Annotated in this window: 51 protein-coding genes; 36 read left to right on the top strand and 15 right to left on the bottom strand. The window is 71.6% G+C overall.

Annotation, left to right across the window (positions count from 1 at the left end; genetic code table 11):
* Positions 1–164 precede the first annotated feature (164 nt).
* The 3 genes from ACZ4XX_RS31915 to ACZ4XX_RS31905 all read left to right on the top strand — a co-directional run bounded on the left by ACZ4XX_RS31915 (position 165) and on the right by ACZ4XX_RS31905 (position 4624).
* Positions 165–863, top strand: a complete 699-nt coding sequence (locus ACZ4XX_RS31915) for an HAD family hydrolase (protein WP_468511343.1) — start codon at positions 165–167, stop codon at positions 861–863.
* 512 nt (positions 864–1375) lie between these two features.
* Positions 1376–2965 carry an ABC transporter substrate-binding protein gene (locus ACZ4XX_RS31910; protein ID WP_468511342.1) on the top strand — a complete coding sequence of 530 codons (1590 nt, stop codon included), beginning with the start codon at positions 1376–1378 and terminating at the stop codon, positions 2963–2965.
* A 78-nt stretch (positions 2966–3043) separates the two neighbouring features.
* Positions 3044–4624 carry an ABC transporter substrate-binding protein gene (locus tag ACZ4XX_RS31905; protein WP_468511341.1) on the top strand — a complete coding sequence of 527 codons (1581 nt, stop codon included), beginning with the start codon at positions 3044–3046 and terminating at the stop codon, positions 4622–4624.
* 117 nt (positions 4625–4741) lie between these two features.
* Here ACZ4XX_RS31905 and ACZ4XX_RS31900 read toward each other — a convergent pair whose 3' ends face one another.
* Entirely contained in the window at positions 4742–5419 is a 678-nt protein-coding gene (locus tag ACZ4XX_RS31900) for a response regulator (RefSeq protein ID WP_468511340.1), read from the bottom strand.
* A 42-nt stretch (positions 5420–5461) separates the two neighbouring features.
* Positions 5462–6364 (bottom strand): RecB family exonuclease, encoded by a 903-nt coding sequence (locus tag ACZ4XX_RS31895; protein ID WP_468511339.1) that lies wholly within the window; start codon positions 6362–6364, stop codon positions 5462–5464.
* 180 nt (positions 6365–6544) lie between these two features.
* Between ACZ4XX_RS31895 and ACZ4XX_RS31890 the strand changes: the two genes are divergently transcribed.
* The 3 genes from ACZ4XX_RS31890 to ACZ4XX_RS31880 all read left to right on the top strand — a co-directional run bounded on the left by ACZ4XX_RS31890 (position 6545) and on the right by ACZ4XX_RS31880 (position 9347).
* Positions 6545–7678, top strand: coding sequence for a site-2 protease family protein (locus ACZ4XX_RS31890; RefSeq protein WP_468511349.1), 1134 nt, complete (start codon positions 6545–6547; stop codon positions 7676–7678).
* A gap of 18 nt (positions 7679–7696) precedes the next feature.
* The gene (locus tag ACZ4XX_RS31885) at positions 7697–8584 is read left to right on the top strand and encodes a tRNA (adenine-N1)-methyltransferase (RefSeq protein WP_015032448.1); all 888 of its coding nucleotides are present in this window, start codon (positions 7697–7699) and stop codon (positions 8582–8584) included.
* Positions 8585–8768: 184 nt separating this feature from the next.
* The gene (locus ACZ4XX_RS31880) at positions 8769–9347 is read left to right on the top strand and encodes a hypothetical protein (RefSeq protein ID WP_468511338.1); all 579 of its coding nucleotides are present in this window, start codon (positions 8769–8771) and stop codon (positions 9345–9347) included.
* A 4-nt stretch (positions 9348–9351) separates the two neighbouring features.
* Here ACZ4XX_RS31880 and ACZ4XX_RS31875 read toward each other — a convergent pair whose 3' ends face one another.
* Positions 9352–9663: a ferredoxin gene (locus ACZ4XX_RS31875; RefSeq protein ID WP_468511337.1), complete on the bottom strand. Its 312-nt coding sequence runs from the start codon at positions 9661–9663 to the stop codon at positions 9352–9354.
* Positions 9664–9916: 253 nt separating this feature from the next.
* Between ACZ4XX_RS31875 and arc the strand changes: the two genes are divergently transcribed.
* The 5 genes from arc to prcA all read left to right on the top strand — a co-directional run bounded on the left by arc (position 9917) and on the right by prcA (position 15548).
* Positions 9917–11683, top strand: a complete 1767-nt coding sequence (arc, locus tag ACZ4XX_RS31870; RefSeq protein WP_030315993.1) for a proteasome ATPase — start codon at positions 9917–9919, stop codon at positions 11681–11683.
* Positions 11684–11865: 182 nt separating this feature from the next.
* Complete coding sequence (gene dop / locus ACZ4XX_RS31865) at positions 11866–13377, top strand: depupylase/deamidase Dop (protein ID WP_468511336.1); 1512 nt, start codon at positions 11866–11868, stop codon at positions 13375–13377.
* A 159-nt stretch (positions 13378–13536) separates the two neighbouring features.
* Positions 13537–13749 carry a ubiquitin-like protein Pup gene (locus ACZ4XX_RS31860; protein WP_030315996.1) on the top strand — a complete coding sequence of 71 codons (213 nt, stop codon included), beginning with the start codon at positions 13537–13539 and terminating at the stop codon, positions 13747–13749.
* Between the two features lie 160 nt (positions 13750–13909).
* Complete coding sequence (prcB, locus tag ACZ4XX_RS31855; protein WP_468511335.1) at positions 13910–14749, top strand: proteasome subunit beta; 840 nt, start codon at positions 13910–13912, stop codon at positions 14747–14749.
* 46 nt (positions 14750–14795) lie between these two features.
* On the top strand, positions 14796–15548 hold the full coding sequence (gene prcA, locus ACZ4XX_RS31850; protein ID WP_055598407.1) for a proteasome subunit alpha: 753 nt from the start codon (positions 14796–14798) through the stop codon (positions 15546–15548).
* Positions 15549–15638: 90 nt separating this feature from the next.
* Here prcA and ACZ4XX_RS31845 read toward each other — a convergent pair whose 3' ends face one another.
* Positions 15639–16658 carry a LacI family DNA-binding transcriptional regulator gene (locus ACZ4XX_RS31845; protein ID WP_468511334.1) on the bottom strand — a complete coding sequence of 340 codons (1020 nt, stop codon included), beginning with the start codon at positions 16656–16658 and terminating at the stop codon, positions 15639–15641.
* A gap of 134 nt (positions 16659–16792) precedes the next feature.
* Between ACZ4XX_RS31845 and ACZ4XX_RS31840 the strand changes: the two genes are divergently transcribed.
* The 13 genes from ACZ4XX_RS31840 (at position 16793) to ACZ4XX_RS31780 (ending at position 31266) form a co-directional block, all read left to right on the top strand.
* The gene (locus tag ACZ4XX_RS31840; protein WP_468511333.1) at positions 16793–18073 is read left to right on the top strand and encodes an MFS transporter; all 1281 of its coding nucleotides are present in this window, start codon (positions 16793–16795) and stop codon (positions 18071–18073) included.
* Positions 18074–18142: 69 nt separating this feature from the next.
* A complete protein-coding gene (gene pafA, locus ACZ4XX_RS31835; protein ID WP_468511332.1) occupies positions 18143–19504 on the top strand; it encodes a Pup--protein ligase in 1362 nt (453 codons plus the stop codon).
* Positions 19505–19621: 117 nt separating this feature from the next.
* A complete protein-coding gene (locus ACZ4XX_RS31830) occupies positions 19622–20563 on the top strand; it encodes an FKBP-type peptidyl-prolyl cis-trans isomerase (RefSeq protein WP_468511331.1) in 942 nt (313 codons plus the stop codon).
* 43 nt (positions 20564–20606) lie between these two features.
* On the top strand, positions 20607–20984 hold the full coding sequence (locus ACZ4XX_RS31825) for an FKBP-type peptidyl-prolyl cis-trans isomerase (RefSeq protein WP_468511330.1): 378 nt from the start codon (positions 20607–20609) through the stop codon (positions 20982–20984).
* 260 nt (positions 20985–21244) lie between these two features.
* On the top strand, positions 21245–22201 hold the full coding sequence (locus ACZ4XX_RS31820; protein WP_468511329.1) for a helix-turn-helix transcriptional regulator: 957 nt from the start codon (positions 21245–21247) through the stop codon (positions 22199–22201).
* A 16-nt stretch (positions 22202–22217) separates the two neighbouring features.
* Entirely contained in the window at positions 22218–23171 is a 954-nt protein-coding gene (locus ACZ4XX_RS31815; protein WP_468511328.1) for a helix-turn-helix transcriptional regulator, read from the top strand.
* 143 nt (positions 23172–23314) lie between these two features.
* On the top strand, positions 23315–23578 hold the full coding sequence (locus ACZ4XX_RS31810; RefSeq protein ID WP_468511327.1) for a hypothetical protein: 264 nt from the start codon (positions 23315–23317) through the stop codon (positions 23576–23578).
* Positions 23579–23685: 107 nt separating this feature from the next.
* Entirely contained in the window at positions 23686–23883 is a 198-nt protein-coding gene (locus tag ACZ4XX_RS31805) for a hypothetical protein (protein ID WP_468511326.1), read from the top strand.
* A 186-nt stretch (positions 23884–24069) separates the two neighbouring features.
* Complete coding sequence (gene tatA, locus ACZ4XX_RS31800; RefSeq protein ID WP_468511325.1) at positions 24070–24366, top strand: Sec-independent protein translocase subunit TatA; 297 nt, start codon at positions 24070–24072, stop codon at positions 24364–24366.
* Between the two features lie 105 nt (positions 24367–24471).
* Entirely contained in the window at positions 24472–25374 is a 903-nt protein-coding gene (tatC, locus tag ACZ4XX_RS31795; RefSeq protein ID WP_468511348.1) for a twin-arginine translocase subunit TatC, read from the top strand.
* A gap of 39 nt (positions 25375–25413) precedes the next feature.
* A complete protein-coding gene (locus ACZ4XX_RS31790) occupies positions 25414–26541 on the top strand; it encodes a diacylglycerol kinase family protein (RefSeq protein ID WP_468511324.1) in 1128 nt (375 codons plus the stop codon).
* A 114-nt stretch (positions 26542–26655) separates the two neighbouring features.
* Positions 26656–29484 (top strand): DEAD/DEAH box helicase, encoded by a 2829-nt coding sequence (locus ACZ4XX_RS31785; protein WP_468511323.1) that lies wholly within the window; start codon positions 26656–26658, stop codon positions 29482–29484.
* A gap of 444 nt (positions 29485–29928) precedes the next feature.
* Positions 29929–31266: a cytochrome P450 gene (locus tag ACZ4XX_RS31780; protein ID WP_468511347.1), complete on the top strand. Its 1338-nt coding sequence runs from the start codon at positions 29929–29931 to the stop codon at positions 31264–31266.
* 141 nt (positions 31267–31407) lie between these two features.
* On the opposite strand, the gene ACZ4XX_RS31775 is transcribed toward ACZ4XX_RS31780, so the two are convergent.
* From ACZ4XX_RS31775 to ACZ4XX_RS31765, 3 genes are read right to left on the bottom strand one after another with little or no spacing between them, the layout of a single operon-like run.
* Entirely contained in the window at positions 31408–32340 is a 933-nt protein-coding gene (locus tag ACZ4XX_RS31775) for an ADP-ribosylglycohydrolase family protein (RefSeq protein WP_468511346.1), read from the bottom strand.
* 13 nt (positions 32341–32353) lie between these two features.
* A complete protein-coding gene (locus tag ACZ4XX_RS31770) occupies positions 32354–32806 on the bottom strand; it encodes an ABA4-like family protein (RefSeq protein WP_468511322.1) in 453 nt (150 codons plus the stop codon).
* Positions 32803–33738: a hypothetical protein gene (locus ACZ4XX_RS31765; RefSeq protein ID WP_468511345.1), complete on the bottom strand. Its 936-nt coding sequence runs from the start codon at positions 33736–33738 to the stop codon at positions 32803–32805. The genes ACZ4XX_RS31770 and ACZ4XX_RS31765 overlap by 4 nt, the downstream gene beginning before the upstream one ends.
* Positions 33739–33923: 185 nt before the next feature.
* Between ACZ4XX_RS31765 and ACZ4XX_RS31760 the strand changes: the two genes are divergently transcribed.
* On the top strand, positions 33924–34556 hold the full coding sequence (locus ACZ4XX_RS31760; RefSeq protein WP_468511321.1) for a MerR family transcriptional regulator: 633 nt from the start codon (positions 33924–33926) through the stop codon (positions 34554–34556).
* Between the two features lie 323 nt (positions 34557–34879).
* Here the strand turns inward: ACZ4XX_RS31760 and ACZ4XX_RS31755 are convergent, their stop codons facing one another.
* Positions 34880–35728, bottom strand: a complete 849-nt coding sequence (locus ACZ4XX_RS31755) for a siderophore-interacting protein (protein WP_468511320.1) — start codon at positions 35726–35728, stop codon at positions 34880–34882.
* Between the two features lie 100 nt (positions 35729–35828).
* Positions 35829–36749 (bottom strand): 5'-3' exonuclease, encoded by a 921-nt coding sequence (locus ACZ4XX_RS31750; RefSeq protein WP_468511319.1) that lies wholly within the window; start codon positions 36747–36749, stop codon positions 35829–35831.
* 300 nt (positions 36750–37049) lie between these two features.
* Here ACZ4XX_RS31750 and ACZ4XX_RS31745 point away from each other — a divergent pair, with 300 nt between their 5' ends.
* The 4 genes from ACZ4XX_RS31745 to ACZ4XX_RS31730 all read left to right on the top strand — a co-directional run bounded on the left by ACZ4XX_RS31745 (position 37050) and on the right by ACZ4XX_RS31730 (position 41645).
* The gene (locus tag ACZ4XX_RS31745) at positions 37050–38333 is read left to right on the top strand and encodes a quaternary amine ABC transporter ATP-binding protein (protein ID WP_468511318.1); all 1284 of its coding nucleotides are present in this window, start codon (positions 37050–37052) and stop codon (positions 38331–38333) included.
* Positions 38326–40161, top strand: a complete 1836-nt coding sequence (locus ACZ4XX_RS31740; RefSeq protein WP_468511317.1) for an ABC transporter permease/substrate binding protein — start codon at positions 38326–38328, stop codon at positions 40159–40161. Before ACZ4XX_RS31745 ends, ACZ4XX_RS31740 begins: the two co-directional genes overlap by 8 nt.
* Positions 40162–40356: 195 nt before the next feature.
* Positions 40357–40908 (top strand): helix-turn-helix domain-containing protein, encoded by a 552-nt coding sequence (locus tag ACZ4XX_RS31735; RefSeq protein ID WP_468511316.1) that lies wholly within the window; start codon positions 40357–40359, stop codon positions 40906–40908.
* The gene (locus tag ACZ4XX_RS31730; RefSeq protein ID WP_468511315.1) at positions 40905–41645 is read left to right on the top strand and encodes a helical backbone metal receptor; all 741 of its coding nucleotides are present in this window, start codon (positions 40905–40907) and stop codon (positions 41643–41645) included. Before ACZ4XX_RS31735 ends, ACZ4XX_RS31730 begins: the two co-directional genes overlap by 4 nt.
* On the opposite strand, the gene ACZ4XX_RS31725 is transcribed toward ACZ4XX_RS31730, so the two are convergent.
* On the bottom strand, positions 41572–42744 hold the full coding sequence (locus ACZ4XX_RS31725) for a TDT family transporter (protein ID WP_468511314.1): 1173 nt from the start codon (positions 42742–42744) through the stop codon (positions 41572–41574). The genes ACZ4XX_RS31730 and ACZ4XX_RS31725 overlap by 74 nt on opposite strands.
* Positions 42745–42814: 70 nt before the next feature.
* On the opposite strand from ACZ4XX_RS31725, the gene ACZ4XX_RS31720 reads away from it, so the two are divergent.
* The gene (locus ACZ4XX_RS31720; protein ID WP_468511313.1) at positions 42815–43816 is read left to right on the top strand and encodes a LysR family transcriptional regulator; all 1002 of its coding nucleotides are present in this window, start codon (positions 42815–42817) and stop codon (positions 43814–43816) included.
* Between the two features lie 219 nt (positions 43817–44035).
* On the opposite strand, the gene ACZ4XX_RS31715 is transcribed toward ACZ4XX_RS31720, so the two are convergent.
* Both ACZ4XX_RS31715 and ACZ4XX_RS31710 read right to left on the bottom strand, forming a co-directional pair.
* On the bottom strand, positions 44036–45664 hold the full coding sequence (locus ACZ4XX_RS31715; protein WP_468511312.1) for an amidohydrolase: 1629 nt from the start codon (positions 45662–45664) through the stop codon (positions 44036–44038).
* Positions 45665–45731: 67 nt separating this feature from the next.
* Entirely contained in the window at positions 45732–46382 is a 651-nt protein-coding gene (locus tag ACZ4XX_RS31710; RefSeq protein WP_468511311.1) for a TetR/AcrR family transcriptional regulator, read from the bottom strand.
* 69 nt (positions 46383–46451) lie between these two features.
* Here ACZ4XX_RS31710 and ACZ4XX_RS31705 point away from each other — a divergent pair, with 69 nt between their 5' ends.
* Positions 46452–47906 (top strand): purine-cytosine permease family protein, encoded by a 1455-nt coding sequence (locus tag ACZ4XX_RS31705; RefSeq protein WP_468511310.1) that lies wholly within the window; start codon positions 46452–46454, stop codon positions 47904–47906.
* A complete protein-coding gene (locus tag ACZ4XX_RS31700; RefSeq protein ID WP_468511309.1) occupies positions 47903–48991 on the top strand; it encodes a C45 family autoproteolytic acyltransferase/hydolase in 1089 nt (362 codons plus the stop codon). The genes ACZ4XX_RS31705 and ACZ4XX_RS31700 overlap by 4 nt, the downstream gene beginning before the upstream one ends.
* Before the next feature lie 164 nt (positions 48992–49155).
* On the opposite strand, the gene ACZ4XX_RS31695 is transcribed toward ACZ4XX_RS31700, so the two are convergent.
* The 3 genes from ACZ4XX_RS31695 to ACZ4XX_RS31685 all read right to left on the bottom strand — a co-directional run bounded on the left by ACZ4XX_RS31695 (position 49156) and on the right by ACZ4XX_RS31685 (position 52217).
* A complete protein-coding gene (locus tag ACZ4XX_RS31695) occupies positions 49156–49845 on the bottom strand; it encodes a gamma-glutamyl-gamma-aminobutyrate hydrolase family protein (protein ID WP_468511308.1) in 690 nt (229 codons plus the stop codon).
* A 71-nt stretch (positions 49846–49916) separates the two neighbouring features.
* Positions 49917–51371 carry an ethanolamine permease gene (gene eat, locus ACZ4XX_RS31690; RefSeq protein ID WP_468511307.1) on the bottom strand — a complete coding sequence of 485 codons (1455 nt, stop codon included), beginning with the start codon at positions 51369–51371 and terminating at the stop codon, positions 49917–49919.
* Positions 51372–51488: 117 nt separating this feature from the next.
* Positions 51489–52217: a FadR/GntR family transcriptional regulator gene (locus ACZ4XX_RS31685; RefSeq protein ID WP_073914967.1), complete on the bottom strand. Its 729-nt coding sequence runs from the start codon at positions 52215–52217 to the stop codon at positions 51489–51491.
* 89 nt (positions 52218–52306) lie between these two features.
* Here ACZ4XX_RS31685 and ACZ4XX_RS31680 point away from each other — a divergent pair, with 89 nt between their 5' ends.
* From ACZ4XX_RS31680 to ACZ4XX_RS31665, 4 genes are all read left to right on the top strand, one after another.
* Positions 52307–53671, top strand: a complete 1365-nt coding sequence (locus tag ACZ4XX_RS31680) for a glutamine synthetase family protein (RefSeq protein WP_468511306.1) — start codon at positions 52307–52309, stop codon at positions 53669–53671.
* 69 nt (positions 53672–53740) lie between these two features.
* A complete protein-coding gene (locus ACZ4XX_RS31675; RefSeq protein ID WP_468511305.1) occupies positions 53741–55096 on the top strand; it encodes an aldehyde dehydrogenase family protein in 1356 nt (451 codons plus the stop codon).
* A gap of 6 nt (positions 55097–55102) precedes the next feature.
* Positions 55103–55897 carry a 3-oxoacyl-ACP reductase gene (locus ACZ4XX_RS31670; protein ID WP_468511304.1) on the top strand — a complete coding sequence of 265 codons (795 nt, stop codon included), beginning with the start codon at positions 55103–55105 and terminating at the stop codon, positions 55895–55897.
* Between the two features lie 106 nt (positions 55898–56003).
* A complete protein-coding gene (locus ACZ4XX_RS31665) occupies positions 56004–57278 on the top strand; it encodes an HAD family hydrolase (protein WP_468511303.1) in 1275 nt (424 codons plus the stop codon).
* Positions 57279–57460: the final 182 nt, after the last annotated feature.

Genomic DNA, 57460 nt, shown 5'->3' with positions numbered 1-57460 from the left:
GGGCTCCGTCGAGGGCCCCGGACGCCGTCCGGAGGGACCCCCCGGGTAAATCCGCGCCCTTTCGGTGATCCGGACGTACACTTGTCGGTCCAGTGCAGGCCGGTCTTCCTCCCCGTACCGGGGAGGGGGGCCGGCCTTCTCGTCCCTCCATGGAGGTGTGCCGGATGACCAGTACGGTCCCTGCGTCCCTGATCCGTACCAACGGAAGCTCCGCCCTGCAGGCGGTCTTCCTCGACATGGACGGGACCCTCGTCGACACGGAGGGCTTCTGGTGGGACGCGGAGGTCGAGGTCTTCGCCGACCTCGGACACCGGCTGGACGAGGCCTGGCGGGACATCGTCGTGGGCGGCCCGATGACGCGCAGCGCGGGCTACCTCATCGAGTCCACCGGCGCCGACATCACCCTCGCCGAGCTGACCGTCCTGCTCAACGAGAAGTTCGAGCGGCGCATCGAGCGCGGTGTGCCCCTCATGCCCGGTGCCGAGCGGCTCCTCGCCGAACTGGCCCGGCACTCCATCCCGACCGCGCTGGTCTCCGCCTCGCACCGGCGGATCATCGACAAGGTCCTCCACTCGCTCGGCCGCGACCGCTTCGCGCTCACCGTCGCCGGTGACGAGGTCGTACGGACCAAGCCGCACCCGGAGCCGTATCTGACGGCCGCCCAGGGGGTCGGGGCCGACCCCGTGCTCTGCGCCGTCATCGAGGACACCGCGACCGGTGTGGCGGCCGCGGAGGCGGCCGGCTGCCGGGTCGTCGCGGTGCCCTCGGTCGCCCCGATCGCAGCCTCCCCGGGCCGGGTCGTCGTGCGCTCCCTCGAAGAGGTCGACGTGCCCTTCCTCCGCACATTGATCACCGGTATCTGAGCTTTATCTGAGCTTCCCCCCGGGCGGAATGTGATTTCGCCCGGGAGGAGCCCCGGGGAGACACCCGTGGTGCACCCGGGGAACGCCCGGAGAAAACGATCAGGCCATTCGCCGAAAAGGCCTCTGCGTGACCTTGGTCACGCAGAGTGCCGGACGGTGGGTGGCCTTCCTGTGTTCCCTGCCCGATTAGGGCGTGTTTCGGCGCCCCCATGTGTCCCGATTCGATCGCGACCGTCCGCATCATCCGGCGCATGACTATCGAGCCGCTCGTATTCATGATCACTGTGCGATTACCCCCACCGGCGCCCGTGGTCAGGCAATAGCGGCGCCGCCCACTAATCTTTCGCGAGTACTTCGCCGCATAACCCGCGTGCACCGGCGCACACCCAAGTCGCCGTGAACACAGGACCGATCGCAACACCCGGCCCGATCGCTCCCGCCCAGACCGGGCGGCCGGCGGCGGAGTTCCACTGACCGCTGTATCCCAGTGCCGGATGAGGAGATCGTCCCTGATGAACCGCAAGACCCTGGTGCTGCCGGCCGTGGCCGGACTGCTCGCCCCCCTGCTCGCCGCCTGCGGCGGTGCGGAGGAAGGCGGAGCGATCGTCGTCGGCACCACGGACCAGTTCATCGCCACCGCAGACGCCCCCGCGCCTCTCGACCCGGCCTTCGCCTACGACACCGGCGCGTGGAACATCCTCCGGCAGACCGTGCAGACCCTGATGCACGTGCCCCGCGACAGCGGCGAGCCCGTCCCCGAGGCCGCCGAGAACTGCGGATTCTCCGACAAGGCCAGCGAGAGCTACCGCTGCAAGCTGCGCGCCGGCCTCACCTTCGCCGACGGCACCGCGATCACCGCCGAGGACGTCAAGTTCTCCATCGAGCGCGTGCTGAAGATCAAGTCGGACAACGGCACCGCCGCCCTCCTCTCGAACATCGACACCATCGAGACCAAGGGCACCGACGAGGTCGTCTTCCACCTGAAGACCCCCGACGCGACCTTCCCGTACAAGCTCTCCACCCCGGTCGCCGGCATCCTCAGCAAGGACAAGTACGAGGCCGGAAAGCTCCGCGACGGCTTCGACGTCGACGGCTCGGGCCCGTACACCATGAAGGTCGAGCGCGAGGGCGACAAGGCCACCCGCTTCGTCTTCACCAGGAACGCGGCCTACAAGGGCGACATCACCCTGCGCAACGAGAAGGTCGAGCTGCGCCCCTACGCCGACGCCGGCACCATGGGCCGGGCCCTCGAGAGCGACGACATCGACATGATGGCCCGCTCCCTGTCCCGGAAGCAGATCAAGGACCTCACCGAGACGCCCAAGGAGGGCATCGAGGTCATCGAGGTCCCCGGCCTCGAGATCCGCTACCTCGGCTTCAACACCAAGGCCCCTGCCGTCCAGGAGAAGGCCGTCCGCCAGGCCATGGCCGCCGTCGTCGACCGCGGCGCGCTCGTCAACCGGGTCTACGGGACCACCGCCGAGCCGCTGTACTCGCTGATCCCCTCCAGCATCACCGGCCACACCACCCCCTTCTTCGACGCGTACGGCGAGCCCGACCAGGCCCGCGCCGCCAAGCTCCTCAAGGACGCAGGCGTCAAGACCCCGGTCAAGCTGACGCTGAACTACACCACCGACCACTACGGCGCCGAGACCGCCGAGGAGTTCGACGCGCTCAAGAAGCAGCTCGTCTCCAGCGAGCTCTTCGACGTCACCGTCCAGGGCGCCGAGTGGTCGACGTTCCGCACCGCCCAGAAGCGCGGCGACTACGCCGTCTACGGACTCGGCTGGTTCCCGGACTACCCGGACCCGGACAACTACATCGCGCCGTTCCTCGACAGCGACAACTTCCTCAACACCCCGTACGTGAACAAGGTCGTCCGCGACCAGCTCATCCCGCGCTCGCGCCGCCAGGCCGACCGCACCGCCGCGAGCCCCGTCTTCAACCAGATCCAGAAGATCGTCGCCGAGGACGTACCCGTCCTGCCCCTGTGGCAGGGCAAGCAGTACGTCGCCGCGCGCGACGACCTCAACGGAGTCGAGTACGCCCTCAACACGTCCTCCGACCTCCTGCTCTGGGAACTGGGCCGCGGTACCGCATAACCCCCGTCGACTGGATCGGTTACACCGGCCGCGCACCCGCGCGCGGCCGGCCTGACAAGAGATCACGAGGCACGTTCTGTGAAGACGCACAACAAGTGGCTGACGGCCCCCCTCGCCGCCGGTCTGTCCGCCGCCCTCCTCAGCGGCTGCGGCACCGAGCAGGGCGGCTCGGGCGGCTCCGGCGACGGCATACGCGTCGGCATGTCCGACGAGATCGTCGCCACCGACCCGGCGGCCGGCTACGACCCCGGCTCGTGGCTGCTGTTCAACAACGTCTTCCAGTCCCTGCTGGCCTTCCCCAAGGGCGGCTCCGAGCCCGAGCCCGAGGCCGCCGACAAGTGCGGCTTCGCCACCGGCAGCACCGTGTACAGCTGCACCCTGCGCGACGGCCTCACCTTCTCCAACGGCAACAAGCTCACCTCGGAGGACGTCAAGTTCTCCTTCGAGCGCGCCCTCAAGATCGCCGACCCCTCGGGCCCCGCGCCGCTGCTGGCCACGATCAAGAGCATCGAGACCCCGGACGAGAAGACCGTCGTCTTCCACCTCAAGGTCCCCGACGCCACCTTCCCCAGCAAGATCGCCTCCGGCGCCGGCTCCATCGTCGACCACCGCGAGTACCCCGCCGACGCCCTGCGCACCGACGGCAAGGCCACCGGCTCCGGCCCCTACAAGCTGGACTCCTTCGGCGAGACCGAGGCCACCTTCTCCGCCAACCCCGGCTACAAGGGCACCGCGCAGCTCAAGAGCGACGCCATCACCCTCAAGCTCTACGGCGGCGACCGCTCCGCCCTCGCCAAGGCCCTCACCGACGGAGACGTCGACGTCGCCTACCGTGGCCTCTCCGCCGAGGACATCGCGACCCTCGAGACCTCCGACACCACGGACGACAAGGGCATCGAGGTCGTCCAGGGCAGCAGCGCCGAGGTCCAGCACCTCGTCTTCAACATGAAGGACCCGGTCGCCGGCAAGCTCGGCGTCCGCCAGGCCATCGCCCACCTCGTCGACCGCGAGGCCCTCGTCGAAGGCGTCTACAAGTCGACGGCCACGCCGCTGTACTCGATCGTCCCGGCCGGCATCGCCGGACACAACACCGCCTTCTACGACACCTACGGCACCCCCGACAAGGCCAAGGCGAAGAAGGCCCTGCGTGCCGCCGGCATCACCGACAAGGTGAAGCTCACCCTCTGGTCCACGCCCAGCCGCTACGGCCCGTCCACCGACCAGGAGCTCAAGGCCATCGCCGAGCAGCTCAACGCCAGCGGACTCTTCGACGCCGACGTCCAGTCCGTCGCCTACGAGCAGTACGAGAAGGACATCGCGGCCGGCAAGTACGGCGTCTACGTCAAGGGCTGGGTCCCCGACTACCCCGACGCCGACAACTTCACCACCCCGTTCTTCGGCGAGGGCAACGTCCTCGGCAACCACTACGAGAACGCCACCATCACCGGCAGCCTCCTCCCGAAGACCGCCGCCGCCCCGGACCGCGCCGCCACCGCCGACGAGTACGGCAAGCTCCAGGACATCGTCGCCGAGCAGCTGCCCCTCCTGCCGCTCTGGCAGGGCAAGCAGTACGCCGTCGCCCGCCAGGACGTCACGGGCCTCGAATGGACCCTCGACGCCTCGACGGTCTTCCGCTTCTGGGAGATCCGCAAGGGCTGACCCGCCCCCGGACACGACAGGAGGGGCCCGGCGCGCATCACGCGCACCGGGCCCCTCCCGTCGTCACCGCTCCGTCGTACCCCGCCGGGGCCGACTGCCCGCCGCGGCCGCCGAGGACTACTGGCCGTTGGCCCCCGGCCGCACCAGACCGCTCTCGTACGCGTACACCGCGGCCTGCACCCGGTCCCGGAGGCCCAGCTTCGTCAGCACATGACCCACATGCGTCTTCACCGTCGTCTCGCTGACGAACAGGTCCGCCGCGATCTCCGCGTTCGACAGGCCCCGCGCCACCAGCTTCAGCACCTCGACCTCACGGTCCGTCAAGGTGCTCAGCGTGTCCGGCATCTGCTCCTCGCCCGTCGGCAGATGCGCCGAGTACTTGTCGAGCAGCCGGCGCGTGATCGACGGCGCCAGCATCGCCTCACCGGCCGCCACCACCCGGATCGCCTGCACCAGCTCGTTCGCCGGGGCGTCCTTCAGGAGGAAACCGCTCGCCCCCGCCCGCAGCGCCTCCACCACGTACTCGTCGAGATCGAAGGTCGTCAGCACCAGCACCTTCGCCGGGCCGTCCCGCCCGGGACCCGTGATCTGCCGGGTCGCCTCCACCCCGTCCATCCGCGGCATCCGGATGTCCATCAGCACCACGTCCGGCTGCAGCGCCCGCACCTGGTCCTGAGCCTGGAGACCGTCCCCGGCCTCACCCACCACCGCGATGTCCTGCTCCGCCTCCAGAATCATCCGGAAGCCGGTGCGCAGCAGCGGCTGATCGTCGACCAAGAGGACGCGGATCGTCACAAGGGCTCCTTCACGGGGCTGAGCTCACGAGGTACACCGGCACTACGGCGCCGGCGGGGCCAGCCCCATTCTGCCCTGCGCCGAATCGCCCGACTCCGGCGGGCGCGCGGGAACGATCTTCAGCGGATAGACCGGGGGAGTCCCCCCGAACTCCGGACACACCGCCTGGTGATCGCACCAGCCGCACAGCTTCGTCGGCCGCGGCCGCCAGTCGCCCGTCTCCGTCGCCAGCCGGATCGCGTCCCACAGCGCCAGCAGCTTCCGCTCCACCCGCAGCAGATCCGCCTCCACCGGGTCGTACGTCAGCACCTCCCCGCTGCCCAGATACACCAGCTGCAGCCGCCGCGGGATCACCTGCCTCAGCCGCCACACCACCAGCGCGTAGAACGTCATCTGGAACAGCGCGCCGTCCCGGTACTCCGGCCGCGGCGCCTTGCCCGTCTTGTAGTCGACGATCCGCACGTCACCCGACGGAGCCACATCGATCCGGTCGATCACACCGCGCAACCGCAGCCCCGAATCCAGCTCCGTCTCCACGAACAGCTCCCGCTCGGCGGGCTCGAGACGCGTCGGATCCTCCAGCGTGAACCACCGCTCGACCAGCCGCTCCGCCTCACCCAGCCAGCCCGCGAGCCGCTCGCCCTCCGGATCCTCGGCGAACAGCTCACCCAGCTCCGGCTTCGACTCCAGGAGCCGGTCCCACTGCCCCGGAACCATCGCCCGCGCCCGCGGAACCGTCCGCTCCACCGCCGGATCGTCGAAGAGCCGCTCGAGCACCGCGTGCACCAGCGTCCCCCGCGTCGCCGCCTCGCTCGGCTTCTCCGGCAGCCGGTCGATCACCCGGAACCGGTACAGCAGCGGACACTGCATGAAATCGCTCGCCCGCGAAGGCGACAACGACATGGGCGCCCGGGGCTCCGCCGGCACCTGCTCGCTCGTACTCATGACGAAGACCCTACGACCCGCCACCGACAGCGAGCGGAATACCATCGACCTGGGACCCCGTCGCACTGCATGATCGAACCGTGACACACCGACGTGGGTCACCCTCCGCGACGAAAGGAACCCGTGAACCAGGACGAGCCCAAGCCGCAGCGGACCGAGGAGCCCGGCGGCGGCATCCTCATGGGCCGCCCCTTCGGCGTGCCCGTCTACGTCGCCCCCAGCTGGTTCCTCGTCGCCGCCCTCATCACCTGGGTCTTCGGCGACCAGATCGAGCGCGTCCTGCCCGAACTCGGCGCCGCCCGCTACCTCGTCTCCCTCTTCTTCGCCGTCGCCTTCTACGCCTCCGTGCTCGTCCACGAACTGGCCCACACCATCGCCGCGCTCCGCTTCAAACTCCCGGTGCGCCGCATCCAGCTCCAGTTCTTCGGCGGCGTCTCCGAGATCGAGAAGGAGACCGAGACCCCCGGCCGCGAATTCGTCCTCGCCTTCGTCGGCCCCCTCCTCTCCCTCGTCCTCGCAGGCGTGTTCTATCTCTCGATGTACGCCGTCGAGCCCGGCACCGTCCCCGGCGTCCTCCTCGCCGGCCTGATGATCTCCAACCTCATCGTCGCGATCTTCAACCTGCTCCCCGGACTCCCCCTCGACGGCGGCCGCATGCTCCGCGCCGTCGTCTGGAAGATCACCGGCAAGCCCATGAGCGGCACCATCGCCGCCGCCTGGGTCGGCCGCGCCCTCGCCGTCCTCGTCCTCGTCGGGCTGCCCCTGCTCACCCGCACCGGCCTCCTCGGCAACTCCACCGAGAACATCAGCGGCCTCAACACCGTCACCGACGCCCTGCTCGCCGCGATCCTCGCCGCCATCATCTGGACCGGCGCCGGCAACAGCCTCCGCATGGCCCGCCTCCGCGAACACCTCCCCGAGCTCCGCGCCCGCAGCCTCACCCGCCGCGCCATCCCCGTCGAGCCCGTCACCCCCCTCTCCGAGGCCCTCCGCCGCGCCAACGAGGCGGGCGCCCGCGCCCTCGTCGTCGTCGACGGCGGCGGCGACCCCACCGGCATCGTCCGCGAGGCCGCGATCGCCGCCGTCCCCGAACACCGCCGCCCCTGGGTCGCCGTCAGCACCCTCTCCCAGGACCTCACCGACGGCATGCGCGTCCCCGCCGAACTCACCGGCCAGCCCCTCCTCGACCACCTCCGCGCCAGCCCGGCCACCGAGTACCTCGTCGTCGAGGACACCGGCGAGATCTACGGGGTCCTCTCCACCACCGACGTCGAGCGCGCCTTCGTCCAGGCCATGGCACGACCCTCCTCCTAGTCCTTGTACTCTGGTCACATGTCCGAACCGACCGGTGCCGCCCGCCGACGCGGGCCCTTCAAGGTCGGGGACCAGGTTCAGCTGACCGACCCCAAGGGCCGTCACTACACGTTCACGCTCGAAGAGGGAAAGAACTTCCACACCCACAAGGGTTCTTTCCCGCACGACGAACTGATCGGCGCCCCCGAGGGCAGCGTTGTCCGCACCACCGGAAACGTCGCCTACCTCGCGCTGCGCCCCCTGCTCCCCGACTACGTCCTGTCCATGCCCCGCGGCGCCGCCGTGGTCTACCCCAAGGACGCGGGGCAGATCCTGGCCTTCGCCGACATCTTCCCCGGCGCCCGCGTCGTGGAAGCGGGAGTGGGCTCGGGCTCGCTGAGCAGCTTCCTCCTGCGCGCCATCGGAGACAGCGGCATGCTGCACTCCTACGAGCGCCGCGAGGACTTCGCCGAGATCGCGAAGGGCAACGTCGAACGCTACTTCGGCGGCCCCCACCCCGCGTGGCAGCTGACCGTCGGCGACCTCCAGGACAACCTGTCCGACACCGACGTCGACCGCGTCATCCTGGACATGCTCGCCCCCTGGGAGTGCCTGGAGGCCGTCTCCAAGGCACTCGTCCCCGGCGGCATCCTCTGCTGCTACGTGGCGACCACCACCCAGCTCGCCCGCACCGTGGAGTCCATCCGCGAGTTCGGCTGCTACGCCGAGCCGCAGCCCTGGGAATCCATGATCCGCAACTGGCACGTCGAGGGCCTCGCCGTCCGACCCGATCACCGCATGATCGGCCACACCGGCTTCCTCGTCACCGCCCGCCGCCTCGCGGACGGCGTCGAGCCCCCGATGCGCCGCCGCCGCCCCGCCAAGGGCGCCTACGGCGAGGACTACGAAGGCCCCAACAAGGGCTGACGTCCCGACACCCACGGCGCGCCGCCGTCGAGTTCCCCGCCCACCGCAGGGAACTCGACGGCGGCGTCCTCATGTTCGGCGGGCACCGGGACCCCACGAGGCCGACCCCGACGGTTCCGTCCCCCTGTGACGTGTGGCACGATGCCGGAAACCCGCCGCACCACCCCCACAGGAGACGTCTCGCGTGCAGCCCTCCGCCGCCCCGGACCTCGCGGACCTCGCACACACCCACGCCCGGCCGGCCCACTGGCTCGCCACCGCCACCGCCACCGCCGCGGTCGTCGCCCTGGCCGGCCTGCTCCAGCCCGGCCCCGCCGGAGCCACCGCGACCCGGGCCACGGCACCGAGCCCCGCACCGGCCCCCGAGGCCGCCGGCGTCGCCTACCCCCTGGACTGCGGGGGAGCGCCCCACAAGGTCGCGAAGCGGGCGTCCGGAGACCTCGACGGGGACGGGAACCCCGAGACCGTTGCGGTCGTGCACTGCGAAGCCGGCTCCGGCACACCGCCGAGCGGCGTCTACGTCCTCACCCGCGGCAAGGAGGCCGGCGCACCCGCGCGCGTGGTCGCCACCCTCGTCGCGCCCGAGGACCTCAAGAGCGTCACCGACTTCTCCGTACGCGACGGAGCGGTGCACGCCACCCTGCTCGGCTACTCGTCCCCCGAGGTCCCCAGCTGCTGCCCCGACGAGAAGGAGCAGGTCAGCTGGGGCTGGAAGAGCGGCGCCTTCGTGCGCACCGGACAGGCCGAAGCACGCAGCGTCTGAGCCGTCAGTCGGCGTCGGGGCCGTACACCTCGACCTTGTCCGTGACCCGGCGCACATGGATGCAGTCGCCCGGGCACTCCTTCGCCGAGTCCACCACGTCCTGGAGCAGCGTCAGCGGGACCGGCGTCGTGGCGCCGGCGTCCTGGAGGAGCTCGTCGTCGGCGCTCTTCACATAAGCGAGCCCGTCGATGTCCAGCTCGAAGACCTCGGGAGCGTACTGCGCGCAGATCCCGTCCCCGGTGCACAGGTCCTGGTCGATCCAGACCTCCAGCGCCTCTGCGGCGCCCGTGGACGGAGCCTCGTGCTGCACGGTCATATCTCCTGCCGTTTCTGCTTCTCGTGTCGCTTCTCGCGGGTAAGTCGGGCCACCTCTGACGGGTGTTGGCCCAAGACGACGATACAACCGCCCGCTTTCAACCAGCGCAGGGTGGGTATTCCCCTGTCGACAGGGGAAGCGCAAGGGTGAAGATCGGACACACCTCGGAGTCTTTTTGATCTAGGGGTTTCAATCACCACCCACGCAGGTAGGGTCAGGAAGCGTCCAGCTCCCCTTGGAGGAGGTGAGGACCGTGGCAGCCCACGACGACGACATCAACCGCGGCATCCGGCCGGGGCGGGGGTCTGAAGACCCCGCCGGCCAGGTTGCCTATCTCGAGCAGGAAATCGCCGTCCTGCGCCGCAAGCTCGCCGACTCTCCGCGACACACGAGGATTCTCGAAGAGCGGATCGTCGAGCTGCAGACCAGCCTGGCCGGCGTGTCCGCGCAGAACGAACGACTGGCGAACACACTCCGTGAGGCCCGCGACCAGATCGTGGCCCTCAAGGAGGAAGTCGACCGGCTCGCGCAGCCGCCGGCCGGCTTCGGTGTCTTCCTGCAGGCCAATGAGGACGGCACGTGCGACATCTTCACCGGGGGCCGCAAGCTCCGGGTGAACGTCAGCCCGAGCATCGAGCTCGAAGAGCTCAAGCGCGGCCAGGAAGTCATGCTCAACGAAGCGCTCAACGTGGTCGAGGCCATGGAGTTCGAGCGTGCCGGGGACATCGTCACCCTCAAGGAGATCCTCGAGGACGGCGAGCGCGCCCTGGTGGTCGGGCACACCGACGAGGAGCGGGTGGTGAGGCTCGCCGAGCCTCTGCTGGACGTCACCATCCGCCCCGGCGACGCCCTGCTGCTCGACTCCAGGTCCGGCTACGTGTACGAGGTGGTCCCCAAGAGCGAGGTCGAAGAGCTCGTTCTGGAAGAGGTCCCGGACGTCGACTACACCAAGATCGGCGGCCTGGGCAACCAGATCGAGCTGATCAGGGACGCGGTCGAGCTCCCCTACCTCTACCCGGACCTCTTCAAGGAGCACGAACTGCGGCCGCCCAAGGGCATCCTGCTCTACGGCCCGCCCGGCTGCGGCAAGACGCTGATCGCGAAGGCCGTGGCCAACTCCCTGGCCAAGAAGGTCGCCGAGGTGACCGGCCAGCCCGCGGGGAAGTCCTACTTCCTCAACATCAAGGGCCCCGAGCTCCTCAACAAGTACGTCGGTGAGACCGAGCGGCACATCCGCCTCGTCTTCCAGCGTGCCCGGGAGAAGGCGAGCGAGGGCACCCCCGTCATCGTCTTCTTCGACGAGATGGAATCCCTCTTCCGCACCCGCGGATCCGGTGTCAGCTCGGACGTGGAGAACACCATCGTCCCCCAGCTGCTCGCCGAGATCGACGGTGTGGAGGGCCTGGAGAACGTCATCGTCATCGGCGCCTCCAACCGCGAGGACATGATCGACCCCGCGATCCTGCGACCCGGCCGGCTCGACGTCAAGATCAAGATCGAGCGTCCGGACGCCGAGGCCGCGAAGGACATCTTCGCGAAGTACCTCACCGCCACCCTGCCGCTCCACTCGGACGACATCTCCGAGCACAGCGGCTCCAAGGCGGCGGCCGCCCACGGAATGATCCAGTCCGTCGTCGAGCAGATGTACGCCGAATCCGAGGAGAACCGCTTCCTCGAAGTCACGTACGCCAACGGCGACAAGGAAGTCCTCTACTTCAAGGACTTCAACTCCGGCGCGATGATCCAGAACATCGTCGACCGGGCCAAGAAGATGGCCATCAAGGCCTTCCTCGACCACAACCAGAAGGGCATCCGGGTCTCCCACCTCCTCCAGGCGTGCGTGGACGAGTTCAAGGAGAACGAGGACCTGCCCAACACCACCAACCCCGACGACTGGGCCCGGATCTCCGGAAAGAAGGGCGAGCGGATCGTGTTCATCCGCACCCTCGTCACCGGAAAGCAGGGCGCGGACACCGGGCGCTCCATCGACACGGTGGCCAATACCGGTCAGTACCTGTAAAACGCCCACCGGCTGCGGATGTCCGGAAACCGGGCATCCGCAGCCGTCGCATTCCATCCAGCATTTCCCCCGGCATCACAGGGAAATACGCAACTGATCTCCCCACCAGCGCGGAGCCGCTCTAGGCTCATCGGTACCCGCCGAGTCGCGCACAGTGAGCGCCGCCGGGCAAGGAGGGCCGCATGACCGTACGGCGAGTAATGGGCATCGAGACGGAGTACGGGATCTCCGTCCCGGGACACCCGAACGCCAATGCCATGCTCACCTCGTCCCAGATCGTCAACGCCTACGCGGCGGCGATGCACCGGGCGCGCCGCGCCCGCTGGGACTTCGAGGAGGAGAATCCGCTGCGGGACGCCCGCGGCTTCGACCTCGCCCGCGAGGTGGCCGACTCCAGCCAGCTCACCGACGAGGACATCGGTCTGGCCAACGTGATCCTCACCAACGGCGCACGCCTCTACGTGGACCACGCCCACCCCGAGTACAGCTCGCCCGAGGTCACCAACCCGCTCGACGCCGTCCTCTGGGACAAGGCCGGCGAGCGGATCATGGCGGAGGCCGCCGAACGGGCCGCCCAGCTCCCCGGAGCCCAGCCGATCCACCTCTACAAGAACAACACCGACAACAAGGGCGCCTCCTACGGCACGCACGAGAACTACCTGATGAAGCGGGAGACCCCCTTCTCGGACATCGTGCGCCACCTGACCCCCTTCTTCGTCTCCCGTCAGGTCGTGACCGGCGCGGGACGGGTCGGCATCGGCCAGGACGGCCGGGAGGACGGCTTCCAGATCAGCCAGCGCGCCGACTACTTCGAGGTCGAGGTCGGCCTGGAGACCACGCTCAAGCGGCCGATCATCAACACCCGTGACGAGCCGCACGCCGACGCCGAGAGGTACCGCCGGCTGCACGTGATCATCGGCGACGCGAACCTCTCGGAGATCTCGACCTACCTCAAGCTGGGCACCACCGCCCTCGTCCTGTCGATGATCGAGGACGGCTTCATCACCGTCGACCTCGCCGTCGACCAGCCGGTACGGACCCTCCACCAGGTCTCGCACGATCCGACCCTCCAGTACCTGATCACGCTGCGCAGCGGCCGGACACTCACCGCGGTGCAGCTCCAGATGGAGTACTTCGAGCTGGCCAGGAAGTACGTGGAGGAGCGGTACGGGGTCGACGCCGACGAACAGACCAAGGACGTCCTGATCCGCTGGGAGGACACCCTCAACCGGCTCGAGAACGACCCCATGAGCCTGGCCGGCGAGCTCGACTGGGTCGCCAAGCGGGAGCTCATGGAGGGCTACCGGCGCCGGGACAACCTGGACTGGGACGCCGCCCGGCTGCACCTGGTGGACCTCCAGTACGCGGACGTGCGCCCCGAGAAGGGCCTCTACAACCGGCTGGTGGCCCGCGGGCGCATGAAGCGGCTCCTGGACGAGACCGCGGTGGAGCGGGCCGAGACGGCCCCTCCGGAGGACACCCGGGCCTACTTCCGGGGCCGGTGCCTGGAGCAGTACGCCGACGACGTCGCGGCGGCCTCCTGGGACTCGGTGATCTTCGACCTGCCCGGCAGGGACTCGCTCCAGCGCGTCCCCACCCTGGAGCCGCTGCGGGGCACCAAAGCCCACGTGAAGTCGCTCCTGGACCGCTGCAGGACGGCGGAGGAACTGGTGCGGGTCCTGTCCGGCGGCTGATCGGGGGCCCCGCGGGGGCCTGAAATACCCCGGCACTGGGAATCATGGAATCAGTGCCCGGGCGTTGTCGAAACTGCGGGGCCGAAGTCGGACCCGCCCTATAGGGTCTGATCTTGTACGGACTCAACCGAGCGGGCCGATTCGAGCGGGGTGAGGGATATGGCGACCAAGGACACCGGCGGCGGACAGCAGAAGGCGACGCGTTCCACGGAGGAGGTCGAGGAGACCACCACGGAGGCGAGCTCCGACCTCCAGGAGCGCCAGGAGAAGCTGAGCGACGACGTGGACTCCGTCCTGGACGAGATCGACGACGTCCTCGAGGAGAACGCCGAGGACTTCGTTCGGTCGTTTGTGCAGAAGGGCGGCGAGTAGCCGCACGGCGCGTCTGTCGTCCCCGTCCCCGGAGCCCCGGCGAAAGCCGTGGGCCCGGGGACGGATGACAAGCGGTGGCACGGGTAAGGTCCGTGCACAGCAACCAAGATCGGCCGGCGCTTCCCACGGCGGGCCGAATCTCCCACCCGGAAGGAATCGCGTGGAAGCCAACCCTCGTAGCACCGGGCGTCTGCCGGCGGCCTTCCTGACGCCGGGCTCGTCCTCGTTCATCGACTTCCTGGCGGACCACTCGCCGGAGACGTTGCCGGGCGGGCGGAAGCTGCCCCAGGGGGCCGTCGAGGCCCCGCACGGGACGACCATCGTGGCGGCCACGTTCCCCGGCGGGGTCGTGCTCGCCGGTGACCGGCGGGCCACCATGGGAAACATGATCGCGCAGCGGGACATCGAGAAGGTCTTCCCTGCCGACGAGTACTCCGCCGTGGGCATCGCCGGCACCGCCGGCCTCGCCGTGGAGATGGTCAAGCTGTTCCAGCTGGAGCTGGAGCACTTCGAGAAGGTGGAGGGCGTCACGCTCTCCCTGGAGGGCAAGGCGAACCGCCTCTCCACCATGATCCGGGGCAACCTCGGCATGGCCATGCAGGGGCTCGCCGTCGTCCCGCTCTTCGCGGGCTGGGACGAGGGCAAGGAGAAGGGCCGGATCTTCTCCTACGACGTGACCGGCGGCCGCTCCGAGGAGCACGGGTACGCCGCCACCGGCTCCGGCTCGATCTTCGCGCGCGGCTCGATGAAGAAGCTGTACCGCGCCGACCTGACCGAGCAGGAGGCCACCACGCTGGTCGTGCAGGCGCTCTACGACGCGGCGGACGACGACTCGGCGACCGGCGGTCCGGACATGGCACGCCGGATCTTCCCGATCGTCACGGTCATCACGGACGAGGGCTACCGCAGGCTCACGGAGGACGAGTCCTCCGCGCTGGCCCGGTCGGTCACCGAGCGGCGTCTCGAGGAGCCCGACGGGCCCCGCGCCGCCCTGCTCTGACCACTCGTCGCCCGACTGAAGCCCAGAAGAAAGGGACGGACCGCCGGTGTCCACTCCGTTCTACGTCTCACCCCAGCAGGCCATGGCCGACCGGGCGGAGTACGCCCGCAAGGGCATCGCCCGAGGCCGCAGCCTTGTCGTCCTCCAGTACACCGACGGAATCGTCTTCGTCGGTGAGAACCCGTCCCGCGCGCTGCACAAGTTCAGCGAGATCTACGACCGGATCGGCTTCGCGGCCGCCGGCAAGTACAACGAGTACGAGAACCTCCGCATCGGCGGCGTGCGCTACGCCGACCTGCGGGGCTACACCTACGACCGGGACGACGTGACCGCGCGCGGCCTGGCCAACGTCTACGCCCAGACGCTGGGCACGATCTTCTCCAGCGCGGGGGAGAAGCCGTACGAGGTGGAGCTGGTCGTCGCCGAGGTCGGCACGGAGCCGTCGGGCGACCAGATCTACCGGCTGCCGCACGACGGCTCGATCGTGGACGAGCACGGCTCGGTCGCGGTCGGCGGGAACGCCGAGCAGATCGGTTCCTTCCTGGACCAGCGGCACCGGGACGGCATGTCCCTGGCCGAGGCCCTGAGGCTGGCCGTGCAGGCGCTCTCGCGGGACACCAACGGCAGCGAGCGGGAGATCCCCGCGGAGCGCCTGGAGGTCGCGGTCCTGGACCGTACGCGGCCGCAGCAGCGCAAGTTCAAGCGGATCGTCGGCCGTCAGCTGTCGCGTCTCCTGGAGGCGGACAACGCGGCGGTGGCGAAGACGGACGAGCCCTCGGACGAGGCTCCCGAGGAGTAGTCGGCACCGCCCGGAGGGGCCCCGGTCCGCGTGCGCGCGGTTCGGGGCCCCTCCGGCATGTCCGTCGACCCTCCGGTCTGTCCGCGCCCCTCAGGCGGCCGGTGCGGGCCCCGAGGAACCCCGGGGGACCAGGGAGACGGGAAGGGTGTCCGGCCGGGGCCGTTCGCCCGCGAGGACGGCGAGGAGGGCCTCCATGCCCCGCCGGCCGAACTCCTCGGCGGGCAGCCGCACGGTGGTGAGCTCCGGCTCGACCACCGTCGCCAGGGCCATGTCGTCGAAGCCGGTCACCGACAGGTCCTCGGGGATCCGCAGTCCGAGCCGGCGCGCGGCCTTGCAGACGCCGACCGCGAGGATGTCGTCGTCGCAGATCACCGCCGTGGGCAGGGGCCCGGGGGCGGCGAGGGCCCGGCCCGCGGCCTCCCACGCGTCCGCGACGTTCAGCGGCGACCGCACGGTGCGCACCTCCGTGCCGCGCAGGGCGTCGGCGAGGGTGGCGGCCCGCACGTCGAAGGTCCAGGACGGGGCCGACGAGGCCAGGTGCAGGAAGCGGCGGTGGCCGAGGCCGAGCAGGTGGTCGGTCACCCGGCGCATGCCGTCCGCGACGTCGAGGTTCACATGGGCGGCGGCCCCGGGGTCGGCCGGGTCGCTGTCGAGCATGACGAGCGGGAGATCGGTGCCCCGGAAGGCCTCGAGGGCGCCGGCCGCCATCGAGGAGGCGATCACCCCGTCGAGGGCGGCCTGCGCCGAGGCGAAGGGGTCCCGTGCGGGGCCCAGGCCGTCGGGGGAGGGGTAGAGGACCACGCCGAAGCCCTGCCGGGCCGCCGCGGCGGCCGCTCCCGTGTAGACGTGCGCGAAGAACTCGTTGGTGAGGGCCGGGACGACCAGCATGGCGGTACGGGTGCGGCCGAGCCGCAGGTTGCGGGCGGCGAGGTTGGGCCGGTAGCCGAGGGTCCTGGCCGCCTCGCGCACGGCCTCGGCCGTGGGCTCGGACACACGGCCGCGCCACTTGTCGCCGAGGACGAGAGAGACGGTGGCCTGGGACACGCCCGCGGTCCGGGCGACGTCCCGGCTGGTGGGGCGGGTGCCGCCGAGCGGCTCCGGGGTCTGCACACAAGCCTCCGCGTCGGGCGGTCCACGAACCGGTCACTGGACGCGGGGTGGACCCGCGCGCTGCCGACATGGTACGTATGACGACGGAAGTTATACGTAAAACCTCGGCGCGGTCCGAGGCGAGGGGAGACCACATGGCCACCGAGGCCCCGGCGCGAGGCGGCTATCTCGACATACTCCGGGCGCCGCACGCGGCCCGGCTGCTCGCCGGCACCCTCGTGGGGCGCCTGCCCAACGGCGTCGGCCCCATCGCCCTCACCCTCTTCGTCCGCGACCAGGGCGGCAGCTACACGCTCGCGGGCGGCCTCATCGCCGCCTACGGCGTCGCCACCGCCGTCGGCCAGCCCCTCCTCGGCCGCGCCGTCGACCTCAAGGGCCAGCCCCGGGTCCAGCTGCCCGCCGCGGTCCTCTCCGCCCTCGGCATGGCCCTGCTCGCCCTCACCGGCATCGGCCACCTCGGCCTCGCCTATGCGGCCGTCGTCCTCGCCGGACTCTTCACACCACCCCTGGAGGGCGGGCTGCGGGCCCTGTGGCCGAGCGTCCTCGGCCGTGAGGACCGGGTCCACCGCGCCTACGCCATGGACGCGGTCGCCCAGGAGGTCATGTTCACCGTCGGCCCGCTGCTCCTGACCCTCCTGGTCTCCCTCTGGTCGCCCGCCGCCGCCCTCCTGGTCATCAACCTCCTCGGCGTTCTCGGCGCCCTCGCCGTCGTCCTCTCCGAGCCCTCCCGCACCTGGCGCTCCGCGCCCCGGGAGGCCCACTGGCTGGGCGCCCTGCGCTCCCCGGGGCTCCTCGCCCTCCTCGGCTCGTTCTTCTTCGTCGGCCTCGCGCTCGGCTCCATCACCGTCGCCGCCGTCGCGTACGCCGACGACCGCGGCACCCCGTCCGTCTACGGCTGGCTCATGGCCGCGCTCGGCCTCGGCGCGCTCATCGGCGGTGTCACCTACGGCGCCCGGCAGTGGTCCGGAGCCCCCGAACGCCGACTCCGCGTCCTCGTGCTGCTCCTCGCCGTCTGCTACCTGCCCCTGGTGCTCACCCCCGGCCCCGTCGCCATGACCGGCCTCGCGGCCCTCGCCGGCGTCTTCCTGGCGCCCGTCCTCGCCTGCGCGTTCATCGTCGTGGACCGGCACGCCCCGCGCGGCACGGTCACCGAGGCCTTCTCCTGGCTCGTCACCACCTTCGGTGTCGGCTCGGCCCTCGGCTCCGCCGTGGCGGGCCCCGCGATCGAACTCTCCGGGACGGTCGCCGGATTCGCCGTCGCCGGGGCGGGCGGGCTGATCGCCCTCCTCGTCCTGCTCGCCACCGGCCGCGTCCTCCACGTGCCCGCGACCCCCGAAACCCCCGGGGCGGAGCCGCGACACGCCGTCGGTGCGGGACTCCCCACCTCCGTACACACGGAAAAGAACACGCACTGATCGGAAAATGATCGAAACGGGAACGCCCAACCCGGTTTCAGCACAGGCCGTCAGGCGTAATGTTCAGACATGGACCGCCGCATTTTCGGGCTGGAGAACGAGTACGGCGTCACGTGCACGTTCAGGGGACAGCGCCGACTGTCTCCTGACGAAGTGGCGCGCTACCTCTTCCGCCGTGTCGTGTCATGGGGCCGCAGCAGCAATGTCTTCCTGCGGAACGGCGCCCGCCTGTACCTGGACGTGGGATCGCATCCGGAATACGCCACACCGGAATGCGACAACGTGACCGAACTGGTCACCCACGACAAGGCCGGTGAGCGCATTCTCGAGGGCCTGCTCGTCGACGCCGAACGCCGCCTGCACGAGGAGGGAATCGCGGGCGACGTCTACCTCTTCAAGAACAACACCGACTCGGCCGGAAACTCCTACGGCTGCCACGAGAACTATCTCGTCGCCCGCCACGGAGAGTTCTCCCGGCTCGCGGACATCCTCATTCCGTTCCTGGTCACCCGGCAGCTCATCTGCGGCGCGGGAAAGGTCCTCCAGACCCCGCGCGGCGCGGTGTTCTGCGTCTCCCAGCGCGCCGAGCACATCTGGGAGGGCGTCAGCTCCGCCACCACCCGCTCACGCCCCATCATCAACACCCGTGACGAGCCGCACGCGGACGCCGAGCGCTACCGACGGCTGCACGTCATCGTCGGCGACTCGAACATGTCCGAGACGACCATGCTGCTCAAGGTCGGCGCCACCGACCTGGTGCTCCGCATGATCGAGGCCGGCACGGTGATGCGCGACCTGACCCTGGAGAACCCGATCCGGGCCATCCGCGAGGTCAGCCACGACATCACCGGACAGCGCAAGGTCCGGCTCGCCAGCGGCCGCGAGGCCTCCGCCCTGGAGGTCCAGCGCGAGTACTACGAGAAGGCCGTCGACTTCGTCGACCGCCGCGGGATCCGGTCCGGCACCGTCGCCCAGGTCCTGGAGCTGTGGGGCCGCACGCTCGACGCGATCGAGGGCGAGCGGCTCGACAGGATCGAGACCGAGATCGACTGGGTCATGAAGCACCGGCTCATCGAGCGCTACCGGGCCAAGCACAACATGACCATGTCGAACCCGAGGGTCGCGCAGATAGACCTCGCCTACCACGACATCCACCGCCGTCGTGGGCTGTACTACCTGCTGCAGAAGAACGGCCAGGCGGCCCGGATCTGCAACGACATGAAGATCTTCGAGGGCAAGTCGGTGCCCCCGCAGACCACTCGGGCCAGGCTCCGCGGCGACTTCATCCGACGCGCCCAGGAGCAGCGACGGGACTTCACCGTCGACTGGGTCCACCTCAAGCTGAACGACCAGGCACAGCGCACGGTGTTGTGCAAGGACCCGTTCCGCTCCGTCGACGACCGCGTCGAAAAGCTGATCGCCGGAATGTAGGCCGGTCGCACCGGTGATGTGGGCCCCGCACGTTTGGCGTGCGGGGCCCTCGACGTGACAGGAGGGTCCCCTAGAGTGTCGGGACAACTACTGTGCCGTCTGAGATCTGAGGAACACGTGCGCCGACTTGCCGGCCTTCTCGTCGTCCCGCTGCTGCTGCTCTCCACAGCGGCGTGCGGCAGCGACGACAAGGGCTCCGATTCCGCTTCGATGACGAACGGGCTGCCCGCCATCACCGCGGGGGCCAAGTTCGGCGAGAAGCCGACCCTCGCCAAGGGCGAGGGCGACCCGCCCAAGGAACTCAAGGTCAACGTCATCAGCGAGGGCAAGGGCGCGGTGACCAAGAAGGGCGACGCGCTCTCGGTGAACTACCTGGGTCAGGCCTGGGACTCCACCACTCCCTTCGACAACAGCTTCGACCGCGGCGAGCCCTTCAGCGTGACGCTGGGCGAGGGCCAGGTCATCAAGGGCTGGGAGCAGGCCCTCGAAGGACAGAAGGTCGGCAGCCGCATCGAGGTCGGCATCCCGCCGGAGCTCGGCTACGGCGAGAAGGGTTCGCCGCCGAGCATCAAGCCGAACGCCACCCTCGTCTTCGTCGTGGACATCCTGAAGTCGATCACGATCCCCAAGTCCGCCACCGGCACCCCGGTCGCCCAGGACAACAAGGACCTGCCGAAGGTCGGCACGAACACCGACGGCAAGGCCCCCTCGCTGACGGTCCCCAAGGTCGACCCGCCGACCAAGCTCGTCTCGAACTACATCCTCGAGGCCAAGGGCGACGCCGTGACGGCCACCGACACGGTCGTCGTGAACTACGTCGCCTCCCTGTGGAAGGACGGCAAGGTCTTCGACTCGACGTACACCTCGGGCAAGCCCGCGAACTTCCCGCTCTCGCAGCTCACGCTGAAGGGCCTCAAGGACGGTCTGGTCGGCAAGACGGTCGGCAGCCGCGTCCTCATCGTCGCGCCGCCGTCCGAGGCGTTCGGCGACAAGGAGCAGCAGGGCATCCCGAAGAACTCCACGCTGGTGTTCGCCGTGGACATCCTGGCGAAGATGTAAGACTGTCCCGATCACGCAGTTCATCAGTATGAGGAGCAGTTCAGTGAGCATCGAGAAGCCCGAGATCGACTTCCCGGGTGGCGAGCCGCCGAAGGACCTGGAGATCAAGGACCTCTGGGAGGGTGACGGCGAGGTCGCCAAGGCCGGTCAGTTCGTGCAGGTCCACTACGTGGGTGTGGCCTTCTCCACCGGCGAGGAGTTCGACGCCTCCTGGAACCGCGGCAGCGCGCTCGAGTTCAAGCTCGGTGTCGGCCAGGTCATCGCCGGCTGGGACCAGGGCGTCCAGGGCATGAAGGTCGGCGGCCGCCGCCAGCTGGTCATCCCCGCGCACCTCGCCTACGGCGACCGCGGCGCCGGCAGCGCGATCGCTCCGGGCGAGACGCTGATCTTCGTCTGCGACCTCGTGGCCGTGAAGGGCTGACGTCCAGGTCGTTCCGAGGGCCCCCGCCATTCCCGGCGGGGGCCCTCGGTCGTACTCCCGTCCGTCCGGGCCCGGCCGGAGCCGGTTCCGGCCCCGTCCGGCTTCGGTCCCGGCATCGCTTCCGGCCTCGGCCCCGGCTCCTGTCCGGCCTTCGGCCCCGGTCACGGTCCGGGCCTCGGTCCCGGCTTTGGTCCCGACACCCCGGGGCGGTACGGTCGGACGTCCGAGAAGTGGAACCGGCGAAGGGGTGCGGGGCGTCGATGGCGATTGCCAAGTCCGAGCGGCTGATGAATCTCGCGCTGTGCCTGCTCGGGACACGCCGCCCCCTGAGCAAGCGGGAGCTCCGCGGCTCCATCGAGGCCTACCTCGAAGCGAGCGGCGACGACGCGTTCAACCGCATGTTCGAGCGCGACAAGGACGACCTCCGCGAGCTCGGCCTCGTCATCGAGACCGTCGAGAACCTGGAGGGCGAGACCGGCTACCTCGCCCGCCGCGACTCCAACCGGCTGCCGCCCATCACCCTGGACGCCGAGGAGGCCGCCGCGCTCGGCCTCGCCGCCAAGGTCTGGCAGCAGGCCCGCCTCGCCGGGGCCGCCAGCGGCGCCCTGCAGAAGCTCCGCGCCGCCGGCATGCCGGAGGCGGAGGACTCGTACGACACCCAGCCCAGCGCCCTCGAACCACGGATCCCCGTCCACGAGGCCGCCTTCGAACCCCTGATGCTGGCCTGCCGCGACCGCCGGCCCGTCACCTTCGACTACCGCAAGGCCAACGCCGCCCGCCCCGAGGCCCGCCAGGTCGAACCCTGGACCCTCGAATGCTGGCGCGGCCACTGGTACCTGGCCGGCTGGGACCGCGACCGCGGCGCCGAACGCGTCTTCCGGCTCTCCCGCATCACCGGCAAGGTCCGCTCCCGCGCCGGCGCCTTCACCGCGCCCGTGCCCGACGTCGTCACCGTCCGCGAGACCGTGGAGAGCTGGGCCGGCGAGACCGCCACCCGCTCCGCGCGGATCCGGCTCCGCGCCGGCTGCGGCTACCCGCTGCGCGCCCGCGCCCAGTCCGTCACCGAGGGCGCCGACGGCTGGGACGAGCTGGAGATCCCGTACGGGCACGGCCTCGACGCCTGGCTCGTCGAGTTCGGCCCCGATGTCGTCGTACTGGAACCGGCCGATCTGCGCGCCGACGTGATGGACCGGCTGCGCGCCGTGGCCAAGGGCTGAGGGGGAGACGTACCGCATGGCTGCCAACGCGATCGACCAGACGAGGCGGATGCTCTCGCTCGTCACCTATCTCCGTGAGCGCCCCGGCGCCCACGTCGCCGATGTCGCCCGCGCCTTCGGGATCACCGAGGACGAGCTGATCTCCGACCTGGACGTGCTGCCCATGTGCGGCACCAGCTTCCGCGGCGGAGACCTCCTCGACATCGACACCGACGGCGACCGGATCTGGTGGCACAACCCGGACGACGTCGCCGCGCCGCTGCGGCTCGCCGCCGACGAGGCGACCGCGCTCCTGGTCGCCGCCCGTGCCGTCGCCACCCTTCCCGGGCTCCGGGAGAGCGACCGCGAGGCGCTGCTCCGCGCCACCGCCAAGCTGGAGGCCGCCGCCGGCGAGGCCGCCGGGGCCAGTTCCCGGCTCTCGGTGACCTTCGAGTCCGAGGGCGGGGTCTTCGCCGAGGTCGACCGGGCGATCTCCGAGCGCCGCCGGCTCTGGGTGCGCTACTACTCGCCCGCCCGCGACGAGCTCACCGAGCGCGAGGTCGACCCGATCCGGCTCTTCGCCGTCGGCCACACCTACATGGAGGCCTGGTGCCGCCTCTCCGAGGCGCGCCGCACCTTCCGGCTCGACCGCGTGGCCGAGATCCGCATCCTCGACGAGCACGCGGCGCCGCCCGAGCTGGAGCTGCGTGACCTCTCCGCCGGTCTGGTCCAGCCTTCCGCCGACGATCCCGAGGTCGTCGTCGAGGTCGGTCCCGGCGGGCGCTGGGTCGCCGAGTACTACCCGCACGACCGGGCCGAGGAACTGCCCGACGGCGGGCTGCGGATCACGCTGCGGACGCCGGACCCGGCCTCGCTGCGCCGACTCGGGCTGCGGCTGGGCAGCGACGGGCGGATCGTCGCGCCGCAGGAGCTCGCCGACAACGCCAGGACGGCGGCGGCCGCCGCGCTCGCCGCGTACGAGGGCGAGTGACGTTCCCCGCCCGGGGGACGCGGTCACCGACGTGGTGGCATCGCTGACGTGGCGAGCGGTGCGGTGACGGACACGGCGCGCCGAGGCAGGTGCGGACCTACGTGCCGTGCGTCACGCGGTGCGTGGAGCGCGGAAGTCGAGAGATGAGGGAAATGTCCGTGATGCAGGGTTTTACGGCGGCGGTGGCCCCGGTCCTCTTCAAGGCCGCCTGCCCCGACTGCCGCTCCCGCTTCGAACTCTCCGCGAGCGCCCTGCGCCTCGCGATCGGGGCCAGCCGCCGCACCACCTTCTACTCCTTCATCTGCCCCGAGTGCGGCAGCTCCGTCCGCAAGCCCGCCGGTGAGCGCATCATCGAGCTCCTCACCGGCGGCGGAGTCCGGACCCTGCGGCTCCACACGACGGTCTGAGCACCGGGGCCACGGGCTCGGAGCGCCGGGTTCCGGGCCCCAGGTCCCAGGTCCCGAGTTGCGGCCCGGTCGCCGGGTCCTCCGCGCCCAACGTCTAGGCTCAGTACATGTTCTGGCCCATGCTCGCCATCGCCCTCGGCTTCCTCGGCATCGCCGTCCTCGGCGTCCTCGCCGTCCGGGTCTTCATCGAGGTCCAGCGCCTCGGCCGTCAAGTGGCCCAGACCACAGAGCGGATCAGCCAGGCCGCCGAAGACCTCGAAACGGCCGCCGTCGGACTGGCCCGAACCGGCGAGTCCCTGCGCTGAGTCCGTGCCGTACGCTGCGTGAAGCGGCCCTGAACCGGGTGCGCGGGACGCAATCGGGAGTATGCAAGGGCATTGCCCTGCGTTTACTCCTGCGGGTTACGATCGCAGACAGCGCGGTGGCCGGACACCTGTCCGACCTGCCGGGCACCGCACTCCATGTCGCCTCGGTGAAGAAGGTAAACAGCTATGGGTAGGCTCGGCCCCACCGAGATCATTCTCATCCTCGTCGTCATCATCCTGCTGTTCGGCGCCAAGAAGCTCCCGGACATGGCCCGCTCGCTCGGCAAGTCGGCCCGCATCCTCAAGAGCGAGGCCAAGGCGATGAAGTCGGACGACCAGCAGAGCGCCCCCGCCGACCCGCCGCACGCCGGCACCGGCACCGCCGCCGCCCAGGAGCCCGCCCCGCGCACCATCCAGGCCGCTCCCGGTGACGTGACCAGCGCGCGTCCCGTGACCGAGCCCACGGACACCACCAAGCGCTGACCCGGTCCGCCGCGGCCGCCGCACCGTGCGGCGGCCTGCCGCATGAGATGAGGACGTGGGTTGCCCAAGTCTGCCCGCAAGCAGGAGAAGGATCCCGAGGGCCGGATGCCCCTCGTGGAACACCTGCGTGAACTCCGCAACCGCATGGCGAAGGGTCTCCTCGCCATCGTCGCGGTGACGATCGTCGCCCTCGTGTACAGCGAGGAGCTGTTGCAGTTCCTGGCGAAGTCGGTGCCCAAGTGCCCGCCGGGCGTCACCAGCAGTGGCGGCAACTGCGCCGAGGTCACCTTCAACACGCTGACGGCTCCCTTCAGCACGACGATCCAGGTGTCCCTCACCGTGGGCCTCGTCGTCGCGAGCCCCGTGTGGCTCTACCAGCTGTGGGCCTTCGTCGCGCCCGGACTGCACAAGAGCGAGAAGAGGTACACGTACGCCTTCGTCGGTGCGGCCGTACCGCTCTTCGCGGCCGGTGCCTACCTCGCGTACAAGATCCTCCCCGTCAGCGTGAAGGTCCTCATCAGCCTCACGCCCGAGGGGGCCATGAACCTCCTCTCGCTCGGTGACGTCCTCGACTTCACCCTGCGCATGGTGCTCGTGTTCGGCCTCGCCTTCGAGCTGCCGCTCGTCCTGGTCATGCTCAACCTCACCGGCGTCCTCACCGGCCGCCGCATGGCCGGCTGGTGGCGCGGCGTGATCATGGGCGTCTTCGTCTTCGGCGCCGTCATCACGCCGACCACCGACCCCGTCGGCATGATCGCCCTCGCCGGACCCGTCACCGCCCTGTACTTCGGTGCCGTCGGCTTCTCCCTCCTCAACGACCGGCGGCGCAGGCGTGGCAACCCCGACGCCGAGCTCGACGACGACGAGGCCTCGGAGCTGGACCTGACCCCGCAGGCCGTCGGCGCCATCGAGCCGGTCGGCGCCTCCCGCGCCCTGCCCGAGCAGGCCACCGGCGAACCCGGCGGTGCCGGCGTACAGCGCGCGAACGGTTACGACGACATCACCTGACCTCATGGGGTCCCCCCGGACTCCGTCCGGGGGGACCCCATGACCAGCGAACTCACCCTCTTCGTCAACCCCACCGCGGGCCGCGGCCACGGCGCCCACGCCGCCCGGCCCGCCGCCCGTGCCCTGCGGGACGCCGGATTCTCCGTACGCACGGTCCTCGGGAGCGACGCCGACGACGCCCTGCGACGCGCCCGAGAGGCGGTCGCGGCGGGCACCGGCGCCCTGGTCGCCGTCGGCGGCGACGGAATGGTCTCCCTCGCGCTCCGGGCGGTCGCCGGGACCCGCACCCCGCTCGGGATCATCCCCGCCGGAACCGGCAACGACTTCGCCCGCGCACTCGGCCTGCCCCTCCGCGACCCGGCCGCCGCGGCGCGTGCCGCCGCGCGGACCCTCGGGACGACGGGCGGCCGGAGCATCGACCTGGGACGGATCGGGACCGGCGGGGACCCGACGGGGGTCGGGAACCCGACCGGCGAGGACCCGACAGGGGTCGGGAACCTGGCCGACGACGCGACCGAGGCCCCCACCGGCGACCCCGTCGGAGACACGGCCGGAGACCTCACCGGAGACTCCGCCGGGGGTGCGGCCGAGGGTTCGGCCGGGGACCTCACCGGAGACCCCGCCGGGGCGCCCCCGGCCGGCCGCTGGTTCGCCACCGTCCTCGCCTCCGGCTTCGACTCCCGCGTCAACGACCGGGGCAACCGCATGCGCGTCCCCGCCGGACGCTTCAGATACGACCTCGCGATCCTCGCCGAACTCGCCGGCCTCCGGCCCGTCCCGTACCGCCTCACCCTCGACGACGGGCAGGTCGTCGAGACCGACGCCACCCTCGTCGCCGTCGGCAACGGCAGCTCGTACGGCGGCGGCATGCGGATCTGCGCCGACGCCCGCCTCGACGACGGACTCCTCGACGTCACCGTCGTCGGCGACTGCGACCGCAGGACCCTGCTCAGGGTCTTCCCGCGCGTCTACAAGGGCACCCACCTCAGCCACCCGAAGGTCACCACGTACCGGGTCCGCTCCCTCACCCTCGAAGCCCCCGACACCACCGGGTACGCCGACGGCGAGCCCCTCGGCAGGCTTCCCCTCACCGTGCGCTGCGTCCCTGGAGCCCTGCGCGTCCTCGCCCCGGCACCCGGCGAGGAGCCCGCACCGAAGCCGCGATGAGGCCGCGGCGAACCCCGTGACGCAGCCCGCCGAGAGGCCCGGAGCGGCCCCCTCCACATCCCCTCGATAAAGATCGCGTCACCGTCACAGGTGGCGGGTAGGCTCGAGAACAAGATGACAGAGGACCTCACACCAGCCCAGGCGTACGCGGCCGCACTCGCCCGCAACGCCGAAGCGGCCACCGCGCTGGCCCCCTTCCGCGAGATGTACGAGTTCGGTCTGGACCCCTTCCAGATCGAGGCATGCCGAGCCCTCGAAGCGGGCAAGGGCGTACTCGTCGCCGCGCCCACGGGATCCGGCAAGACCATCGTCGGCGAGTTCGCCGTCCACCTCGCCCTCAGCCAGGGCCGCAAGTGCTTCTACACGACCCCGATCAAGGCGCTGTCGAACCAGAAGTACGCCGACCTCGTCAGGCGCTACGGCAACGACAAGGTCGGCCTGCTCACCGGCGACAACAGCGTCAACGGCGATGCACCGATCGTGGTCATGACCACCGAGGTCCTCCGCAACATGCTGTACGCGGGATCCCAGGCCCTCTCCGGCCTCGGCTACGTGGTCATGGACGAGGTCCACTACCTCTCCGACCGCTTCCGCGGCGCCGTCTGGGAGGAAGTGATCATCCACCTCCCCGAATCGGTCACCCTCGTCTCACTCTCCGCGACCGTCTCCAACGCCGAGGAGTTCGGCGACTGGCTCGACACCGTCCGCGGCGACACCGAGGTCATCGTCTCGGAGAGCCGTCCCGTCCCCCTCTGGCAGCACGTCCTCGCCGGACGCCGGATGTACGACCTCTTCGAGGAGGAGACCGACCACGGCGGCCGCGGCGCCTCCCGCCGCGAGGTCAACCCCGACCTCCAGCGACTCGCCCGCACCGAGAACACGCGCACGTACAACCCGCGCGACCGGCGGCGCGGCAAGATGGTCCGCGAGGCCGACCGCGAGCGGGAGCGCCGACAGCGCTCCCGCATCTGGACCCCCGGCCGCCCCGAGGTCATCGAGCGCCTCGACGCCGAAGGCCTCCTGCCCGCCATCACCTTCATCTTCAGCCGCGCCGGCTGCGAGGCCGCCGTCCAGCAGTGCCTCTACGCCGGACTCCGGCTCAACGACGACGAGGGGCGCCGCCGCGTCCGCGAGATCGTCGAGGAGCGCACCGCCGCCATCCCCACCGAGGACCTTCACGTCCTCGGCTACTACGAATGGCTCGAAGCGCTGGAGCGCGGCATCGCCGCCCACCACGCCGGCATGCTCCCGACCTTCAAGGAGGTCGTCGAGGACCTCTTCGTGAAGGGCCTCGTCAAGGCCGTCTTCGCCACCGAGACGCTCGCCCTGGGCATCAACATGCCCGCGCGCACCGTCATCCTGGAGAAGCTCGTCAAGTGGAACGGCGAGCAGCACGCCGACATCACCCCCGGCGAGTACACCCAGCTCACCGGCCGTGCCGGCCGCCGCGGCATCGACGTCGAGGGCCACGCCGTCGTCCTCTGGCAGCGCGGCCTCGACCCGGACCACCTCGCCGGACTCGCCGGCACCCGCACGTACCCGCTGCGCTCCAGCTTCAAGCCCTCGTACAACATGGCCGTCAACCTCGTCGAAGGCTTCGGACGGCACCGCTCCCGCGAGCTCCTCGAAACGTCCTTCGCCCAGTTCCAGGCGGACCGCTCCGTCGTCGGCATCTCCCGGCAGGTGCAGAAGAACGAGGAGGGCCTCGACGGCTACCGCGAGGGCATGACCTGCCACCTCGGTGACTTCGAGGAGTACGCGCGGCTCCGCCGCGACCTCAAGGACCGCGAGACCGAACTGGCCCGCCAGGGCGCCGCCCAGCGCCGCGCCCAGGCCGCCGGCTCCCTGGAGAAGCTCAAGCCCGGCGACGTCATCCACGTCCCCACCGGCAAGTTCGCCGGACTCGCCCTCGTCCTCGACCCGGGCATCCCCGCCGGCCGCACCAACGGCCACCGCGGCTTCGAGCACCACGACGGGCCCCGCCCCCTCGTCCTCACCGCCGAGCGACAGGTCAAGAGGCTCGCCTCCATCGACTTCCCCGTCCCGGTCGAGGCCCTGGAGCGGATGAGGATCCCCAAGTCCTTCAACCCGCGTTCCCCGCAGTCCCGTCGCGACCTCGCCTCCGCCCTGCGGAGCAAGGCCGGACACATCAACCCCGAGCGCCACCACAAGCAGCGCGCGGCCGCCGCCGACGACCGCGAGATCGCCCGGCTGCGCACCGAGATCCGCGCCCATCCCTGCCACGGCTGCGACGAGCGCGAGGACCACGCCCGCTGGGCCGAGCGCTACCACCGTCTCCAGCGCGACACCCAGCAGTTGGAGCGGCGCATCGAGGGCCGCACCAACACCATCGCGCGCACCTTCGACCGCATCGTCGCGCTCCTCACCGAGCTCGACTACCTGCGCGGCAACGAGGTCACGGAGAACGGCAAGCGGCTCGCCCGGCTCTACGGCGAACTCGACCTGCTGGCCAGCGAATGCCTCCGCGACGGCGTCTGGGAGGGCCTGACCCCGGCTGAACTGGCCGCCTGCGTATCGGCGTTGGTGTTCGAGGCGCGTCAGTCCGACGACGCCGTCGCACCCAAGCTGCCCGCCGGCAACGCCAAGGCGGCGCTCGGTGAGATGGTCAGGATCTGGGGCCGGCTCGACGCCCTCGAAGAGGAATTCAAGATCAACCAGGCGGAGGGGGTCGGCCAGCGCGAACCCGACCTCGGATTCGCCTGGGCCGCCTACCAGTGGGCCTCCGACAAGAGCCTCGACGAGGTGCTGCGCGAGGCCGAGATGCCCGCCGGCGACTTCGTCCGCTGGTGCAAGCAGGTCATCGACGTCCTCGGACAGATCGCGGCGGCGGCGCCCAAGGAGAACAGCACCGTCGCCAAGAACGCCCGCAAGGCCGTGGACGCGCTGCTGCGAGGTGTCGTCGCCTACAGCTCGGTGGGCTGACGATCCCTCGTCCTTTCCTGCGTAGGGCCGAGTGCCCGTGGCGATCACGCCACGGGCACTCGGCCTTTTTCGGACGTCCGATTGTCGTACCCGGGTCGTCGACGCGGCCGTTGTCCACAGGCCGTCGTCCACAGGGGTGGCGCGGGCGGAGTCGTTCCGATTGCATGGACTCACAAGCAGGAAAGGCCAGTTGGGGAGGGGACGTACATGACCACGCAAGCCGGTCATTCGCACGCGGGGTCTGCCCCGGGCGACAGGGGGGAGCGGGACGAGGGGCACGGCGAGGGGCAGTCCCATGCCGGGCAGCAAGGCAAGGGGCAGTCCCGAGCCGGCGAGGGGCGGCACGGCGAGGGGCAGGGCCACGCCGGGCAGCACGGCGCTGGGCAACCGGCGGGGACGTCGTCGGACACGCCCTCGGACACTCCGTCAGAGGTCCGGACCGCGATTCCGGTTGTCGTCGACGGGCCACGAGGCGTGCCCCTCCTCGGCAGCCTGCCCGCCTTCGGGAAGAACCCGCTGGCCTTCTTCGAACAGCTCCGGGACCGCGGCGACATCGTCCGCTGGCGCTTCGGCCGCAAGCCCTCCCTCTTCATCGCCCACCCCGACACCGTCGGCGAACTCCTCACCGAGGTCGAGCGCACCTTCGACCAGCCCGACCTCGGCATCGCCTTCCGCACCCTCCTCGGCAACGGCGTCATCGTCTCCAAGGGAGCCGACTGGAGGCGCAAGCGCTCCCTCGTGCAGCCCTCCGTCCGGCCGAAACAGGTCCGCTCGTACGCGGCGACCATGTCCGCATGCGCCGTCGACCTCGCCGACCGATGGGCCGACGGGCAGCACATCGACATCAAGAAGGAGATGGCGGCCCTCACCCAACTCGTCGCCGTACGCACCATCTTCGGCGTCGACACGGCAGCCGACGCCGAAGCCATCGGACAGGCGATGGACGTCGCACAGAAGGAGATCGGCGCCGAGTTCAGCGGCATCGGAGCGGTGCTGCCCGACTGGGTGCCGACCCCCGGCCGCGTCCGCATCAAGCGAGCCACCGCCGTCATCGACGCCGAGGTCTCCCGCGTCGTCTCACGCCACCGCGACGGCGACACCGAACGCCCCGACCTCCTCAGCCGCCTCCTCGCCGCCCGCGACGAGACCGGCGCGCCCCTCTCCGACCAGGAGATACGCGACGAGACCGTCACCCTCTACATCGGCGGCCACGAGACCACCAGCTCCACGCTCGTCTGGGCCTGGTACCTGCTCTCCCGCAACCCGCGGGTCCGCGACGCCCTCGCCGAGGAACTCGACCGCGTCCTCGCCGACCACGAACCCGGCTACGACGACTACGCCTCCCTCACCTACACCCAGGCCGTCATCAAGGAGACCCTCCGCCTCTACCCCACGATCTGGCTGATCACCGGCCTCGCGAAGGAGGGCGCCACGCTCGGCGGCGTGCCCGTTACGGCCGGCACCCGCGTCTGGTCGAGCCAGTGGGCCACCCACCGCGACCCCCGCTGGTACGGCGACGCGGAAGCCTTCCGCCCCGAGCGCTGGATCGAACGGGACGGCGAACCCGCCGAGGAGATACCCGAGTACGCCTGGTTCCCCTTCGGCGGCGGCCCCCGCGTGTGCCTCGGCACCCGTTTCGCCCTCGTGGAGGCGGTCCTGATCCTGGCGGTCCTGGCCCGCCGCTACCACCTGGACGTCACCACGGAGGAGGTCCTCCCGGTCCCGAGCCTCACGCTCCAGCCGGACCGCGACGTCCTGGCGACGGTACGGGCACGGGGCTGAGACCGGACCACCGGAGGGATGGCTGAGGCGGCTGAGGTGGCTGAGGTGGCTGGGGCGGCTGAGGTGGCCTAGGTGGCCGAGGTGAGGCTGAGGCCGCCACCACCGGTCAGGCGGGCGGACCTCCGGCCGGGGGTCTACCGGTCAGGTGGCGGGCGGACGTCCGGACGCCAGGGCCGTCGCCAGCTCCCGGAGGTCATCGGCGGACAGGACCCGGTCGCCGAAGCCGGGCAGGGGGACATGGAGGGTGGCCGTCCAGCGGGCGGGGACCGCGCCGGCGCCGTGCACGGCGCCGGCGAGCATCCCGGTCACGGCCGCGACCGTGTCGGTGTCCCCGCCCAGGTCGACCGCCGCCGCCACGGCCTCCTCGAAGGACCCGGTCGTACGGAGCGCCCACACGGCCGAACCGAGACAGGGCCACACCGCGCCGTTGAACTCGGTGGCGTCGTCCGGATGCCAGCCGGGTGCCAGGACCGCGGCCCAGCGATCCCGGTGCGGCGGGGCGACCTCTGCGAGGGTTGCGGGCAGGGCGGCGAGCGGGTCCTCGCCGAGGAGGGCGACACGGATCAGCTCGTGGAGGATCGCCGTACCCTCCCAGGCCGCGCCGTCGCCATGGGTGAGGGCGCTGATCCGACGGGCGGCGTCCATCGTCTCCGCCCGCCCGCTCGCCGCGAAGTACACGGCGGAGGTCGAGGCCCGCATCAGCGAACCGTTTCCCGCTGCCCGCGCGTTGATCTGGAAGTGCATCGCGGCGGCCAGGTCCCAGGGGTCCCCGCCGAGCAGGACCTGCTCGGTCTGGAGGCCGATGTCCTTGGGGTCGGCGGCGGCCCAGCGGCGGAACCGGTCGAAGATGTCCGGGAGGTCGAGGCAGCCCCGTTCGAGGAGCGACTCGCCCACGAGGACGGCCATCTGCGTGTCGTCCGTCGCCTCGCCGGGGTCCCAGCCGCCGCCCCCGCTCAACGTCCCGACCCCGTCGGGGAAGTGTTCCCGGAAGACCCCCGGGAGCTTGAACTCGAAGGGGGCGCCGAGAGCGTCGCCGACGGCGGAGCCGAGGACGGCGCCCACGGAACGTTCGATGGCTCGCACCCGGTCAGGCTAGTACGGACTCGGCCCTTCGCTGCGCGGCCCTGGTCGTCCACACCGCCCGGGCCACCAGGAACAGGGGAAGCCCGAGAGGGGAGAGGAGGATCGTCAGGATCAGGAGAGGACCCATCAGGAGGGGCGGTACGGCGAGGCGACGGGCCTCCCGGTACATCCACTGACCGAGCAGCAGGTCCCAGGCGATGATCTGGGCCCAGATGGCACCGGCGCCGTTCGCCAGCGCCGCGAGGTCGCGGAAGGTGTCGATGTCGGGGCTGCTGACCGCCGCCCACAGCTCCGGTGCGACCGGGGCGGCGAGGACCGCCCAGACCACCAGGAGCGGCAGCACGGTCAGGGGCGAGGCCGCGACGCGTTCGGTGACCCGCCACGTCGGCGCGAAGATCATCAGAAGCCACACCGGCGCGGCGAGAAGGAACGTCAGCTCGAAGAGGAAGCCTGTCATGAGGTGACCTTTTTCTCGGGGTGGGCGGGGGTGGGCGCGGACGGGGACGGGGAGGGGGAGGGGGTGGGGGTGGGGGAGGCCCCCCGGAGGGAGAGTGCCGCGGCTGCCCCGCCCAGCAGGACGATCGCCCCCGCGCCCGCCAGCGTCGCGCCGTCCGGTGCGAACAGGGCCTGGCCGCGCAGGGCCTGCCAGGTCAGCAGAACGAAGGTCGCCGTGTACGCGGCCGAGGCCGTGAGGGTGAGCCGGAGCCGTACCCGTTCGTCCGCGAGGCGTGCGAAGCGCGGTGCGAGTGCGGCCAGGAGGAGGAGAAGCAGCGGGAGCAACTGCAGGGCGTGCATGCCGAAGAAGTGCGGTATGCGCAGGTCGCCGCCGTTGCTCGCCCAGCCGGTCAGAGGCATCGAAGGGCCGCCGTCCGGTACGCCGACGGCGTGAGCGCCGAAGATCGGTGATTCGTCGACCTCCAGCTGCTCCGGGGTCGGACGGACCATCAGGAAGCCCAACGCTGCGCCCGCGAGGGCGATCAGCGAGGACAGCCGGACGGTCCAGGCCATGGCCCGGTCGAGGATCTTGGCGCGCAGCAGGAGGATCGCGATGACGAGCGCGCCCAGCCAGAGCACCAGGACGGTGGCGCCCATGATCTGGAAGACGGCGTTGTCGAACGGCGTGGCCTGGTTGAAGTGACTCTGCTTGCCGCGGATCACCTGGAGGGTGATGAGGACCATCTCGCCGGCGCCGGCGACGGCGACCACGGTTCCGGCCCACCAGCCGACCCGGCGGCCCCGGGGCAGCAGCGAGAGCATCCAGGCGAGCGAGAGGGCGTACGCGACGAACGAGACCGAGAACTTGAACGGTTTGGTCCAGATCGGCACGCCGACCAGGACGCGGTCGTCGACGAAGATGCCGACGGCGGCGACCAGGGCGAGGACGCCCATGGAGACGGCGAACCAGACCAGCGGCCGATGGAGCCGCGGGAATGGGTTCTTGTGCGGTGAAGACATACGGATCCCCCCGTGGGAAAGTATGGATAGTGGCGCTAGCCGCTATCTGATAGCGCCACTATCTATGATGGGGGTGTCGGTCGGCAAGGCCGAAGCAAGACCAGGAAGGTGAACGCGCCGTGCGCATCGGAGAGTTGAGTCGCAGGACCGGGGTGTCCATCCCGACGATCAAGTTCTACGTACGGGAGGGACTACTGCCGGCGGGGGAACTGACGAGCCCGAATCAGGCCTCGTACGGGGAGACGCATGTCCAGCGCCTCCGCCTGATCCGGGCGCTCCTCGACGTGGGCGGCCTGTCGGTGGCGGCGATCCGTGAGGTGATCCTCGCGATCGACGACCCCGAACGGTCGGTGCACAAGCTGCTCGGCACGGTGGCCTCCGGGCTGGTGCCGCGCTACGACCGTGAGTCGCACGCCGGGATGGAGGACGCGCGGAAGCAGGTCGCGGCGCTGATCGCCGCCCGCGGCTGGCGGGTGCAGCCGGGCAACCCGGCGGCGGAGGCGCTCGCCGTGGCCCTCGCGGCGGTCGACGAGGCCGGCCACGGGGGGTTCTCGCAGGTAATGGACGCGTACGCGGACGCGGCGGAGCGGGTGGCGCGGGCCGATCTGGATTACGTGGCGGGGAACGTGGCGCGCGAGGAGCTGGTGGAGAGCGTGGTCGTCGGCACGGTCATCGGCGACGCGATCTTCTCGGCGCTGCGGCGGATGGCCCAGACGGACACCTCGGACCGCCTGTACGGGCAGACGACCTAACTCAGGGTCGGCGGCGTGGTGGCCCGGGCGTGGTCATGAACGGCGCGGTGGCCCGGGCTCGGTCATCGGCGGCGCGCACGTCCGGGCTCGGTCATCGGCGGGGCGGTGGCCCGGGCGTGGTCATGAACGGCGCGAAGGTCCGGGCGCGGTCATCAGCGGCGCGAGGGCCCCGGAGGGCGCCCTCCCCGGGCCTGTCGGCTCGCGAGCGGCGCGAGGGCCCGGAGGTCACCCGCCCCGGGCCGGCGTCGGGCGTGCGAACGGCGCGGGGCCCGGAGGTGATCCCCCGGGCCCCGCGCCGTGAGCCGACCGGGCGGCTCCGTTCCTCAGTTCTCCTGCTCGCGCTTCTCCTGCTCGCGCTCCACCTGGTCGTTCCACTCGCGCTTGATCGCGCGCCACGCCTCGTCCGACTTGCCCTGGCGCCAGTAGCCCGAGATCGACAGCCGCTCGCGCGGGATCCCGCGGTCAAGCCGCAGGTGGCGGCGGAGGTCCTTCACGAAGCCCGCCTCGCCGTGGACGAAGGCGTGCACGTCGCCCGCCGGGAAGTCCAGGGTCTGTACGGCCTCGACGAGCGCCTCGCCCGCCGGGCGGTCGCCCCGGTGCAGCCAGGTGACGTGGATGCCGTGCTCCGTCGCGAACTTCTGCTCCTCGTCGGCGTCCGAGATCTCCACGAACGCATGCACCCGCGACCCCGCGGGCAGCCGCTCCAGGGCCACCGCGATCGCCGGCAGCGCGCTCTCGTCGCCCGCCAGCAGGTGCCAGTCCGCTGCCAGGTCCGGCGCGTAGCCGCCGCCGGGCCCGAGGAAGCGCACCGTGTCGCCCGCCTGCGCCCGCCCCGCCCACGGACCCGCGAGGCCCTCGTCGCCGTGGACCACGAAGTCGATCGTCAGCTCACGGTGGACCGGGTCCCAGGCCCGCACGGTGTACGTCCGGGTGGTCGGCCACTGCTCCCGGGGGAACTCCGCCCGGATCCGCTCCATGTCGAACGGCTCCGGATAGGCGACGCCCTCGGGGGCGAAGAGCAGCTTCACGTAGTGATCGGTGTAGGTGTCGACCTCGAAGGCGTCGAGACCGGGGCCGCCCAGGACGACCCGCACCATGTGCGGGGTGATGCGCTCGGTGCGCACCACACGCGCTTCGGTGGCCTTCGGTGCCTTGCGGGGCTGCTCCGCCACGAGGGGCTCTCCTGACTCGACGTAACTCGACGTGCTGCGGACTTAGGTATGCCTAAGTTAGCACCCCGGGGCGCGGTCGGCCCAGTGTGGCCCGATTCCGTCAGCGTTCCAGGACCGGCAGCAGGCGGCCGACGGCTCCGCCGAGGCCCCAGCGCTTCACCAGGGCGTCGAGGGCCGCCGGGTCGCGGGGAGCCTTCGGCAGGGTCGCGTCGAACTCCGGCAGTGGTACGTCCCCGGCGACGCGCACCACCGTCGGCGCGACGTCCAGGTACGCCGCCGCCTCCACGATGCCGCGCCGCTTGGCCGGCGTCAGCTTCGACGTCCGGTCCTCGGCCGCCGCCCGTACGCCCGCCAGGTCCCCGTACTCCGTGATCAGCTGCGCGGCCGTCTTCTCGCCGATGCCCTTCACCCCGGGGAGACCGTCGCTGGCGTCACCGCGGAGCGCCGCGAAGTCCGCGTACTGGTCGGGGCGCACGCCGTACCTGGTGCGGATCAGCTCCGCGTCCACCAGGTCGCAGTCGCCGACGCCCTTGCGCGGGTAGAGCACGCGGACCCCCCGCGCGTCGTCGACCAGCTGGAAGAGGTCCCGGTCGCCCGTGACGATGTCCACCGGCCCCGAGGCGTGCCCCGCGAGTGTCCCGATCACGTCGTCCGCCTCATAGCCCGCCGCTCCGATCCGGGCGATGCCGAGTGCCGCCAGGACCTCCTCGATCACCGGCACCTGCGGGGACAGGGTGTCCGGGATCTCCTCCTCGTCCGGGCCGGTCTCGGTCTCCACGGCCACTCGGTGCGCCTTGTACGAGGGGATCAGGTCGACCCGCCACTGCGGCCGCCAGTCGTTGTCCCAGCAGGCCACGAGGTCGTCCGGGTGGTGGTCCTGGACGAGTCGGGTGATGAAGTCGAGCAGTCCGCGCACGGCGTTCACCGGCGAACCGTCGGGGGCCCGGACGGAGTCCGGCACGCCGAAGTAGGCGCGGAAGTAGAGGCTGGCGGTGTCGAGGAGCATGAGGCGTCGAGTCACCCGCTTGATTTTAGGGCTCGGGGGGTCCCCGGGGCCGGGGGACGCGTCTCGTCGAACGACCGCGGCGTCCGGGGACGCGCTCGCGGTTCCCGCGGTTCCGGCCCCTCGCACGTGACGCCCGTCACCTTTGCGTTTGCAGCCTGTGAAGCCGGGCAGGCGCGAGCCCGGAGCGGAACCCGGTACGGGATTCAACAAATGGATCCCCGTACGCGACGGGCCCGCGGGCCGATCCCGCCCGCTCCACGGCCCGACCACGCGGGGGTGGCAGGGGCCGTTCTCGTCGCTACCCGTGAGGTTCATGTGTCCAGGCTCCAGGCAGACCACCTGTTCAAGGTGTTCGGCAGACGACCCGACGAAGCCGTCCGCAGGCTCGCCGCCGGCGCCGACCGCGAGGAGCTGCGCGCCGAGGGGACGACAGCAGCCGTCGTGGACGCCGGTTTCGTCGTCGAGCCCGGCCAGATCTTCGTCGTGATGGGGCTCTCCGGGTCCGGCAAGTCGACCCTTCTCCGCATGCTCAACGGCCTGCTCGAACCCACTGCCGGCCGGGTCCTCTTCGACGGACGCGACCTGACCGCGCTGTCCCCCCGCGAGCTGCGCACGGTCCGTTCCACCAAGATCAGCATGGTCTTCCAGCACTTCGCGCTGTTCCCGCACCGAAACGTTCTGGAGAACGCCGCCTACGGCCTGGAGGTCCAGGGCGTCCCGCGTGCCGAGCGTGAGGCCCGGGCCACCGAGGCCCTCGAACTGTGCGGGCTCGCGGGCTGGGAGAAGTCCTGGCCCGACGAGCTCTCCGGTGGCATGCAGCAGCGTGTCGGCCTGGCCCGCGCGCTCGCGACCGACGCCGACCTGCTCCTCATGGACGAGTCCTTCAGCGCGCTCGACCCGCTGATCCGCCGCGACATGCAGGACCAGCTTCTCGTCCTCCAGCAGCGGCTGAAGAAGACCATCGTCTTCATCACCCACGACCTCAACGAGGCCATGCGCCTCGGTGACCGGATCGCCGTCATGCGTGACGGCAGGATCGTGCAGCTCGGCACCGCCGAGGACATCCTGGTCCGCCCCGCCGACGACTACGTCGCCTCCTTCATCCAGGACGTCGACCGTTCCCGGGTGCTCACCGCCTCCGCCGTCATGGCGGACGGTGCCACCCCTGCGGACTGCCCCGACGGCTGCCCCTGCCGGCCGGTCGGGCCGGACACGCTCGTCGCCGACCTGTGCGCCGTCGCCGCCCGTGCCCCGCACCCCGTGACCGTCCAGGACTCCGACGGCGCCGTCCTCGGAGTCGTACCGACGGAGCGCCTGCTCGCCGTCATGGGCGGACTCGGCGCGCGGGACGCCGGTGACCCGGCCGACCCGATGACCGGCGGCAAGCCCGGCACCCCGACCGGTCGCAAGCCCGGCGGCAAGCCCGGCATCGAGACCGGCGGCAGGCCCCGCTCCGAGGCCGCCGCCGGCAGGTCGACCGCGGAGCCCGCCGGTAAGCCCACCGAGGACCCCGGCAGCAAGTCCACCAAGGAGCCCGGCACCCAAGCCGGCACCCAAGCCGGCACCCAGTCGGGGAAGGAGCTGACCGCCCGTGCCTAGGCTTCCCCTCGGTGAGTGGGTCGACAGTTCCGTCGACTGGCTCCAGGCCCAGTTCTCCTGGCTCTTCGACGCCGTCAGCACCGGCGTCACCGGCCTCTACGACGGCATCGACGCCGTCCTGTCCGCGCCCCACCCGCTGCTCTTCGCCGGCATTCTCGCCGTCGTCGCCTGGTGGCTGCGCGGGCTCGCCGCCGGCGTGCTCGCCTTCGCCGGGTTCGCGCTCGTCGACTCGGTCCAGCTGTGGGACGAGGCCATGGCGACCCTGTCGCTGGTTCTCGTCGCCACCCTCGTGACCCTGGTGATCGCCGTACCGCTCGGCATCTGGGCGGCCCGCTCGAAGACCGTCAGTGCCGTGCTCCGGCCGGTCCTCGACTTCATGCAGACCATGCCGGCGATGGTCTACCTCATCCCCGGCATCATCTTCTTCGGCGTCGGTGTCGTCCCCGGCATCATCGCCACCATCGTCTTCGCGCTGCCCCCGGGCGTCCGCATGACCGAACTGGGCATCCGGCAGGTCGACGGTGAACTCGTCGAGGCCGCCGAGGCGTTCGGCACCACCCCGCGCAACACGCTGCTGCGCGTGCAGCTCCCGCTGGCCCTGCCGACGATCATGGCCGGCGTCAACCAGGTCATCATGCTCGGCCTGTCCATGGTCGTCATCGCCGGCATGGTCGGCGGCGGCGGACTCGGCGGCGCCGTCTACCGCGCCATCGGCAACGTCGACATCGGCCTCGGCTTCGAGGCCGGCGTCTCCATCGTCGTCCTCGCCATGTACCTGGACCGGATGACCGGCGCGCTCGGCCGCCAGGTCTCCCCGCTCGGCCGCCGCGCCGCCGCCAAGGCCCGCGCCGCGCTGAGCGCCAGGCGTCCCGGGGCGAAGCTGTGGGCCCACCGCCCGCAGCCCGTCACCGCGCTCGTCGGTGTCGTCGTGCTCGCCCTCGTCGCGGGCGGCACGGGCCTCTTCGGCGGCTCCGGCGCGAGCTCCACCGCCTCGGGCTCCAAGGGCGGCAACGGCAAGAAGATCAGCATCGGCTACATCCCCTGGGACGAGGGCATCGCCTCCACGTACCTGTGGAAGGAGCTCCTGGAGCGCCGGGGGTACGAGGTCGACACCAAGCAGCTGGAGGCCGGCGCGCTCTACACCGGTCTGGCCGGCGGCCAGCTCGACTTCCAGACCGACTCCTGGCTGCCCGTCACCCACGCCCAGTACTGGGAGAAGTACAGGAACAAGCTGGAGGACCTCGGCTCCTGGTACGGCCCCACCTCCCTGGAGCTCTCGGTTCCCTCGTACGTGAAGGGCGTCGACTCGCTCGCCGACCTCAAGGGCAAGGCCGGACAGTTCAAGGGCCGGATCGTCGGCATCGAGCCGAGCGCCGGAATGATGGGCATCCTCAAGGACAAGGTCCTCAAGGAGTACGGCCTGGAGGGCGAGTACGAGGTCGTCGACGGCTCCACGCCCGGCATGCTCGCCGAGCTGAAGCGCGCCTACGAGCGCAAGGAACCGGTCGTCGTCACCCTCTGGTCGCCGCACTGGGCGTACTCCGCGCACGACCTGAAGAAGCTCGACGACCCCAAGGGCTCCTGGGGCAAGGGCGACGGCGTCCACACCCTGGCCCGTAAGGGGTTCGCCGCCGACAACCCCGAGGTCGGCGCCTGGCTGAAGAACTTCGAGCTGACCGAGAAGCAGCTGACGGACCTCGAAGCGGTCATCCAGGAGACCGGCAAGGGCAAGGAGCAGCAGGCCGTCCGCACCTGGCTGGACGGCAACCCGGGCCTCGCGGAGAAGCTCGCACCGCAGGAGCAGCCGCAGAAGCAGTCGCAGGAGTAGCCGCAGCAGCCCGGCAGTGGCCCCCGGGCCACCGACAGCGACCGATGAACGGTTCCTGTCCGAAAAGGGGTGGTCGCCGAACGTGTTCGGCGACCACCCCTTTTCGTCACGACGCGAAACCCCGCCCCAAAGCTGCGTAAGGTTCAGGTAACCGCCCGGTACGGGTACGCACGAGGAACGAGGGAGGGGGCCGACATGGACGAGAAGGAATCACCCCGCGTGGGCGCGGCCGTCAAGAGGCGACGCAGAGCGCTCCAGCTCACCCTGGCCGTCGTCTCCTCGCGCAGCGGTCTGTCCGTGCCGTTCCTCAGCCAGGTCGAGAACGACCGCGCGCGCCCCAGTCACCGCTCGCTCGAACTGGTCGCCGACGCCCTGGAGACCACGGCCGCCGACCTCCTGGCGGCCGCCGAGGCCTCCCGTACCGTCGATGTCGTACGCGCCGCCGAGGTCTCCCCGGCCCTGCCCCCTGGTGTCCGGGCGATCGTCCGCGGCCGTCACCAGCTGCACGCCCTGGAGTTCACCGGCGAGCAGGACGCGGGACGCGAGTTCCAGCACCGGAACGACGAGCTGCTGTACGTGGCCGACGGGGCCGCCGAGGTCGAGGCCGAGGGCCGCGCGTACCGGCTGGGCCGCGGCGACACGCTGTATCTCTCCGGCGGGGTGCGCCACCGCTGGCGCGCCACCGAGGCGGGCACCCGGCTGCTCGTCGTCGCGGTCGCCGAGCACGTCGAGGCCGAGGAGGAATGAGCGCGAGGCGTGGCACGGTCAGCAGGATCGTCTCCCTCGTGCCGTCCCTGACGGAGGCCGTCGCCGTCACCGCGCCGGGCCTGCTCGTCGGGGCCACGGACTGGTGTGCCCACCCGGCCGACCTCGACGTCGCGCGGATCGGCGGCACCAAGAACCCCGACGTCCGGGCGGTCACCGCGCTCCGCCCCGACCTCGTCCTCGCCAACGAGGAGGAGAACCGCGCCGCCGACCTCGCCGAGCTGCGGGCCGCCGGGCTCGACGTCCTCGTCACCGAGATCCGCACCCTCGACCAGGGCCTGCGCGAGCTGGAGCGGGTCCTCGCCGCGTGCGGTGCGCCCCGGCGGCCCCGCTGGCTCGACGAGGCCGAGGCGGCGTGGGAGGCGGTCACCCCGGAGGGGGAGTACGCGGCCGTCGTGCCGATCTGGCGGCGCCCCTGGATGGTCCTGGGCCGTGAGACCTTCGCGGGTGATCTGCTGGCCCGCCTCGGGGTCCGCAACCTCTACGCCGAGCACCCGGAGCGCTATCCGCGGCTGCCGCTCGACGAGCTCCGCGCCGCGGCGCCCGACCTCGTCGTCCTGCCCGACGAGCCGTACCGCTTCACGCGCGAGGACGGCCCCGAGGCGTTCCCCGGGACCGCCGCCGCCCTCGTCGACGGGCGTCACCTCACCTGGTACGGGCCGTCTCTCGTCGAGGCGCCGCGGGCGCTGACGCGGGCCCTGCGAGCAGCGCACCGCTGAAGAGGCCGCGGACGGTGTGGGACCCGGCGACCAGCCAGGCCGCGACGAGGACCGCGTACAGGCCGATCGCGAGCCACCGGAAGGCCGCGAGGCCGGTGTGCTGGGCGAGCCCCTCGGCGCCGGTCACACAGGTCCCGACGGGGAAGGTGAACGCCCAGAACGTCATCGCGAAGCCCATGCCCTGCCGGTGTGCCCGCAGCACCATCGCTCCGGCGAGGGCCAGCCACAGCAGGGCGAAGCCCATGACGGGCACGCCGTAGAGGACGGCGAAGGAGGCGAAGCCGTGGGCGTACGGGGCGGGGAGCACCCCCGGGGCGACGTCGGCGAACTTGTTCGCGGCGGTCGTCGACTGGCCGAGGGGGCCGAGGACGAGGAAGAGGGTGGGGGTGAGCGCGAGGGGCAGCGGGCCGCCGGTCACGAGCCGGCCGAAGACCAGCGGCAGCATGACCAGGGTCGCGAGGAGGCTGACGCCGAACATCGCCCAGCAGGCGAGGAGCAGGGTCTCCTGGGCCTGCCCGGCGGGCAGATGGGGCACGAGCAGCGGGCCGACGGCGGCGGAGACCATGGGGGCGACGACCGGCAGCAGCCAGACCGGGGAGGCGTTCTCGATCCTGTGGTGCACGACCATGAGGTACGGGATGCCGACGGCGGCCGCCAGGCCGACGACCGTGCCGGCGGTGAACAGGACCGTGTCGAGCGCGACGGCGGCGGGGAGTCCGATCCAGTCCCGGCCCACGATCACGGCGCCGGCGCCGACCGCGAGCAGCGCCATGGACAGACAGCCGTAGAACGGTGCCATGGCGGGGTCCAGGAGGTGGGCGCGGGCCTGGTCGCGGTGGTGGATCCAGTGCACGGTGCGGGCGGCGACCAGGACGAGCAGCATCGCGAGGGACAGCGCCCAGACCGCGGCGCAGGCGGTGCGGAGGCCGGGGAGGGCGAGCGGGAGTCCGGCGCCGGCGTTGGCCACGATGGCGGTGCCCATCACGGAGGCGTACCAGTTGGGTCCGAGGTGACGGACGGAGCGGGCCGGTGAGGCGGCCGGCCGGGCGCCGGGGGTGGTGGCGCGGACGGCCGGAAGGTGAGGTGCGAGGCTTGCCATGGCTCCACCGTCGTCCGATTGCCCGGCCCCCACCAGGGATCTTGCGGCTATGACGTCATAAGCTGGCTTTATGGGCAGCAACGGGGAGCATCGCGGGGAGCGCCACGAGGAGCAGCACACGGGTGGGCGCCGGACCGAGGAGTACGGCTCCGACGTCAGGGCCCAGCTCCATCACCGGGTCCCCGATCTCGGGGCGCTCGAACTGCTCCTCGCCGTCGCCCGGCACGGGAGCCTCGGCGCCGCCGCCCGCGAGGTCGGCATCACCCAGCCCGCCGCCAGCAGTCGGATCCGTTCGATGGAGCGGCAGCTCGGCGTGGCCCTGGTGGACCGTTCGCCACGCGGTTCACGGCTGACCGACGCGGGTGCCCTCGTCACCGACTGGGCGCGGCGGATCGTCGAGGCGGCCGAGGCCTTCGACGCGGGTGCCCAGGCGCTGCGCGGGCGGCGGGACTCCCGGCTGCGGGTGGCCGCGTCGATGACGATCGCCGAGTACCTGCTGCCCGGCTGGCTGATCGCCTTGCGCGCCGAGCGTCCCGACACGGCGGTGTCGCTTCAGGCCGGGAACTCGGCGGTCGTCGCGGAGCGGCTCCTCGCGAACGAGGCGGACATCGGCTTCGTGGAGGGGCTCGCGGTGCCGGACGGGCTCGACGGGGTGGTCGTCGCGCACGACCGGCTCGTGATCGTCGCGGCACCCTCGCACCCGTGGGCCCGCCGCCGTGGCCGGCTGGACCCGGCGGAGCTGGCGGCGGCCCCGCTGGTCCTGCGGGAACGGGGATCGGGCACCCGGCAGGTCCTGGACGCCGCGCTCTCGGGCCACGGCGGGCTCGCGCGGCCGCTCCTCGAACTCGCCTCCACGACGGCGGTGAAGGCCGCCGCGGTCAGCGGGGCGGGGCCGGCCGTCCTCAGTGAACTGGCGATCGCCGAGGAACTGGCCTCGCGGCGACTGGTGGCCATCCCCGTCGAGGGGGTCGAGCTGCGCCGTGACCTCCGCGCGGTCTGGCCGACCGGTCACCGCCCGACCGGGCCGGCCCGTGACCTGCTGTCCCTGACCCGCGCCCGCCCGACGGGTTGAACGGCGGGGTTGAACGGCGGGGCCGTCCGACGGGCCGGAGGCCGGGGCCCTGGCCGGGCCGAAGGGCGGGCCGAACGGCGGGGTTGAACGGGGGCGCCGCTCGTCTGGCTGGACGGGGCGCCGCCCGACGGGCTGAACAGGGCCGCCGCTCGTCGGCTGAACGGCGGGCCGCTCGTCAGGTCGATCGGGGCCCTTCGTCGAGCCGGCGGCAGGGGTGGCTCAGACCCCCGCCGCCCGGTGCGTGATCCGTCCGTCCAGGACCGTCAGCAGGACCGGCAGGTCGGGCAGGTCCGTCGCGGGTGTGGTGAGCGGGTTGTCCGCGAAGACCGTCAGGTCGGCGCGGAACCCCGGCGCGACACGGCCGGCCTCGTGCTCCTCACCCGCCGCGTACGCCGCGGCCGTCGTCATGCCCCGCAGTGCCTCCAGCGCCGTCAGCGCCTGCTCGGGGCCGTGCGGCGCCTGCCCGAGGTCGCGGCTAGGCCGGCGGTGCCGCGCGCCGGCCATCACACCGAGCGGCGGGAACGGCGCGATCGGCCAGTCGGAGCCGAGGACCACGGTGGCCCCGGAGTCCGCCAGGTCGCGGCAGCGCCACGCGCGCGAGGCGCGCTCCTCGCCGAGACGGCGCGACCAGTTGTCGGTGTGGTCGGCCCGGGTGAAGTCGCAGCAGTGCGTGGGTTGCATGGAGGCGAGCACGCCCAGCTCCGAGAAGCGGCGCAGCGTGTCGTCGGGGACCGTCTCGATGTGCTCGACCCGGTGCCGGACCCCGCTTCCGCCGCCCGCGCGCGCCTTCTCGACGGCGTCGAGCACGTGCCGCACGGCCGCGTCGCCGATCGCGTGCGTCGCGGTCGCGACCCCGGCCCGGTGCAGCTCACCGACGATGCGGGTGTACGCGTCCGGGTCCGGCCAGAACGCGTGCGTGGACTCGCCGTGGCAGTCGGGCCGCTCCAGCCACGCGGTGCCGTTGTCGATGGTCCCGTCCATGAAGAGCTTCACGCCCGCGACCTGCCACAGCGCGCCGCCCGTGCCCTGCTGCGCGATGAGGGCCCGGACGCCGTCCGCGTCCGTGCCGGGCTGGCACCAGGGCGCCACCCGGAGCCGCAGCGCCAGTTCACCGGCCTTGTCGAGCTCCCCGTACAGGGCCAGGCTCTCGCCGTTCGCGTCCATGGCGTGACCGCCGGTGAGTCCGGCCGCCGCCATGGACCGCAGCGCCGCGGCCAGCCGTTCCCGGCTCTCCTCGGCCGTCGGGCGCGGGGCGACCCCTTCGACGAGCTCGCAGGCGGCGTCCTCCTGGAGCAGTCCGGTCGGGCGTCCGCCGGCGTCGCAGACGACCTCGGCGGAGGCCTGGCCGAAGGTGCGGGGTCCGTCGACCCCGGCGAGTTCGAGCGCCCGCCGGCTGGCGAGCGCCGAGTGGGCGTCGAAGAGCAGCAGGAACGCCGGGATCCCGTCGAGGACCGTGTCGAAGGGGGCGATGCCGACGGGGTGGTCGCCGAAGACGTTCGGGTCGAGGCCCCAGCCGAACAGCCAGTCGCCCCGGCCGAGGTCGCGGATCGCGCGGGCGAGGGCCTCGCGCACGTCGTCGAGGTCCGTGCAGTACGACAGGTCGAGGCCGTGGGTGAGCTCGGCGCCGGTCACCGGGTGCACGTGCCCGTCGACGAGGCCGGGGGTGACGACGGCGCCCTTCAGGTCCACGACGGTGGTGGCGGGCCCCGTGAGCGCGCGGATCCCGTGATCGTCGCCCAGGGCGGCGATCCGGCCGTCGTCGGAGACGGCGAGGGCCGTCTCGGGCAGGAACGCCCCCGTGCCGGGATCGAGCAGACGGGCGGAGAGCAGGACGAGTCGGGTGCGCACGGGTGGCTCCAGGGCTCCAGGAGGGGGACGGGGGCAGAGGCCGGGGGAGGCCTCGGTGAAGGGTCGGTCAGGCGGGCTCGGCCGGCGGCGGTACGTCGGTCAGCGCACCGTGCGGCAGGCCGAGTTCGCGTTCCGCCGTGGTCAGGGCCATTCGGGTCACGGCCTCCGGCCGGTCGGTCCGGTCGGAGTTGGCGTGGGCGCCGAGGCCGTCGAGCACCACCAGGATCTGGATGGCGGTGGCACGCGGGTCGTCCGTGCGGAACTCGCCGTGTGCGACGCCCTCGCGGATGAGCTGCTCCAGGCGGTCGTCGGAGGCGAGTTCCTGTTCGGTGACCCGGTCGCGGAGGACGGGCCGGTAGCGGCTGAGGTGCCGGGCGTTGATCCAGAGACGGCTGATGTCGTCGTACGCCTCGCCCGCCGAGAGGGCGAAGTAGCGCGCGAGCCATTGCGTGGGGGTCCCGTGGGGGCGGTCGGCCGGGAGCAGACCGTCGAGCTCGCCGGTGGCGGCCACGCTGAAGGCCTCGCCCACCAGATCCTCCGCCGAGGGGAAGTAGTGGCTGATCAGACCGGGTCTTACGGCGAGCTCCTCGGCGATCCGCCGCAGGGTGACGCACTCGAGCCCCTCGGTCAGGGCGACCCGGGCGGCGGTCTCCACGATCTCCGCCCGCCGGGCTTCGGGCGATTTCCGAACTCTCTTGCGCTGGACGCTTGACGACATAACCGCGATGCTATTGAGTGTGCGACCAATAAGCAACCAGGTGGGCACCACCCGCATCCGGAGGGCCGCATGGCTTCCACGATCCCCGACCCGCTCCCAGGCCCCGAGGGCGCGCAGGTCGCCCTGCAGGACACCGATCGGCCCGGCCGCATCGAGGCCCACGGCATCGATCACATCCCCGAGTCCGAGCGCCACGGCCACCCCCGCGAGCTCTTCTCCGTGTGGGCGGCGGCGAACGTCAACTACCTCAGCCTGGTCATCGGCGGCGCCCTCGTCCTGATGGGCCTGACCCTCTGGCAGGCCGTCGCCGTGATCGTCGCGGGCAACCTGTTCTGGCTGCTCCCCGGTCTCCTCGCCACCTCGGGCCCGGCCGCCGGCGCACCCAGCGAGGTGATCACCCGGGCCGTGTACGGCGTCCTCGGCAACCGCGTGAACAACGCGGTCGGCGGCTGGCTGGTCTCCGTCTGCTACTTCGCGCTCAACCTGGCCGCCGCGGCCACCGCCGCCTTCGCGCTCGTCGAGAAGGCGGGCATCACGGCCGACACCCCCGTCAAGGTGGCCGTGATCGTGGTCATCGCCGCACTCACGCTGATCATCAGCGTCTACGGGCACGGCCTGATCATCAAGCTGTACCTGCCGATCACCCTGGTCCTCGCCGCGGCCTTCGCCGTCGTCGCGTTCGCCGTCCTGCGGCACGCCGACTTCTCGTACGCCCCCGCCGAGCAGCACGGCGGAGTCGCGCTCTGGGCCCTGCTCCTCGCCGGCCTCACGATGATCGCCTCGGGCCCCCTCTCGTACACCACGAGCGCCGACTTCTCCCGCTACCTGCCCCGCACCGCCTCGAAGAAGGCGATCATCGGCTGGAACGCGCTCGGCGCCTTCCTGCCCAGCGTCGTCGTCTGCTCGCTCGGCGCCTTCGCCGCCACCGCCGTCGACATGACCGACCCGCAGACCGCGCTCCAGGAGATCCTGCCCGGCTGGTTCGTCCCGCTCTTCCTGCTCGCGCTGGTCCTCGGCACCATCTCCATCAACGCCCTGACCGCGTACAGCGCCGGACTCGCGCTCCAGGCCGTCGGCCTCCGCATCCGACGCTCCGTCAGCGTCCTCTTCGACGGGGCCGTCGCCGTCGCCCTCACCCTCTACGGGCTGCTCGTCTCGAACTTCCTCGACACCATCAGCAACGCCCTCCAGGTGATCACGGTCCTCATCGGCCCCCTCATGGCGGTCTACGCCACCGACGTCCTGCTGCGCCGCTGCCGCTACGACGGCCCCGCGCTCTCGGACGAGACCCCCGGCAGCCCGTTCTGGTACACCGCCGGCGTCAACCCGGCCGGTGCCCTCGCGATCGGCGTCGCCGTCACCGCGGCGGCCCTCTGCGTCAACACCCTCTACACGGGCCCGATCGCCGCGGCCCTCGGCGGCATCGACCTCTCCCTCCCCGTCGGCATGGTCGTCGCCGCCACCCTCTACGCCCTCCTCATGCGCAAGGACCGCACCCTGCTCGCCGCCCGGGCGGAGGCGTGAACAGCCCTCGCCGTCCGGCCCTCCGGATCACCGGGGACACCCCCCGCCGACGCGGAGAGGACCGCGGCCGCCAGGCCCGCGCCGGCATCACGCGCGCGTGGCAGGTGTACGAGGAGCTCTTCGCGACCGTCGCCGCAGGGAACGCCCGGACGCTGGACGTGTCCGCCCTCGCCCTCCGCACCGTCCGGGCGGCCCGGGCCTGGGCGCCGGAGCTCGTCGAGGAGATGGAGGGAGTCGCCGAGGGCGCCGGAATGCCGTTCTGGACGATCGCCGCGCTCAACGCCCGCACCGAGATCCTCGCCGAGGCGGGCGCGCCCCGCACGGGCGAGTGCTCCACCCTCGTCCGCCACGGCCCCCGGACCACCGGCGGCCAGTGCTGGGACTGGCACCGGGAACTCGCCGACGCCTGGCATCTCCAGACCGTGACCGGGGACGCCCAGGGCTTCGCCGGGATCACCGAGCACGGCATCCTCGCGAAGATCGGCGTCAACGAGGCCGGCGTGGGCGTGCTCTTCAACATCCTCGGCCACGCGGACGACGCCGCGACCGGCGTGCCCGTCCATCTGGTCGCCCGTCAGGTGCTCGGCTCGGCAGGATCGTTCGCCGAGGCCGTCGCCCTCCTGACCGGCGCCCCCGTCTCGGCCTCCACGGTCATCACCGTGGTGACGGCGGACCGGGCGGCGTCCGTGGAACTCGCCCCGGCCGGCTCGGCCGTGGTCTTCCCGGACGACCGGGGCCGGCTGGTCCGCACCAACCACTTCCTCGCCCCGGCCCTGGCCGCCGGGGAACTGCGCGGCCGCCGGGACCCGGAGACGTACGACCGCCACCGACTGCTCACGGAACGCGTGCGCACGCACGACGGCGGGCTCGGCCCCGACGCGCTCGCCGGCCTGCTCACCGCCCATCGGGACGACGGCGCCGAGATCTGCTGCCACGCCCCGGCCGAAGGCCGCCTCGGCAGCCGGTGGGCGACCCTCGCCACCGTGGCCGTCGACCCGGCCGAGCGGTGCCTGAGGGTGCACGACGGAGGCCCCTGCTCAGCGGGCCCGGAGACCTGGACCCCGCTCGCCGCGCCCCGGCGCTGAGACGGAGCGCGCCGTCCACGCCGCGCCCTCCACCCCGTGCCCGCCACCCCGCACCCTCCACCGCGCACCCGCTACTACGCACCCGCCACTACGCCCCCGCCACTACGCCCCGGTGCCGCGCCCGCCGGAGCACACAGGTGCCGAGCGCGTGCCGTGCGGGGCCTTCAGCCCCGGCGTGCTCCCGCCGCCTCGACCAGGCCCCGCATCACCCGCAGGTCGTCGCCCATCTCCGGATGCCACTGGACGCCCAGGGCCCAGGCCGGATCGGCCAGCTCGACCGCCTCCACCGTGCCGTCCTCCGCGTGGGCGGAGACCGCGAGCCCCGCGCCCAGCCGGTCCACGGCCTGGTGGTGGTAGGTCGGGACCTCGGTGAGCTCGGGCACCAGGGAGGCGTACCGGCTCCCCGGCACCGGCTTCACCGCGTGCCGGCCGATCACCCCGACCGCCTCGACGTGCCCGTCCAGGTGCTGGACCAGCGTCCCGCCCCGGGCCACGTTCAGGAGCTGCATGCCCCGGCAGATGCCGAGCAGCGGGGTCCCCGAGACGAGGGCCGCGTCGATCAGGGCCAGCTCCCATGCGTCCCGCTCCCGGGCCGGCGGGCCGGTACGGGCGTCGGGCTCGGCCCCGTACCGTACGGGCTCCACGTCCGCCCCGCCCGCGATCACCAGTCCGTCGAGCCGGGCCACGACCGCCGCGGCGGCCTCCGGCGCGTCCGGCGGCAGCATCACCGCGATCCCCCCGCTCTCCTGGACGAGCCGCGGGTACGGCGCGGGGAGCAGCGCGGCCCGCATGTCCCACACGCCCCAGCGGGCCTGGTCCAGGTAGGTGGTCACGCCGATGAGCGGCTTGGACACGGAACGTCCTCCGGGAGAGCGGTGTACGGATCGGGTGGGGGAGACACGGGCGGGGGGTCGGGTGCGGACGGTCAGTCGCGGGCGAGTTCGGCCTCGGCGGCCGCGAGCGCGGCGAACTCCTCCTCGGGCGCCCTGGCCACCAGATGGTGTCGACTGTAGAACGCGAAGTAGGCGAGGGCGATCGCGTACACCCCGAGGGCCATGAACGCCGCCGTCCGGTCCACCAGGAAGGTCGCGACGAGGGCCGACAGGGCCAGGACGAACGCCACCGACGAGGTGACGACCCCGCCGGGTGTCCGGTACGGCCGGTTCAGGCCCGGCTCGCGGCGCCGCAGCACGATGTGGGAGAGCGCCATCAGGGCGTACGAGATGGTGGCGCCGAACACGGCGATGTTGAGCATCCGGGCCCCGTCCCCGGTCCCGGCGGCCAGCGCGAAGCCGATCGCGCCCGGGATGAGGAGTCCCAGGTACGGCGACTTGCGGCGGCTGGTGAGGGAGAGGAAGCGGGGCAGGTAGCCCGCCCGGGAGAGGGCGAACAGCTGGCGCGAGCCGGCGTAGATGAGGGAGAAGAAGGAGGCGACCAGTCCGGCGAGGCCCGCGTAGTTCACGAAACGGCTGAGCGCGGTCGGCTCCCCGTCGCCCTGGAGCGCCACGACCAGCGGGTTTCCCGCCTCCTGGACGGCGGCCGCGCCGCGCGCCCCGGTCGCGGCGAAGAAGGTCATCACGGCGAGCAGCACCAGGATGCCCATGGAGATCGCGAGCGCCTTCGGCATCGACCGCACCGGGTCCTTCGCCTCCTCGGCGGCGAGCGGCACGCCCTCCACGCCGAGGAAGAACCACATGCCGAAGGGGAACGCGGCCCAGATCCCGAGCAGACCGAACGGCAGCCAGGAGTTGGCCCCGAAGGCCTCCCCGTCGACCGGGATGTCGTTCAGCCCGTCGACGTGGAAGTCGGTGAGGGCGCCGAGTGCGAAGACGACGAGCGCGGCGACGGCGATGGCCGTCACGATCAGGCTGAAGCGCAGCGCCTCGCCCACGCCCCACAGATGGATCCCGATGAAGAGCGCGAAGCAGACCAGATAGACGGGCCAGCCGGACTCCAGGCCGAACAGGCCGAGGGATTCGACGTAGTCGCCGATGAAGATGGAGATCGCGGCGGGCGCGAGGATGTACTCGATGAGGATCGCGGTGCCGGTGAGGAACCCGCCCCAGGTGCCGAGCGCCCGGCGGGCGAAGCCGTAACCGCCGCCCGCGGTGGGCAGGATGGCGGAGAGTTCGGCGAGGGCGAAGACCAGACAGGCGTACATCGCGCCCATCAGGACGGTGGCGATGGCGAGTCCGCCGAAACCGCCCTTGGAGAGGCCGATGTTCCAGCCGGAGAAGTCCCCGGAGACGACGTAGGCGACGCCGAGCCCGGTGAGCAGCAGCCACCCGGCGCTGCCGCGGCGCAGGGCGCGGCGCTCCAGATAGTCGTCCTGCGGTGGGGTGGTGCCTCCGGAACTCCCGGTGGTTTCTTCGAGCGTCATGGCAGCGTCAGCTCCCCGCAACGGGCCCAATGGATTGGAGCCATACCTTTGCGGTGCCGACGGGAGAGCGCAACCCCCGTGCGTTACTTTCGGGTTACGTACCCGGAGACGCCCGTCTCATGTCAGGAACCCGCGCAGCAGCGCCGCCGTCCCCGAGCAGTGCTCCCGCATCACCTCGCGCGCCGCGTCCGCGTCCCCGTCCAGGACCGCCTCCACCAGGGCGGTGTGCTGGTGCTGGGAGTGCTCCAGGTTGCGAACGAGCAGCGGGATGCAGTCGAGGAGGTCGTTCACGGTCGCCCGGACGGCGGCGTACTGCGCGGTCAGCGTCGGTGAGCCGGACAGCTCGGCCAGGGTGAGGTGGAGCAGCGTGTCCTGACGGCGGTAGTCGGCCAGCGGGGCGTCATGGGTCGCCGCGACGGCGGTCCGCAGCCGCTCGGCGCCCGCCGCGTCGAGGCCGTGGGCCGCGCAGAGCCCGGCGGCCCCGACCTCCAGGACCTCCCGGAAGCGCAGGGTGTCCTCCATGTCGACCGTGGCGATCCGGCGGCGCAGCTCGTCCTCGTCGGCGGTCTGGACGCGGGGGAGCACGAACGTCCCGCCGTAGCGGCCGCGCCGGCTCTCCACGAGGCCCTGCTCCTGGAGGACCTTGAGGACCTCGCGCAGGGTCACCCGGCTGATCCCCATCCGGTCGGCCAGCTCCCGCTCGGCGGGCAGCCGCTCCCCGCCGGGCACGAGTCCGAGCCGCACCACCTGGAGGATCTGCTCCAGGGCCTCCTCGAAGCCGTTGCCCGCCCGGACCGGCCGCAGCACGGGCGTCAGCCGGTCCGCCGATTCACTCGTACTGGCCACGTTGTCGATTCCCTCTCGTCAGCACTTCCCAAGCAATGGTCTTCCGCAATACCTTATGGCTTCCGGCAGGCCGAAGGAGGAGTAATCCCGTGGCAGACCGCAAACCCCCGCTCGCCGTCGAGGAGCTCCGTGCCCTCGTCGCGAGCGGCGAGATCGACACCGTCGTCCTGGCCTTCCCCGACATGCAGGGGCGGCTCCAGGGCAAGCGGTTCGCCGCCCCGTTCTTCCTGGACGAGGTACTCCGCCACGGCACCGAGGGCTGCAACTATCTTCTGGCCGTCGACACCGAGATGAACACCGTCGACGGCTTCGAGATGTCCTCCTGGGACCGCGGCTACGGCGATTTCGCGATGCACCCCGACCTCACCACCCTCCGCCGACTCCCCTGGAACGAGGCCACCGCCATGGTGACGGCGGACCTCGCCTGGGGCGACGGCACCCCCGTCGTCGCGGCGCCCCGCCAGATCCTCCGGCGCCAGCTGGAGCGCCTCGCGGAACACGGTTTCACCGCCCACGTCGGCACCGAGCTCGAGTTCATCGTCTTCAAGGACAGCTACGAGCAGGCATGGGACGCGAACTACCGCGGCCTCACCCCCGCCAACCAGTACAACATCGACTACTCCGTCCTCGGCACCGGTCGCATCGAACCCCTCCTGCGCCGCATCCGCAACGAGATGACCGGCGCCGGACTCACCGTCGAGTCCGCCAAGGGCGAGTGCAACCCCGGCCAGCACGAGATCGCCTTCAAGTACGACGAGGCCCTCGTCACCTGCGACGGACACGCCGTCTACAAGACGGGCGCCAAGGAGATCGCCGCCCAGGAGGGCTACTCGCTCACCTTCATGGCGAAGTACGACGAGCGCGAGGGCAACTCCTGCCACATCCACCTCTCCCTCCAGGACGCCGAGGGGACGAACGTGATGGCCGGGGACGACCCGCACGGGATGTCCGCGACCATGCGGCACTTCCTCGCCGGACAGCTCGCCGCCCTCCGGGACTTCTCCCTGCTCTACGCCCCCAACATCAACTCCTACAAGCGGTTCCAGCCCGGCTCCTTCGCACCCACCGCCGTCGCCTGGGGCCACGACAACCGCACCTGCTCGCTCCGGGTCGTCGGCCACGGCCGCTCCACCCGCTTCGAGAACCGCCTCCCCGGCGGCGACGTCAACCCGTACCTCGCCGTCGCCGGACTGGTCGCCGCGGGCCTGCACGGCATCGAGCAGCAGCTCGAACTTCCGGAGCCCTGCACCGGGAACGCCTACACCGCCGAGTACGCGCACGTGCCGAGGACCCTGCGCGAGGCGGCCGAACTCTGGGAGACCAGCGAGATCGCCAAGGCCGCCTTCGGGGACGAGGTCGTCGCCCACTACCGCAACATGGCGCGCGTCGAGCTCGACGCCTTCGACGCTGCCGTGACGGACTGGGAACTGCGCCGCTCCTTCGAACGCCACTGACGCGAACCCTCTGGGACCGACGCCACCGACGCGAACCCCTCTGACACGCACACCGCCGAGAGGAACGAGTTGCTCCAGGTACTGAACCCGGCGACCGAGGAGACGGTCGCCACCGTCCCCGCAGCCACTGCGGGCGACGTGGACGCCGCCGTCGCACGGGCCGCCGCCGCCCAGCGCGGCTGGGCCGCCGCCGCCCCGGCCGACCGGGCCCGGCTGCTCCGCCGCTTCGCCGCCGTCGTCGACGACCACGTCGAGGAACTGGCCCGCCTCGAGGTCACCCAGGCGGGCCACACCATCGGCAACGCCCGCTGGGAGGCCGGCAACGTCCGCGACCTGCTCGACTTCTCCGCCGGGGGAGTGGAGCGCCTCAACGGACGCCAGATCCCGGTGGCCGGCGGCCTGGACATCACGATCCTCGAACCGCTCGGGGTCGTCGGCGTCATCGCCCCCTGGAACTTCCCCATGCCGATCGCCGCCTGGGCCACCGCACCCGCCCTCGCCGCCGGCAACGCCGTCCTCCTCAAGCCCGCCGAGACCACCCCGCTCACCGCGCTCCGGCTCGCCGAACTCGCCCTGGAGGCGGGCCTGCCCGAAGGCCTCTTCCAGGTCCTCCCCGGCACCGGCCCGGTCGCGGGCAACGCCCTGGTCGAACACCCCGGTGTCGCCAAGATCGTCTTCACCGGCTCCACCCGGGTCGGCAAGTCGATCATGGCGAAGTGCGCCGGCCAGGTGAAGCGGGTCACCCTCGAACTCGGCGGCAAGAGCCCCAACATCGTCTTCGCCGACGCGGACCTCGAAGCCGCCGCCGCTGCCGCGCCCATGTCGTTCCTCGACAACAGCGGCCAGGACTGCTGCGCCCGTACGCGCATCCTCGTCCAGCGGAGCGCGTACGACCGCTTCATGGAGCTGCTCACCCCCGCGATCGAGGAGATCGTCGTCGGCGACCCCGCCGACGAGCGCACCCAGATGGGCCCGCTCATCTCCCGCGCCCAGCTCGACCGCGTCCGCTCCTACGTGCCGGACGACCTCCCCGGAATCCGCGGCAAGGCCCCCGAGGGCCCCGGCTTCTGGTTCCCGCCGACCCTCCTGACCGGCGTCTCCGAGGACGCCCCCTGCGCCGTCGAGGAGGTCTTCGGACCCGTCGCCGTCGTCCTCCCCTTCGAGGACGAGGCCGACGCGATCCGCCTCGCGAACGCCACCGAGTACGGCCTGTCCGGCTCGATCTGGACCCGGGACGTCGGCCGCGCCCTGCGCGCCTCCCGCGCCGTCCGGGCCGGCAACCTCTCCGTCAACTCCCACTCCAGCGTCCGCTACTGGACCCCGTTCGGCGGCTACCAGCAGTCCGGCCTCGGCCGCGAACTCGGCCCCGACGCCCTGACCGCCTTCACCGAAACCAAGAACGTCTTCATCAGCACGGAGGCCTGAGTACACATGACCAGCACCAGCACCGAAGAGATCGTCTGCCGCCGGCTCGTGGGCCGCACCGCCGTCATCACCGGAGCAGGCAGCGGCATCGGCCTCGCCACCGCCCGGCGCCTCGCCTCCGAGGGGGCCGACGTCGTCTGCGGGGACATCGACGAGACCGCCGGCAAGGCCGCCGCCGAGGCCGTCGGGGGCATCTTCGTGAAGGTCGACGTCACCGACCCGGAGGAGGTCGAGGCGCTGTTCCGCACGGCCTTCGAGACCTACGGCTCCGTCGACATCGCCTTCAACAACGCGGGCATCTCGCCCCCGGAGGACGACTCCATCCTGGAGACCGGCCTGGAGGCCTGGAAGCGCGTCCAGGACGTCAACCTCACCTCGGTCTACCTGTGCTGCAAGGCCGCGCTGCCGTACATGCGCCGCCAGGGCAAGGGCTCCATCATCAACACCGCCTCCTTCGTCGCGATCATGGGCGCGGCCACCAGCCAGATCTCGTACACCGCCTCCAAGGGCGGCGTGCTCGCGATGTCCCGCGAGCTGGGCGTCCAGTTCGCCCGCGAGGGCATCCGCGTCAACGCCCTCTGCCCCGGGCCCGTCAACACCCCGCTCCTCCAGGAACTCTTCGCCAAGGACCCGGAGCGGGCCGCGCGCCGCCTCGTCCACATCCCCGTCGGCCGCTTCGCCGAGCCCGAGGAGATCGCGGCCGCGGTCGCCTTCCTCGCGAGCGACGACTCGTCCTTCGTCAACGCCAGTGACTTCCTGGTCGACGGAGGCATCGCGGGCGCGTACGTGACGCCCCTCTAGACCGCCGCCACACCCCCCACACCCCCCCACATCCCCACCCGGCAGCCGGGCGTCGCAAGGCGCCCGGCTGTTCGGCGTCCGCCGCAGCCCCGACAGGAGAGTGATCATGAACCAGCGTGCCCGGCTCCGTACGTCCGCCGTCACCGCCGCCCTCGCCCTCGCGACGACGAGCCTCGTCTCCGCCACCACCGCCGAGGCCGAGCCCGGGGACCACCGGACGCCGCCCCGGCCCTGCCCCACCCTGACGGTCTCCGAGGGCTGGTACGGCGACAACAGGGCTCGTATCGACGCCCTCGTGGCCGACCACTGCCGGGACAAGGGGAGGAAGCCCGTCGCGGTCTTCGACTGGGACAACACCGTCGTCAAGAACGACGTCGGCGACGCCACCTTCCACTGGCTCCTCCGCAACGACCGCATCCGCCCGCCCCGGCACGGCGACTGGTCCACCACCAGCCGCCACCTCACCCCGGAGGCGGCCACCGCCCTCGCCGCAGCCTGCCCCGCCGGCGTACGCGTCCTGCCCACGGCCACCGACACCCGCTGCGCCGACGAACTCCTCTCCGTCTACGCCTCGGGCACCACCACGGCCGGGAAGACCGCCTTCGCCGGACACGACCGCCGCCGGATGGAGCCCCAGTACGCCTGGCTCGCCCAGCTCCTGCACGGCTGGACCACCCGCCAGGTCGAGTCGTTCGCCGCCGCCGCCCGCGCCGAGAACCTCGCCGCGCCGCAGGGTGCCACCCAGCGCGTGGGCACCTCCCTGGTCACCGGCTGGGTCCGGTACTACCCGCAGCAGCGCGATCTGATCCGTACCCTCCGGGACGCCGGCTTCGACGTCTGGATCGTCTCCGCCTCGCCCGAACCCGTCGTCGACGTCTGGGCGAAGGGCGTCGGCGTCGCCCCCTCCCACGCCATCGGCATCCGCAACACCACCGACCGCGGCCGGCTCACCGCCCACCTCAAGGGCTGCGGGACGGTACGGGACGGCGCGGACACGATGATCACGTACATCGACGGCAAACGCTGCTGGATCAACCAGGAGATCTTCGGGGTCCGCGGCCCCGCCGCCGAACGGGTGCAGCCCGCCTCCCGGCGCCAGGTCTTCGCCGCGGGGGACTCCGACACCGACGTCTCCTTCCTGCGGGACGCCACCGGCCTGCGGCTGGTCCTCAACCGCAACAAGAACGAACTCATGTGCCGGGCGTACGAGAACGGCGACGGCCGCTGGATCGTCAACCCCATGTTCATCGAGCCGAAGCAGCGGAAGGCCACCCCGTACCCCTGCGCGAGCACCGGCTACACGGCGGGCGACGGCAGGGCGGAGCCGGTCCGCCGGTCCGACGGAAGCGTGATCCCGGACCAGCCGGACAGGGTCTTCTGACGGCTCCGGCGGCTTCCAGCAGCCTTCAGGAGCTGCTGGAAGCGCTGAAGGCCTAGTCTTCTGAGTCGGGAGTTCTGTTCAGATGTATAGGCTTGGTCTATGGCACGTACCGGGCGGCCGAAGGCCGCGTTGATCTTGTCGGATGAGGAGCGGGCCGCACTCGAGGGATGGGTGCGGCGCCG

The sequence above is a fragment of the Streptomyces sp. NPDC029956 genome (genome assembly GCF_055574655.1).
The sequence above is the reverse complement of the archived record's forward strand: the minus strand, read 5'-3'. Positions and strand labels throughout refer to the sequence as shown.

Coding starts and splice junctions, on each gene's coding strand:
- ACZ4XX_RS31665 (WP_468511303.1), top strand. CDS start 56,004: ATGAACCAGCGTGCCCGGCTCCGTACGTCCGCCGTCACCGCCGCCCTC.
- ACZ4XX_RS31765 (WP_468511345.1), bottom strand. CDS start 33,738: ATGGGCGTCCTCGCCCTGGTCGCCGCCGTCGGCATCTTCGTCGACGAC.
- ACZ4XX_RS31820 (WP_468511329.1), top strand. CDS start 21,245: ATGGCGATTGCCAAGTCCGAGCGGCTGATGAATCTCGCGCTGTGCCTG.
- tatA (WP_468511325.1), top strand. CDS start 24,070: ATGGGTAGGCTCGGCCCCACCGAGATCATTCTCATCCTCGTCGTCATC.
- dop (WP_468511336.1), top strand. CDS start 11,866: ATGACCGTACGGCGAGTAATGGGCATCGAGACGGAGTACGGGATCTCC.
- tatC (WP_468511348.1), top strand. CDS start 24,472: ATGCCCCTCGTGGAACACCTGCGTGAACTCCGCAACCGCATGGCGAAG.
- ACZ4XX_RS31790 (WP_468511324.1), top strand. CDS start 25,414: ATGACCAGCGAACTCACCCTCTTCGTCAACCCCACCGCGGGCCGCGGC.
- pafA (WP_468511332.1), top strand. CDS start 18,143: ATGGACCGCCGCATTTTCGGGCTGGAGAACGAGTACGGCGTCACGTGC.
- ACZ4XX_RS31840 (WP_468511333.1), top strand. CDS start 16,793: ATGGCCACCGAGGCCCCGGCGCGAGGCGGCTATCTCGACATACTCCGG.
- eat (WP_468511307.1), bottom strand. CDS start 51,371: ATGACGCTCGAAGAAACCACCGGGAGTTCCGGAGGCACCACCCCACCG.
- ACZ4XX_RS31725 (WP_468511314.1), bottom strand. CDS start 42,744: ATGGCAAGCCTCGCACCTCACCTTCCGGCCGTCCGCGCCACCACCCCC.
- ACZ4XX_RS31860 (WP_030315996.1), top strand. CDS start 13,537: ATGGCGACCAAGGACACCGGCGGCGGACAGCAGAAGGCGACGCGTTCC.
- ACZ4XX_RS31805 (WP_468511326.1), top strand. CDS start 23,686: ATGTTCTGGCCCATGCTCGCCATCGCCCTCGGCTTCCTCGGCATCGCC.
- ACZ4XX_RS31735 (WP_468511316.1), top strand. CDS start 40,357: ATGGACGAGAAGGAATCACCCCGCGTGGGCGCGGCCGTCAAGAGGCGA.
- ACZ4XX_RS31785 (WP_468511323.1), top strand. CDS start 26,656: ATGACAGAGGACCTCACACCAGCCCAGGCGTACGCGGCCGCACTCGCC.
- ACZ4XX_RS31875 (WP_468511337.1), bottom strand. CDS start 9,663: ATGACCGTGCAGCACGAGGCTCCGTCCACGGGCGCCGCAGAGGCGCTG.
- ACZ4XX_RS31885 (WP_015032448.1), top strand. CDS start 7,697: ATGTCCGAACCGACCGGTGCCGCCCGCCGACGCGGGCCCTTCAAGGTC.
- ACZ4XX_RS31890 (WP_468511349.1), top strand. CDS start 6,545: ATGGGCCGCCCCTTCGGCGTGCCCGTCTACGTCGCCCCCAGCTGGTTC.
- ACZ4XX_RS31710 (WP_468511311.1), bottom strand. CDS start 46,382: ATGTCGTCAAGCGTCCAGCGCAAGAGAGTTCGGAAATCGCCCGAAGCC.
- ACZ4XX_RS31705 (WP_468511310.1), top strand. CDS start 46,452: ATGGCTTCCACGATCCCCGACCCGCTCCCAGGCCCCGAGGGCGCGCAG.
- ACZ4XX_RS31915 (WP_468511343.1), top strand. CDS start 165: ATGACCAGTACGGTCCCTGCGTCCCTGATCCGTACCAACGGAAGCTCC.
- ACZ4XX_RS31895 (WP_468511339.1), bottom strand. CDS start 6,364: ATGAGTACGAGCGAGCAGGTGCCGGCGGAGCCCCGGGCGCCCATGTCG.
- ACZ4XX_RS31670 (WP_468511304.1), top strand. CDS start 55,103: ATGACCAGCACCAGCACCGAAGAGATCGTCTGCCGCCGGCTCGTGGGC.
- ACZ4XX_RS31720 (WP_468511313.1), top strand. CDS start 42,815: ATGGGCAGCAACGGGGAGCATCGCGGGGAGCGCCACGAGGAGCAGCAC.
- ACZ4XX_RS31815 (WP_468511328.1), top strand. CDS start 22,218: ATGGCTGCCAACGCGATCGACCAGACGAGGCGGATGCTCTCGCTCGTC.
- ACZ4XX_RS31730 (WP_468511315.1), top strand. CDS start 40,905: ATGAGCGCGAGGCGTGGCACGGTCAGCAGGATCGTCTCCCTCGTGCCG.
- ACZ4XX_RS31770 (WP_468511322.1), bottom strand. CDS start 32,806: ATGACAGGCTTCCTCTTCGAGCTGACGTTCCTTCTCGCCGCGCCGGTG.
- ACZ4XX_RS31910 (WP_468511342.1), top strand. CDS start 1,376: ATGAACCGCAAGACCCTGGTGCTGCCGGCCGTGGCCGGACTGCTCGCC.
- ACZ4XX_RS31810 (WP_468511327.1), top strand. CDS start 23,315: ATGAGGGAAATGTCCGTGATGCAGGGTTTTACGGCGGCGGTGGCCCCG.